Here is a 55,737-nt window from a genome sequence, read left to right on the forward strand (position 1 = left end):
ATCGTTTGTTCCCATGTCGACAAGGCATACGGCGCCACCACCGTCATCCGCGATCTCAATCTGTCGATCGAGGAGCATGAGTTCGTCGTCTTCCTCGGGCCTTCCGGCTGCGGCAAGTCGACCTTGTTGAGGATGCTGGCCGGGCTGGAGGATATCAGCGGCGGCGAGGTGTCGATCGGCGGCAAGGTCGTCAACGATCTCGAACCCGGCGATCGCGGCATCGCCATGGTGTTCCAGAACTATGCGCTCTACCCACACATGACGATCTTCGACAACATCGCCTTCGGCCTCAAGCGGCAGAAGGTGCCCGCGGCCGAGATCCAGAAGCGGGTCGAGGCGGTGGCCAAGACACTGGGCCTCGAACCTTACCTCGCCCGCAAGCCGACGGAGCTTTCCGGCGGTCAGCAGCAGCGCGTGGCGATTGCGCGCGCCATGATCAAGACGCCGAAGGTGTTCCTGTTCGACGAGCCGCTGTCCAACCTCGACGCCAAGCTGCGCAACCATATGCGGGTCGAGATCGCCCGGCTGCATCAGTCACTGAAGACCACCACCGTCTACGTCACCCACGACCAGCTCGAAGCGATGACGCTGGCGGACCGCATCGTTTTGCTCAAGGACGGCGTCATCGAGCAGATCGGCTCGCCGGCCGAGATTTACAGGCAGCCGGGCAATCTGTTCGTCGCCGGCTTCATCGGCACGCCGAACATGAATTTCATCGACGTGACGGTCGGTCGGAAGGACGACCGCTGGGCGCTGACGGGTGCCGGCACGACCTTTTCCATCGAAGGCTTCGGTTTCGACCTGCGAGGCGTCCATCGCGCGGTGCTTGGGGTTCGGCCTCCGGACCTGAAGACCGCCGACGCCGGGGACAGCACCAACCTCCTGCAAGGCACTGCCGATCTCATCGAGTTCCATGGCAATGACGCGCTGGTGACGTTCGCCTGCGACGGCAAGGAGGTCAGCGCGCTGGTGCCGGCCCGCGAATGCCCGGCGTTGCGCGCGCCGGTGCGTTATACATTCGAGGAGGAGAGCGTCCACCTGTTCGACGCGACGTCAGGTGTATCCTTGCGCACAGCGCAGAAGCCTAGCTGATGGCGTCGAGCGCCTGCCGCTGACGGTGCATTTCGAGAAAGATCTTGTAGTCGCGGTCGAAGCGGCCTGAAGCGGCCGGGTTCGAGGCGCGCGTTCTGCCGCCTTGCTGCATGGCGACGCAGGCGGCGTTCAGGTCGGGAAACAGGCCAGCGGCGGTGGCGGCGACCATGCCGGTGCCGAGCAGCACCGCTTCATCGGCCAGCGGCTCGATAACAGCGCAGCCGGTGGCGTCAGCATAAAGCTCCATCAAAAGCGGGTTCTTGGTGTGGCCGCCGGTGACATGCAGCGTGTCGATCAAGTAGCCATTCTCGTTCAGCGCCTCCAGCACGTGGCGCACGCCGAGCGCGATGCCGACGGCGGTGCGCCAATAGAGCTTGCACAGGCTGTCGAAGGAGGAATCCAGCGTCAGCCCGCTGACGACGCCGACGGCATGCGGATCGGCAAGCGGCGAGCGGTTGCCATGGAAATCCGGCAGCACATGCAGCCTGGCGGCGAGCTTGTCGCCCTCTGTCGCGCGGAGTTCGGCGACGCGCCTGGCGATCTTGGCATGCATGGCGGCGTCCGGCTCGCCACCGGCGCCATGCCAGCGGATGATGTGGTCGAGCAGCGCGCCGGTGGCCGACTGGCCGCCTTCCGATAGCCAGAGTTTTGGAAGTGCGGCGCCATAGTACGGGCCCCAGACGCCGGCAAAGGGTTGCGGGTCGGGCGACATCGCCATGACGCAGCTCGACGTGCCGGCGATCAGCGCCAGATGGCGACCGATATTCTGTTGATCGCCGGCAAAGCCGCCGAGCACGCCGAGCGCGCCGGCATAGGCGTCGATAACACCGGCGCCGACCCGGCAGTTCTCGGTCAGGCCAAGCTCGGCCGCCGCATCGGCCGAGAGCATGCCGATATCGGCGCCAACCGCGCTTGCCTTCTCCGGCAGGTTGCCGTGCTCGAACAGATCGCTTAGCCCGACCGTCTCGAAGAAGTCGCGACGCCAGCCGGTTTCTTCGTGCGCCAGATAGGTCCATTTGGCGGTCAGCGTGCATTGCGAACGCGCCAGCGAACCGGTCGCCTTCCAGGTCAGGAAATCGGTAAGATCAAATAGATAGCCGGCTTCATGCCATGTGCCGGGCAGATTGCGCTTCAGCCACATCAGCTTCGGCGTCGCCATTTCCGGCGACATGACGCCGCCGATATAGTCGAGCACGGCGTGGCCGCTTGCCGTGCATTCGTCGGCTTCGGCTATGGCGCGATGGTCGAGCCAGACGATGGTGTCCCAGCGCCGCTCGCCCGTCACCGACACGCTGAGCTGGCCGCCATCCCTGTTCAGCACCACCAGCGAGCAGGTGGCGTCGAACGACATGCCGACAATGTCTTCAGCTGACACACCGGCCTTTTCGCGCGCCGCGCGCACCGCGATGCACACTGCCGACCAGATATCCTGCGAATTGTGCTCGGCGTGATCGGCCTTCGGCTGGTTCATGACGATCGGATGCTCGGCGCGGCCGAGCAAGGTGCCTGACGTGTCGAGAATGCCCGCGCGGGCGCTCCCGGTGCCGACATCGACCGCGCAAACGAAGCTTTTCGTCAAGATGCTTTTACTCTCGCTCCCAGGCCTGCAATCAGATCGGGCAATTGCAGCATGTCAGCGAATATAAAGTCCGGTTCACTCGACGCAAGCCGCGCTTTCAAGGCCGGGTTGCCGGCGTGCGAACCGCCGGTGAAGGCAAAGACGCGCATGCCGGCGGCCCGGGCCGCGGCGATGCCGGCCGGGCTGTCCTCGACGACAAGGCAGCTGCTCGGATGGGCCCGCATCGAGGCGGCGGCGTGGAGAAAAAGATCCGGCGCCGGCTTGCCGCGCGCGACCATGGCGGCGCTGAACAGATGCGGCTCGAGCAGGCCGAGCAGGCCGGTGACGTCGAGCGCATAGCGGATGCGGTCGAGCGTGCCCGACGAGGCGACGCAGCAGGGTGCGCCCAGTTTCGGCAGGACCTCCCTGATGCCGGGTATCGGTTTCAGCTCTTCGCGGAATTTGCGCATCAGTTCGACGCGCATGTCGGTCAGCTGACCGTCGGTGATGTCGATCGCGAAATCGCGGCCGAGAATTTCGCGCACGCTTTTCATGCTCTTGCCGAGGAAGTGCTCGTAGGCAGTGTCCTCGCTGACCGAACCGCCGGCAGCCGTGATCATACCAAGCAGGGCCGAGACCGACAGCGCCTCGCTGTCGACCAGCACGCCGTCACAGTCGAAGATGACCAGTTCGGGCGTCATTGCGGCTCGCGTCAGAGCTTGCCGGCGATGTAGCGCGTCAGCGTCGCGCGCGCACCATTCGCCCACAGAACCTTGAGCGCATGGGCAAAGGCCTCGGCGAACGGCGCCGAGCGGCCGACATCGCCATAGATGTCCTCCATGGCAAGCCAGGCGCCGGGCTTGTCCTTCGCCGCCTTGGCGGTGGCCTGCAGCCGGTCCCAGCTCGGATCGTTGGCCTCGATGACGGCGCCGCTGTCGGTGGTGCCGAAGCAGTAGCGGCACCACAGCGCCGATTCCAGCGCGAGACCCGCAACGCTTTTGCCGGCTTTCAGCCGGTCGGCGATGGTCGGGATGATGAATTTCGGCTGCCGGTTGGAACCGTCGAGGCAAAGCCTTCGGATGGTGTCACCGATCTTCGGGTTGGAGAAGCGGTGCTCGATGAGCTGATAATAGTCCTCCAGCACGGTGTTGGGCACTGGCGGCACGGTCGGAATGATCTCGTCATGTTCGAGCTTGGCGAGGAAGCCGCGCACCAGCGGCTCCTGCATCGCCTCATGGACGAAATGGATGTCCATCAGTCCTGCTGGATAGGCGATGGTAGCATGGCCGCCATTGAGGATGCGGATCTTCATCAGCTCGTAAGGCGCGACGTCCTTGACGAATTGGACGCCGACTTGCTCCAACGGCGGACGGCCGTCAGTGAAATGATCCTCCAGCACCCATTGCTTGAACGGCTCGCAGAACACCGGCCAATTGTCCTCGAGGCCGAACTCCGTGGACAGGATGCCGCGCTCGCGATCGGAGGTGGCCGGCGTGATGCGATCGACCATGCCATTCGGGAAGGCGACGTTGTCGCTGACCCAGTTGGCCAGATCTTCGTCGATCAGGCGGGCAAGGCCGATGACGCCGTCCGACGTGACATGGCCGTTGTGGGGGATGTTGTCGCAGGACATGACTGTGAACGGCACGATGCCGTCGGCGCGGCGGCGCATCAGCCCGGCCAGGATGAGGCCGAACACCGTCTTCGGCGTGGTGCCGGCCTGCGCGTCGGCGACGATGTCGGGATGGGTCGGGTTGAACTTGCCGGAGGCCGGATCGATGAAATAGCCGCCTTCGGTGATGGTCAACGAGACGATCTTGATGGCGGGATCGGCAAGCTGGTCGATGATGGCATCCGCATCGCCTGGCGTCAGGAAGTCGATCATGACGCCAGTGACGCGGGCGCTCATATGGTCGGAATCCTGCTCGACCACGGTGGTCAGCCAGTCCTGCTCCTGCAGCTTGGAACGGCCGACCTTCTCGCCCTCGAAGACGCCGGCGCCGATCAACGCCCAATCATGGCCAATGCCCGCATTGAAGAGGTCGTCGAGATAGACGGCCTGGTGCGAGCGATGGAAATTGCCGACGCCGAAATGGACGATGCCGGCTTTGAGCGCAGTGCGATCGTATTTCGGGCCGGCGACCTCTGGGGGAAGCTTGGCGAGGACGGAAGACGAGAGTTTCATGGTCATCTGCTTTTACCCTTTGGCCGGGCTGCGGCCTGCGTAATCCCGGCCTCTTCTCCCCGTGGAGGGATGGGGAGAAGAGTGCCTTCGCCCCTCAACTCATCCACTGGCCACCATCGACATTGTAGGTCTGGGCGACGATGTATTCGGCGTCATCGCTGGCCAGGAACACGGCCATGCCGGTCAGGTCCTCCGGCTTGCCCATGCGGCCGTAAGGCACGCCCTCGCCGACCAGCCGCTTCTTCTCGCCCTTCGGCCGGTTCTCATATTTGGCGAACAGCGCGTCGACCTCATCCCACATATCGCTGCCAACGACGCCCGGCGCGATGCCATTGACGTTGATGCGGTGCTTGATCAGATCGAGCCCTGCCGACTGGGTGAGCGAAATGACCGCAGCCTTGGTGGCGCAGTAGACGGCGACCAGCGGCTCGCCGCGCCGTCCGGCCTGACTCGCGATGTTGATGATCTTGCCGCCCTTGCCGCGTGCGATCATTGAGCGGGCCGCGGCCTGCAGCATGAACAGCGTACCGGCGACGTTGACCGAAAACAATTTGTCGTAGCTCGCCTTGGTGATCTCGATGATCGGCGCCAGGTCGAACAAAGCGGCGTTGTTGATCAGTATGTCGAGGCCGCCGGTTTTTGTCTCGACCACCTTGACCGCCGCCTCGATCGAAGCGAGGTCGGAGACGTCGAGCCTGACCGCATAGGCCTTGGCGCCAATCTCGGAGGCTGTCTTTTCGGCAGCCGCCAGATTGATATCGGCAATGGCGACGGTCGCGCCCTCGCGCACATAGGCTTCGGCGAAGGCTCTGCCTATGCCCCGCGCGGATCCGGTGATCAGCGCCGATTTGCCTTTCAACCTCACTGCGTCAGCGCCTTTCCGTCGGGGCCGAAGCGATGCATCCGAACCTTGTCGGGCGTGAGGTAGATGGTGTCGCCGTGACGGACAGGCATTTCGCCGTCGGCGCGCACGGTCAGCGTGCCGACGCCATCGGCCTGGACGTGCAGGAAGGTGTCGGATCCCAAATGTTCGGCAACGCCAACAGTGGCTTTCCAGTCGCCCGCCGTGGTCGAGATGTTCATGTGCTCGGGACGGACGCCGATGGTCTTGGCGTTGTATTTGGCGGCCGGCGCGCCTTCGATCAGGTTCATCTTCGGCGAACCGATGAAGCCGGCCACGAACAGGTTCTTCGGCGACTTGTAGAGCTCCATCGGCGAGCCGACCTGTTCGATGTTGCCGGCGTTGAGCACGACGATCTTGTCGGCCATGGTCATGGCTTCGATCTGGTCGTGGGTGACGTAGATCATCGTCGTCTTGAGCTGATGGTGCAGCTCGCTGATCTCGAGACGCATGGTGCCGCGAAGTGCTGCGTCAAGGTTGGACAGCGGCTCGTCGAACAGGAATGCCGAAGGTTGGCGCACGATGGCGCGGCCGATGGCGACGCGCTGGCGCTGGCCGCCGGAGAGCTGGCCGGGCCGGCGTTCGAGATAGTTGGTGAGGTTCAGCACCCGGGCCGCATCCTTCACCTTCTTGTCGATCGTCGCCACATCCTCGCCCGCCATCTTCAGCGGGAAGCCGATGTTCTTGGCCACCGTCATATGCGGGTAGAGCGCATAGGACTGGAACACCATGGCCAGCTTGCGCTTGGCCGGCGCCTCGCCGGTGACGTCGCGGCCATCGATGTTGATGGTGCCGCCGCTGGTGTCCTCGAGGCCGGCGATGAGGCGCAGCAGCGTGGACTTGCCGCAACCCGACGGGCCGACGAAGACGACGAACTCGCCATTCTCGATGACCAGGTCGAGGCCTGGAATGATGACCGTCGATCCGAAGTGCTTGGAGACGTTCTTGAGCGTGATGTTTCCCATGGTTTCCTCCCCGAGGGGTAACTATTTGGTTTACGCAATTCCGGACGGAAAACCGCTACACACTTTTCCTGGAATAGCTTTAGCCGGTTGCTTCAGGCAGTTTCGGTTTACTTCACGGCTCCGAATGTCAGGCCGCGCACCAGCTGCTTCTGGCTGAACCAGCCCATGATCAGGATCGGGGCGATCGCCAGCGTCGAGGCCGCCGAAAGCTTGGCCCAGAACAGGCCTTGCGGGCTTGAGAACGAACTGATGAAAGCCGTCAGCGGCGCGGCCTCTGTGGTGGTCAGACGGATGGTCCAGAACGCTTCGTTCCATGCCAGGATGATGTTGAGGAGCATGGTCGACGCTATGCCTGGTACCGCCATCGGGGTCAGCACATAGGCGATCTCGCCCCACAGGGTAGCGCCGTCCATGCGCGCGGCTTCCAGGATTTCGCCAGGGATTTCGCGGAAGTAGGTGTAGAGCATCCAGATCACGATCGGCAGGTTGATCAGCATCAGCATGACCATCAAGCCGATGCGGCTGTCGAGCAGGCCGGTGTCGCGGAAGATCAGGTAGATCGGGAACAGCACCGCGACCGCCGGCATCATCTTGGTCGAGAGCATCCACATCAGGATGTCCTTGGTCCGTTTGCCCGGCGAGAAGGCCATCGACCAGGCGGCCGGAACCGCGACGATCAGGGCCAGGATGGTCGAGCCGACCGAGAGCAGCACCGAGTTGAAGAAGAACTTGAAATAGCCGCTCTGCGCCTGGACCTCGGTATAGCTCTCGAACGTCCCCGACGGGATCAGGGCGAAGCCCTGGATGGCCTCCTGCTCCGACTTGAACGAGGTGATGATCGTATAGAGGATCGGGAAGAAGATCAGCAGCGCGACGATCCAGGCGGCGCCGGTCGCAATGACCTTGTGTTGGGTGGTGACTGCACGTGCCATCGTATCCTCCCTTACTTGTCCAGGTTCTTGCCGACCGCGCGCATGGCGAAGAAGGCGACGATGTTGGCGAGAATGACGGCGATGACACCGCCGGCGGATGCCTGGCCGATTTTGAACTCCAGCAATGCCTTCTGGTAGACGAGGAAGGGCAGGTTGGTGGAGGCGTAGCCGGGGCCGCCATTGGTGGTGACCAGGATCTCGGCATAGACCGACAGCAGGAAGATGGTCTGAATCAGGATGACGACGGTGATGGCGCGCGACATGTGCGGCAGCGTCAGATAGATGAAGCGGCTGACGAAGCCGGCGCCGTCCATCTCGGCGGCTTCCTTCTGCTCGCCGTCAAGTGACTGCAGGGCAGTCAAAAGGATCAGCGTCGCGAAAGGCAACCATTGCCAGGCGACGATGATGATGATCGCCATCATCGGATGCTGCCCGAACCAGTCGATCGGTTGAGCCCCGAAGAAGCGCGCAATGTCGGCGAAGACGCCGTATTGCGGATGCATGATCATGTTCTTCCAGACCAGCGCCGCCACCGGCGGCATGACGAAGAACGGTGAGATGACGAGGATGCGCACGATCCCCTGTCCCCACATCGGCTGATCGATCAAAAGCGCCAGCAGGATGCCGCCGATGACGGTGATCAGCAGCACGCTGCCCACCAGAACAAGCGTGTTGAGGATCGACTGCAGGAAGGCCGGGTTGGAATAGAACAGCGCGTAGTTGGAGAAGCCGACGAACCCGTCGCGGATAGGATTGAGCGGATTGTACTGCTGGAAGGAGAACCACAGGGTGATGACCAGCGGCACGATCATCCAGACGAACAGCAGCACCACGGATGGCGCCATCATGAAACGGGCAAGCGAACGGGTCTGCTGAGTAGCCATGACGGTCACCCTTCAAGGTCAGCCAATTTTCAAGTGTGTGAAAGAGGCCGCCCGAACTGGGATTCGGGCGGCCGTTGCCGGCCAGGAAGGCGGCCGGCAGTCGGCACCGGGAGGAGCCTTACTGGATATAACCGCCTTCGGTCATCGTTGCCGTGGCGGCGTCCTGGGCCTGCTTGAGCGCATCGTCGACGCTCGACTGGCCGGCAAGCGCCGCGGAGAACAGCTGGCCGACGGTGGTGCCGAGACCCTGGAACTCGGGGATGGCGACGAACTGCACGCCGACATAGGGCACCGGCTTGACGGTCGGATGCGTCGGATCGGCGGCGTTGATGGAGTCCAGCGTCATCTTGGCGAAAGGCGCTGCCTTCTGGTACTCCGCATTGGCGTAGAGCGAGGTGCGCGTTCCCGGAGGAGCGCTGGCCCAGCCTAGCTTGGAAGCGACGAGCTCGGAGTAGTGCTTGCTGGTTGCCCAGGAGACGAACTTCTGCGCCGCGTCCCCCTTCTGCGTACCGGCGGGAACGGCCAGCGACCATGCCCACAGCCAGTTGCCGCGCTTGCCGAGACCGGTGTCAGGCGCGAGCGCATAGGCAACTTTGTCGGCGACCTTCGAGCTCTTGGGGTCAGAGACCATGGATGCGGCGACCGTGGCATCGATCCACATGCCGCACTTGCCCTGCTGGAACAGCGCCAGGTTTTCGTTGAAGCCGTTGGACGAGGCGCCCTCGGGGCCGTCGGCCTTCATCAGATCGACATAGAACTGCAGCGTGTTCTTCCATTCGGGCTGGTCGAATTGCGGCTTCCAGTTCTCGTCGAACCAGCGCGCGCCGAAGGAGTTCGACATGGCGGTCAGGAAGGCCATGTTCTCGCCCCAGCCGGCCTTGCCGCGCAGGCACACGCCGTTCACGCCATTGGCGCGGTCGGTCATCTTGTCGGCGGCCTGCTTGATGAAGTCCCAGGTCGGCGCGTCGGGCATGGTCAGCCCGGCCTTGTCCATCAGGTCCTTGCGGTACATGACGAAGGAGCTTTCGCCGTAGAAGGGCGCGGCGTAGAGCTTGCCGTCGACCGAAAGGCCGCCGGCGATGGCCGGCAGGATGTCCTTGGCGTCATAGTCGTCGCCGAGCTTGTCGAGCGGCAGCAGCCAGCTCTGCTTGGCCCAGATCGGAACCTCGTAGGTGCCGATGGTCATGACGTCGTACTGGCCGCCCTTGGTGGCGATGTCGGTGGTGACGCGCTCGCGCAGCACATTCTCTTCGAGCGTGACCCAGTTGAGCGTGATGTCGGGGTTCGCCTTGGCGAAGTCGTCCGTCAGCGTCTGCATGCGGATCATGTCGGCGTTGTTGACGGTGGCGATGGTGATGGATTCGGCATGCGCGGCGAAAGCGAAAGCGCTGGCCGACAACAGGCCCAGAGTGAGCGTGCGAAGTTTCATCAAATTCCTCCCATGAACCAAGATGAGCATTTGCCTTGGTACTGAGCAATTACTCACTCGATGTTAATTATGTCAAGCCGGATTCGATGCTGCAGCGCAGCACGCGAGGGCGCGCGCGGCGTCGTGCGGAGAGGGAATATTCGATGGATTCGGGGGTAGCCTGTCGGGGCGCGAACATCAGGGCGGCTTGCCATCGCAACCCCATCAATGATGGAGCTGGGAGCCAGCCCTCAGCCGTGGGCCGGGTAGCTTCCGATGGAATATTCGAAAACCCGGCCGTCGCGAGTTTGCTCGGCTCTGGTCAGCGTTTCCGTCACCCTGATCCAGTTTGATTCGTCCTTGCTCAGCCCTGACTTCGCGGCCGATTGCCTTTATGGCAGCTTGAAATGGCGTGAATGCTTCGATCGCGTGCGTCACACGCCTGCCGCGCGTTTCAGTCCACGAAAGCGAGAATTGTCGTGGATCTTTGGCCCAACCTTGAAGACTCGGCAGAAACCATCCCCCGACTCAGTCTGCACCTTAAGCGCAGGCGATCTCGGCCAGGATCCAGTCGCGGAAGGCCTTTATCTTCGGCACGTTGCGGCGCGCCGTTGGATAGACCAGCCAATAGGCATGGCCGTCGTCGCCAACCAGCTCGAAGGGCTGGATCAGGCGGCCGGCGGCGAGCTCGGTCTTGAACAGCGCCGTGGTCAGGATCGCCACGCCATGGCCGGCGATCGCCGCATTCGCCTCATAGGCCTGCGCACCCATGCTGGTGCCGGTGCGATTGGCAAGTTCGTCCGCCGGCACGCCAGCAAGGGCGAACCATTCCCGCCACCATATGTCGCCGGGATCGAGAATGGGCAGTTTGAACAGGTCGGCCGGTTCGTGGACGCCACCAATGCTGGCGGCGAGCGCCGGGCTGAGCACCGGGGTGAAATCGGCCTTGAACAGAAGGTGCGTTTCCACCCCCGGCCATTTGCCGCTGCCGGAGCGGATGGCGATGTCCATGTCCTCGCGGGTGAAATCGATGACCCTGTTCGAGGTATCGACGCGCACCGCCAGCGACGGGTGCGACAGTTGAAAGGAGCCGAGATGCTGCGCCAGCCAGTTCGAGGCGAAGGTCAGTAGCGTCGACACGCAAAGCACGCCATCGGCGCCGCCGCGTGCGGCCGAATAGGCGCTGCTGATCAGACTGAACGCCTCGCTGACGGCGGGCGCCAGGCGCTGGCCGGGTTCGGTCAGCACGATCTGGCGCGGCTGGCGCAGGAACAGCGGCGAACCGATGCGCTCTTCCAGCAGCTTGATCTGATAGCTGGCGGCGGCCTGGGTCATGCCCAGTTCCTCCGCGGCCTTGGTGAAGGAGAGATGCCGCGCGACGGCTTCGAACACCCTGATGGCCTGCAGCGGCGGCAGTTGGGCAAGCTGTGGTGCCTTGAGTTCGGGCATAAGCCCTCCTTATGAGTCATGATCGACGTTTGATTGGAAGCCGGAGCCGATCAGACCGATATCTGGTGTCGACGATCAATCCAGTTCAAGCATAGCGGAGGCTGAAGATCATGACCACGGTACAGCAAAAGCTCCATTCAACCCCGGCGCAGAGCTGGTTTTCTGTGCTGGCGCACGAATTTTCGCTGCTGGTGGGCCGCAAGCGCGGCTATGTCGACGTCCGGGAATTGTCGCCGCATTTGCAGCGCGACATGGGTTTCCTCGATGGAAACGACGTTTGCGGCCGGCACAAATAGCCGCGCCGATTTTTATCGCCAGCTCAGGCGCCGTCGAGCAGAGCCGTGGCGGTCCGCTCGTCGGTGATGAGGCCATTGACCAGCCGCCGGTTCACCGCGGCCAGAATGCCCGGCAATTTGCGCTCGCCCATGGCCAGCGCAATGACGAGCGATTTTTCGCGTGACGGCAAAGCGGCCGACGATACCCGGTCGTTGGTGATGCCCTCGATCATGCGGCCTTCCCGGTCGAACACCCAGCCGACGATCTCTGCAACGCCGCCGGCCTTTTGCAGCGCCTTCAATTCACTTTCCGAGATGAAGCCGTCCTCATAGAGCGGCGCCTTCGGGCCGAGATCGCCGATGCCGACAAAGGTGACGTCGGCTTCCGCTGCGAGCGCCAGCGTCGGCTGGATCATCGGCTGGGCGAGTAGCATCTCGCGCTCTTCCGGCGACGAGGCGATGACCGGCAGCGGCATCGGGAACGAGCGCGCTTTGACCCTGTCGGCCATGGTGAAGATGACGTTGTAGAAGGCGGCAGAACCGTCGGGCGAGATGTTGCCGGTCAACGACACCACCTTGTGCTGCGAGCATTCCATCGGCGGCAACTGCTCGATCGCCGCCTTCAGCGTACGGCCGGTGCCGATGGCCATGACGATCGGCGTCGGCGACCTGAGCCGCCGCTCGATCTCGGCGGCGGCCGCGTCGGCAATGCCGATCGTGGTCGAGGACGAGGTCGGATCGCTCGGCACCACTTCGACCAGGTCAAGCGCGAAGCGCGACCTCAACCGCGCCGCAAGGTCGAGGCAGTTGGCGATCGGGTGGTCGACGCGCACCTTGATCAGCCCTTCCGACACCGCCAGCGACACCAGCCGCTGCGCTGTCTGCCGGGAAATGCCGAGCGTGGTGGCGATCTGGTCCTGCGTGTTGCCGGCAACATAATATAGCCAGCCGGCGCGCGCCGCCTCATCCAGCCTGTTGCTGCCGCCGTCCTGCCGCGAATTCAAAATCGGCCTCCAGCCCTGCCCTTTTGGCCCGCCCCTTGGGCGAAGCGCTATAGTCTTGCAGGGAATGCGTCGGCGCGCAATTGTCTATCGAGAGGGCAATTGCTTGCCGCGTTGACCCCATTGCGACGAGGCAATCGCCACGGCCAAAATCGCCTGCACATGACTTCGGCGGTTTATCTCCCGGTACAAACGCTTTAAGGGGATCGGCAAAAGGAGCCTCGCGCATGACGCCGAAAGCGGTTTTCTGGGATATGGACGGCACGCTGGTCGACAGCGAGCCGCTGCATGAGGCCGCCCTGGTGGCGGCGCTGCGCAGCGTCGGCATCGCGCCGCCGGTCGACCTGCATGAGCGGGTGCTGGGCATCGCCGCCGGACCGGTCTACGAGATGCTGCGCAGCGAGTTCGGCCTCGACCTGCCCTTCGACGACTGGATCGTACGCAAATATGACCACTATCTGCCGATGGCCGAGACGCTGAAGCCGCGCCCCGGTGCGATCGAAGTGTTCAACACATTGCGCGCGCTCGGCGTGCAGCAGGCGGTGGTGTCCAATTCCGACCGGGTGATCGTCGACGCCAATCTGAGCGCGGTCGGCCTGATCTATCCCGGCATGCGCACGATCAGCCGCAACGACGTGCGCGAAGGCAAGCCGCATCCCGAACCCTTCCTGCGCGCCGCCTGGCTGGCCGGCGTCGACCCTGCGGATGCGGTGGCGGTCGACGACAGCGTGACCGGCGCCACATCCGGCCTGGCGGCGGGGATGCGCACGATCTTCTGGCCGGAAGCGCCAATGGAAGGACCGCCCGGGGCTGTGGTGATCAACAGCGCGGAAGAGTTGCGGGCTCAGTTGGGGCTCTAAGCGTCAGCATTGGGGGAAGGGCGGCGAGCCTGAAACCAGCCCCCTTCTCCCCGTCACTGTACGGGGAGAAGGTGCCGGCAGGCGGATGAGGGGCAGCGCTGACTTGGCAAAGCGTCGGCGTCAGATGCTGATTTCTGAAACCTTGGCGCTGCCCCTCATTGTCCTGCCGGACATTTCTCCCCGTATAGTGACGGGGAGAAAGTGGCTGTGTTGATGGTTTCGCCAATTGCCGACGGCGATCACTCCGCAACTGAGGCGCTCAGCTCCGGTAAACCGGCTCCTCCTCGTCGAGGATCGCCTTGAGCTCGGCAAGATGACGCTCGGCCTGGCCTGGATAGTCGTCCATTTCGCTGGCGGCCTTTTCGGCAATCGCGTCGGAGAGCGTGCGCAGCGGACGGCCGGTCCACAGCGCCTTGATGTAGGTTTCGGCGGCGCGCTCGAAATAGAACATGCGGTTGAAGGCATCGGCGACGGTATCGCCGATGACCATGACGCCATGATTGCCCATCACCATCACCTTGACCTTGGGATCGGTGAGCAGCTGCGAGCAGCGCTCGCCCTCTTCCTCGAAGGCCAACCCGCCATAATGGGCGTCGACGACATGGCGGTTGAAGAACATTGCTGAGTTCTGGTCGATCGGCGGCAGGGTCGAATCGGCCAGCGATGCCAGCACGGTGGCGTGGATCGAATGCACATGCATGACGCAGCGCGCATGCGGGACGTTGCGGTGGATGGCGCCGTGCAGGCCCCAGGCGGTCGGGTCCGGCGCATTCGGGCCAGACAACGTCCCGGGATCGTTGGCGTCGATCAGCAGAAGGTCGCTCGCCTTGATGCGTGAGAAATGCACCTGGTTGGGATTCATCAGGAATTTGGTGCCGTCCTCATTGACCGACAGCGAGAAATGATTGGCCACCGCCTCATGCATGTTGAGCCGCGCCGTCCAGCGGAAGGCAGCGGCGAGATCGACGCGCTCTTCGTAGTAGGGCAGGTTGGTCAGCGTTTCCTTCTGCAGGCGGGCGATGCTCATCTGAAAACCTCCGTTTTCGAGAGAATGCCGCGCCCGACCGTGGCCAGCAACGGCAAACTGCTGGGTCAGGCTGTCATGCGTCAGGCCGCCGTGCGAGCCGACTGCAGCCCGCCATGCTCGACGATGAAGTCGATGACCTCCTGCAGGCCCTTGCCGCGCGACAGGTCGGTGAAGCCGAACGGGCGCTTGCCGCGCATGCGGGCGGCGTCGCTCTCCATGACATCGAGGTTGACGTTCACGTAGGGCGCGAGATCGCTCTTGTTGATGATGAGGAAATCGGAGCGGGTGATCGCCGGCCCGCCCTTGCGCGGGATTTCCTCGCCCTGGCAGACCGAGATGACATAGAGGGTCAAGTCGGCAAGGTCGGGCGAGAAGGTGGCGGCAAGATTGTCGCCACCGGATTCGATGAAGACGATGTCGAGGTCCGGAAATCTTTTGTTCAGCCCGGCGATCGCCTGCAAATTGATCGAGGCGTCCTCGCGGATGGCGGTGTGCGGGCAGCCGCCGGTCTCGACGCCGACGATGCGGTCTTCCGGCAGCGCCTGCAGGCGGGCCAGCATCATGGCGTCTTCCTTGGTGTAGATGTCGTTGGTGACCACGGCGATGGAAAAGTCGTCGCGCAGCGCCTTGCAGAGCTTTTCCGTCAGCGTCGTCTTGCCGGAGCCGACAGGGCCGCCGATGCCGATGCGAAGGGGACCGTTGGCCTGGGTCATGCCGAAAACTCCGTTATGGCGAGAATTGCGAAGCTGAGCCCGATCAACAGGCACAGCGGCGAATAGAGACTGGTATCGAGCCGCGCAAAAGGTTGCTCCGGCGCCAGCCGGCGCCACCAAGGGGTGAAGCCGGCAATGCCACGACCGAGGAAAACCAGCCCGATGAGCAGCGCTGTGGCGGCGAGGCCTTCCCTTGGAAAGGGCGAAGCAAAGACGTCTTCAAGCGCCAGCGGCCACAGCGTTGCCAGACACAGGCACGCGGCAACAGCAAAACAGGCAAAGGGCGTCGGCATTTCGTCGACGCCGCGAAAGCCGACGACGGCGTGGGCGCAGGAGGCGCCGTCCCTGCCTGGCCAGATGCCGCCAAGGCCCCAATAGACATGCAGCGCGGTGATCAACAGCAGGATGGCCGAAAGAGCGAAGGCGAGCGTGGTCATGAGCGGAACAGCCTGGAGTATTGCGTCTCGTGCTTCATCGCCATCACGTCGGAGATGAAGGCGCAGCCGCCGAGATCGTCCAATGTCGAGCCAGCCGCTCGTGCGGCGGTCGCCAGCGCCAGCGGCTCGAAGCCGGCGAGCAGCACCGTCGCTCCACTCTGACCAACGACGCCGAGCCGGATCGCCGCCTGGACGAGGTTGGAGAAGAACGCCTGCAGGAAGGCTGACATCGCGTCCTGAAGCGCGATGCCGTTGCCGCCGGCAACGGCGCCGACAGCGACACAGTAGGCGCATTCGGCCGGCAAACGCTCCAGCACCGGATTGGGCCATGCCGAGGCCGCTTTCAGGAAGGCGGCGCCTTGCAGCATGGTTTCGGTGTGGCGCTCGTGCGAGCCGGCCAGCGCTTCGGCGAGGTCGGCAATTTCATGGAGGTCGCCACCCCCGTCGCGGGCGCGGCGCCAGGCCTCTGTGAACAGCACGGCGTCGTTCCAGCCTGAGCCCATCTCGACCAGCGTTTCGAGCCAGGCGGCGAGACTTCCGCTGTCGGCCACCAATCCGTCATGCGCGGCGCGCTCGAGACCATGGCTGTAGGAGAAGCCGCCAACCGGAAAGGCCGGCGACAGCCACGCCATCAGCCGCAGCAGAGCGATGCCGGAAGGCTGGTCAATCATGATCGTGATGATGCCCGTCATGGGAATGGCCGTGGGAATGGGAATGCGACTCGCTGTGTGAGTGAGAATGCGTCTCGGCGTGGCTGTGTGCATGCGCTTCGGCGTGCGCGTGACCATGATCATGCCCACTGGAGTAAGCGCCGCGCACCGGCTTGAACGGCTCGGAGACCTCGCGCACCGTGGCGCCGAGCCCCTCCAGCATCGCCTTGATGACATGGTCACGCAGGATCAGGATGCGGCCTGGCTCGATCGCCGCCGCAAGATGCCGGTTGCCGATATGCCAGGCAAGTTCGGTCAGGTGCACGCCATCGCGAGCGCGGATGTCGTAGACCTCTTCCGGCGCTGCGATAATCTCGATCTGGCCGCCGTCTTCCAGCACCAGCCGATCGCCATCGTTCAGGTTGACAGGCTCGGGCAGGTCGACCAGCACCTTGCTGCCGTCCGCAAGCTCGATGGCGCGGCGGCGCAGATGGCGCTCGTCATGGGGCAGAACGGCACGGCCAGATGGTGCGGCGGTTCCGGCCTTGCCGGCAGGCAGCACCGATACGGCACGCGGGAATTTGGTGAAGTCGGTGTTGAGGTTGAGTTTCATCGTATAGCTCCACCATTAGCCTGCGCCCGCGCCCGGGCCGGCCGCGACAGCAGGCGGTCGAAATAGGCGTTGACGCGCTCGGACTCGATCGGGAATTTTCCGGCACGGGCCCAGTTGCCCATGTCGCCCAGCAACACATCGATGGCCGAAAACCGGTCGCCGAGCGCAAATGGCTTGTCGCCCAGCCGGCGGTCCAGCGCCTTGGTCTCCGAGGCGAAATCGTAGGCGGCGGCTGGGCCGACATCGACCCGCACCTCTTTCGGCAGCAGGAAGCGGTGGCGCAGCTTGTTCCAAAGCGGCGCCTCGAACTCGCTTTGGGCGAAATGCATCCAGGAATCCATCTCGGCGCGACCGGCAACACCGGGATTGGCGCCCATGCCCTTGTCGGCATGTTTGTCGGCGAGATAGACACAGATCGCCGCCGAATCCGTCACCGTCAGTTCGCCATCGATGAGGATCGGCACCTTGCCCGACGGATTGAGCGCATAGGCTTCCGGCGAGCGCAACTTGACCTCGACGAATTCATAGGACTGCCCGAGTTCCTCGAGCATCCAGAGAACGCGGCTGACCCGGGATCCACGCGATCCGATGGCCTTGTACATGGTTGAACCTCTTTCTCCTGGACCGTAGACCATCGCGCTCGCTCAGACGATGGTGTCGAAGAGCCGCAGAATGAACGAGACCTGGTAGATCAGCGTGCCGACGACGAAGGCGATGTGGAAACGGCGGTCGCGCACCAGGATGGCGGCGATGCACAGCAGGACGAAAACCGGCGTTCGGAACAGATATTCATTGCCGTAGCGGGCGAAATGCTCGGGTCCTTTCAGCAGCGTGTCAACGACATCGAGCAGATAGGTCGTCGCCAGCAGGCCGAAAAACCAGCCGCGGCGTGAATAGAAGAAATCTTCGTAGCTGGTGTAGTCGAGCATCGAATCCGGAAACAGCAGCGCGCACAGCAGGAACAGCGTGATGGCGTAGAAGATCAGGAACAGGTACTTGCCGAAGGTCCAGACCTCTATGGTGTAAAGGCCGAACTCCCACCACCAGAAATGCACCAGCAGCAACAGCATGGAGGCGACCCAGGCGAGGTGCACGGGATAGAGCCTGTATTGGCCGGGATGCTGGACAATGCGCGCGAGCCCAGACAGCAGGCGCGTGACGCCGAGGCCTATCACCATGCCCATGACGATGCGGATATGCGGGAAGATGTCGTGGGCAGAGACGATTTCGGTGGCCATTCGTCCGTTCTAGCGGCTGCTTCGACAATTGCAGCTAATCATACCAGAGCCACAGCTTTCGGTAACCGGCCGGAACGTCAACCTGCTCAGCGGGCAGATGATCTACATCTCCCTCCCAGGTTTCGTCCGGCTCAAAGCCTGACGGCAGCCAGCCAATGACGTGTTCTTCGCTGGCGCGCGTTGTTATGACGACCTTGTCCGAGAACGGCCATTCTCCATCGTCACATTGCACGATTGCTATTCGAACGTCGTGAACGTCAGGCCTTTTTCGTATCGACTGAAATGCCGCCAGAACCGTATCATTGTCTGGCTCTTCCGGGCTGTTGCACAGCAATCCGGCTTCGCCCTCAGCTCCATCGAAATATTCTTCCAAAGTGACAAGTGGCATGGCAAGCGGAGCGACGCCGCCATTGTATTTTTGCAGCGCGCCCATCCTGGAAATCAGGGCTAGTTTCTTTTGCTCGTCCATGATGGGTCCGATGCTTCGCGGGCGCACCGACCCTAAAACAGAAAATACCGCTGCGCCATCGGCAGCACGGTTGCCGGCTCGCAGGTGAGCAACTCCCCGTCGGCGCGCACTTCGTATGTCTCCGGGTCGACCTCGACATGCGGCGTAGCGTCGTTGAGCACCATCGAGTGCTTGCCTATACCGCCGCGGGTGTTTTCCACCGCAACGAACTGCTTGTCGACGCCGAGGCGGCCATGCAGGCCCGACTCCAGTGCTGCCTTGGAGACGAAAGTCACCGACGAATTGGTCCTGGCCTTTCCATAGGCGCCGAACATTGGGCGATAGTGCATGGGCTGCGGCGTCGGGATCGAGGCGTTGGGATCGCCCATCGGGGCCGCGGCGATCACGCCGCCGATCAACACCATATCCGGCTTGACACCGAAGAAGGCCGGGTTCCACAGCACCAGGTCGGCGCGTTTACCGACCGCGATCGAGCCGATGTCCTTGGACAGGCCATGCGCGATGGCCGGGTTGATGGTGTATTTGGCGATGTAGCGGCGAACGCGGAAATTGTCGTTGTTGCCGGTCTCCTGCGGCAGCGAGCCGCGCTGGCGCTTCATCTTGTCGGCGGTCTGCCAGGTGCGGATCGCCACTTCGCCGACGCGGCCCATTGCCTGGCTGTCGGACGAGATGATCGAGAAAGCGCCGATGTCGTGCAGGATGTCTTCGGCGGCGATGGTTTCCTTGCGGATGCGGCTTTCGGCGAAGGCGATGTCCTCGGGGATCGATGGCGACAGATGGTGGCAGACCATCAGCATGTCGAGATGCTCGGCCAGCGTGTTCACGGTGTAGGGCCGGGTCGGGTTGGTCGAGGACGGGATGACGTTGGGCAGGCCGCAGACCTTGATGATATCAGGCGCATGGCCGCCGCCGGCGCCTTCGGTGTGGAAGGCGTGGATGGTGCGGCCCTTGATCGCCGCGACGGTGTTTTCGACAAAGCCGGATTCGTTCAGCGTGTCGGTGTGGATCATCACCTGCACGTCGTAGTCGTCGGCGACCGACAGGCAGCAGTCGATGGCCGCAGGCGTCGTGCCCCAGTCCTCATGCAGCTTCAGCGAACAGGCGCCGCCCAGCACCATTTCCTCAAGCGCCGCCGGCAACGAGGCATTGCCCTTGCCCGACAGGCCGATGTTCATCGGAAAAGCATCGAAGGACTGGATCATACGCGCCATGTGCCACGGCCCGGGCGTGCAGGTCGTGGCCAGCGTGCCATGCGCCGGGCCGGTGCCGCCGCCAAGCATGGTGGTGATGCCCGACATCAGCGCCTCGTCGATCTGCTGCGGGCAGATGAAGTGGATATGCGCGTCGAAGCCGCCGGCGGTGAGGATCTTGCCCTCGCCGGCGATGATCTCGGTGCCGGGGCCGATGATGATGGTGACGCCGTCCTGCGTATCGGGATTGCCGGCCTTGCCGATGGCCGCGATGCGCCCGTCGCGAAGGCCTATGTCGGCCTTGAAGATGCCGGCTGTGGCATCGATAACCAGCGCGTTGGTGATGACGGTGTCGACCGCGCCGCCGGCGCGCGACACCTGGCTCTGGCCCATGCCGTCGCGGATGACCTTGCCGCCGCCGAATTTCACCTCTTCGCCATGGATGGTGAGGTCCTTTTCGACCTCGATGAACAATTCGGTGTCGGCAAGCCGCACCTTGTCGCCGACGGTGGGACCGTACATCTGCGCATAGGCGGCGCGGGTGATTCTAGCCATCAGTCAATGCTCCTCAAAACGGTCTGGCTTCAGCCGAATTCCACATGGTCGCCATCCAATGGTCATGCAATGACCCGCTCGGCGACACCTTCTGATCCCATTTGGCCGTTGAGGTGGGCGTGTCACCCCGAACCAACCGTTTGCCAGATCCCTGGCCCATTCGATGGAAGGAAAATCCATGCGCAAAGTCATCGTTCTTGCAGCCGCCGCCATACTGGCCTCCGCGACCGTAGCCGGCGCCCAGCAGCAGCCGGCGCCGCAACCGAAACCAACCGCACCCAGCGCTCAGCCGGCGGCGCCGGCGATCCAGAGCGTCAACATCGTCGATATCACCGAGCTGCCTGAGGCCACCCAGACGCAGGTCAACCAGGTGATCGCCAAGCGCGGCGATGCCGGGCTGCAAAAACTGCGCAGCTCGATCGATGCGACACCGCAGCTCAAGTCGGCGCTCGAAGCCAAGGGGCTCACCTCGGCACAAGTGGTCGCCGCCAGCATGACCACCAATGGCGCGCTGACCCTGGTCACCAAGAAGGCGAGCTGACGACAGCGCCTGGCGGGCCGATACCCGGCCCGCCGGCCCTATCGCGGAGGGAACCTTCGCCGGACGGGAGTCGTTTGGCTTCTTTGGCGCCGAACGGCGTTGCGCAGAAAAGTTCGCCAGGAGCGATCTATGCCGACCATTCCCTTTGCCGACGTCAGATGGCTCCAGACCATAGCGACTTGCGTGTTCCTCGCGGCCTATGGACCGCCCGCCGCGCAGGCCGTTGAAAGCGCGGACACCGTCAACCGGATCGTCGGGTCCGATGTCCGCCAGGAAGAGGCGCGGACGACGACGGAGACCGGAAAGCTCATCGCCGCGATCGAGCGGACGCGTGAAAACATCGGCACGGTACGCAAGACATCCAAGCTCGACACGGTCGATATCGTCTTCCTCACCGACGCGGCGCGCACCGAAGGCGGCCCGCCGCCGGCCGTCGAGAGCAAGGTCAGGCAGCACCAGGACGATATTGCGGAATTGCGCAAGGAGATCGACGCCAACGCGCTGCTGTTCAATGCTATCGATTCCAGGCGCGTGCTTGCCGAGGACGTTCTCGCCGTCGAATTCGACGGCCCCACAGGAATCGTCATCTATGCAGCGGCCAGGCCCTCGAACTGATCTCAGGGCGTTCGACCCTGTCGATCTCACAGCTTGCCCATGATTTTCTGCTGGAAACCGTAGACCTCGCGTTTTCCGCCGAGCGGCACCAGCGTGACGTCGCGCTGCTGGCCCGGCTCGAAGCGCATCGCCGTGCCGGCGGCGATGTCGAGACGCATGCCGCGGGCTTTGTCGCGATCGAATTTCAGCCCTTCGTTGGTTTCGAAGAAATGGTAGTGGCTGCCGACCTGGATCGGCCGGTCGCCGCTGTTGGCGACTTTGAGCGTCACCGTCGGCAGGCCCTTGTTGAGCTCGATGTCGCCGCTTGCGGTGATGATTTCGCCGGGGATCATCTCAGGCCTCACAGAACGCCGAAGACCAGGCCAACGCCGACCGCAGCACACGCCGCGCCGGCGGCACGGGCAAGGCTGCGAAAGCGCATGCCGAGACCGAGGCCGGCGGCGATGCCTATGGCATGGAGAAGCACGGTGGCAGCGGCAAAGCCTGCCATATAGTCAAGCCCGCCGGCATTTTCCGGCACTTCCGTGCCATGGGCATGGCCATGGAACAGCGCGAACAGGCCGATGATGGCGACGCCGGCCGAGACCGGCAGGTCGACCGCCAGCGCAACCAGCAGGCCAAGCGCGACGACGGAGGCCAAAGTGCCCGGTTCGACGAAAGGCAACGGCATGTGCAGCATGCCGAGCGCGCCGCCGACCAGCATGACGCCGACAAAGACCAGCGGCCAGGTCCAGATCGCCTTGCCACCCTTGAGCGCGGCCCACAGGCCGACGGCGATCATCACCGTCACGTGGTCGAGCCCGGACAGCGGGTGTGCGAAGCCCGCCGTGAAGGACGAGGTGGCGCCGATGCCGACATGGGCATAGGCGGGCATGGCCGCCGCCAGCAGCAGGATTGCGGCGAGCGTGGTGCGTTTGGTTGAGCCAGAGATCATCGGTCTTCCCTTCCAAGTCACGGTAACAATCACGCGGCCTTGCAGCCCTCGGCCTTGAGCACACGTTTGGTCGAGGCCGGATATTTCTTCAGCTTCTCTGCCGGCCGGATTGGGCGGGCGGAAAAATTGCCGCCGCAATTCGGACAGACGCCGCCCAGCACATTTTCAGCGCAGTCGGCGCAAAAAGTGCATTCGAAGGTGCAGATCAGCGCATCCGTCGCTTCCGGGGGCAGGTCCTTGTCGCAGCATTCGCAGTTGGGCCTGAGTTCGAGCATCGTTTCCTCCTCACCTGATCGGTTCGTGCACGGTGACCAGCTTGGTGCCGTCGGGAAAGGTCGCCTCGACCTGGACGTCGTGGATCATCTCGGCGATGCCTTCCATCACCTGCGCGCGAGTGACGACATGGGCGCCGGCCTCCATCAGTTCGGCGACCGGGCGGCCGTCGCGGGCGCCCTCGACGACGAAATCGGTGATCAGCGCGATCGCTTCGGGGTGATTGAGCTTGACGCCGCGCTCCAGCCGCTTGCGCGCCACGATCGCCGCCATGGCGATGAGCAGCTTGTCTTTTTCACGCGGCGTAAGGTTCATGCGCTTTCCTGGATTTGGCCTGGATTTGGTTCAGAGTGACCATAATTTGGGCAGACCGGCCTGCCCGTTGAGCAGTTCGACAAGCGGAACCAGCCGCTTGCGCAGCTGGTAACCGTCCTCGGCAAACAGCCTCGCAAGAAGCTTGCCAGATTGTTTCACGCTCCAGGCGCTGGCGTCGCCGTCGGCGCCGATGATGTCGCGGGCCGGCTCGAGCAAGGCTTCGGCTTGCGGCGAAACCATCAGCAGCGTCGCCACCGCAATGGCGCTGCCGGCGACCGCAGGGCGACCAAGGGCTGCCGCTATGGCCGGCCCGATGCGGAAATCCTCGGCATGAATGAGCGCGCCGTCCCGGCGGACCCGCCAGCGGTCGTGGAAATGGCCGTGCGCGGCCTGTTCGCCCATGGCCAGGCGGCCAAAGACGGTGGCCTCGAGCAGCAATGCCTCGGCGCCTGCGGCAAGATCGACGTCCAGCGTGCGGGCAAAGGCCGAGCGGTCGAAGACGATGGTTTCCTGCGGCAGCCAGGCAATACGGCCACCCGCGCCGACTTCAAGTTTTACCCGCACTTCAGCACGGTCGCTTTCGGCGCGATAGATCTTTTCGCAGGCCTGGGTGGTGATCGAAGTGGAGGCACCTGGCCCGACATCGATCTCCCAGCCGAGCCGATCACCGCCAGTCAGCCCGCCCGCGGTGTTGATGAGCACGGCTTCGAGCGGATCGGCCGCGACGGCCGGCATGCGGATCTTGGCCGATCCGTCCTGATAGAGGCGCGAAAGCCTGGTGCGGCCGGCACTGACGCCGCATGCAAGCCGGGCCGCACCAGCGACGCGCTGGGCCGGCAGCACCGCGGTCAAGCCATGTTGCAACGTATCCATCGCTCCAACGTTAAGCACTCCGGCTGCTTTGTCGATATGTAGCTTGTCGATATAGCTTGTTGCTTGACAGCGTTTCCGTTTCTATAGAGGGAGCCTCTTTGGAACGGTCATGCCGGGCCTGGCGGGGTTTTGAAGGCGACGGCGATTTTCAGTCCAGGCAACAGGGGCGCCAACCAATCGGCACCCGAAATGATAAAATTGGGGAAGGAAACGAATGGCTGACGAGCTGGCAACGGAAATCATCGCCAAGATCAGGGCACATGCGGAGCCCGGCGGCGAAGAGATCACCACCAATACGGAATTGACCGCGCTTGGCATTCATTCCCTGGAACTGACCGAGATCATCTTCGATCTTGAGGAGCAGTACGGCATCGAGATCGAGATGAACACGGTCGATGCCTGGAGCAATCTGAAGAATGTCGGCGACATGGTCGAGGCTGTTCGCGCGCTGATCGCGAAGAAAGCCTGAATGCACAAGCGAGTCGTCATTACCGGCATAGGCGGCATATGCGGGCTTGGCACCAATGCGCCTGCGATCTGGAACGAAATGCGCGCCGGACGTTCGGCGATCGGCCAGATCGACAACCCGCTGCTGCATGATTTGAAGGTCAAGGTCGGCTGCGAGATCAAGGCGATGCCGGACCATGGCATCGGCCACAAGCAGACCGTGTCGATGGACCGCTTCAGCCTGCTGGCGGCGATTGCCGCGCGCGAAGCCATGCAGCAAGCCGGACTGACGTCGGATGAAGCCACCACGTATCGCATGGGCACCGTCGTCGGCGTCGGCGTTTGCGGATGGGAAGCGATCGAGGAGAACTATCGCGCCATCCTGATCGACGGCAAGAACCGTGCCGGCATCTTCACCGTACCGAAAGTGATGCCAAGCGCTGCGGCCGGCCAGGTCAGCATGGTGCTTGGCCTGCGCGGGCCGGTGTTCGGCGTCACCTCGGCCTGTTCGTCGTCGAATCACGCCTTCGCCTCGGCGGTCGACCAGATCCGGCTCGGCCGTGCCGACGTCATGGTCGCCGGCGGCACCGATGCGCCGCTGGTCTGGGGCATTCTAAAGGGTTGGGAAGCGCTGCGGGTGCTGGCGCCCGACACCTGCCGGCCATTCTCGGCCGACCGCCAGGGCCTGTCGCTGGGCGAAGGCGCCGGCATGGCGGTACTGGAAACCTACGAACACGCCATGGCGCGCGGTGCCGACATTCTGGCCGAAATTGCCGGCGCCGGGCTTTCCGCCGACGCATCCGACATCGTCGCGCCGACTGTCGAAGGGCCTACGGCGGCGATGCGTGCCTGCCTGGCCGACGCCGGGCTCAACCCCGAGGACGTCGACTATCTCAACGCCCACGGCACCGGCACCAAGGCCAACGACCAGATCGAGACGGCAGCGATCAAGCGCGTCTTTGGCGACCATGCCTACAAGCTCTCGGTGTCGTCGACCAAGTCGATGCATGCCCATTGCCTCGGCGCCTCGGGCGGCCTGGAGATGATCGCCTGCGTGATGGCGATCCGCGAAGGCATCGTGCCGCCGACGGCCAATTTCCGGCAGGCCGACCCCGATTGCGATCTCGACGTCACGCCCAATGTGGCGCGCGAGCGCAAGGTGCGGGCGGCAATCAGCAACGGTTTTGCCTTTGGCGGCACCAATGCCGTGATTGCGTTCAAGTCGGTCTGACGGCGGGCGGCTGGCCGTGAATCGCTGGTAACACGGTGTGTGCACCGCCGGCCGGTTAATCGGCAAACAGGTGGCGGATAATCCTTCGCAACCCGCCAAACGGCGCGACGCGCCAAATTCCCGACCGGAGCTTTCGATGACCGACCTGTCCGCTTTTCCGATCACCAAGCGTTGGCCGGCCAGCCATCCCGATCGCCTGCAACTCTATTCGGCGACGACGCCGAACGGGGTGAAAGTGTCGATCGCGCTGGAAGAACTCGGCCTGCCCTACGAGGCGCATCTGGTGGACATCGGCAAGGACCAGAGCTGGACGCCGGAATTCCTGTCGCTGAACCCGAACGGCAAGATTCCGGCCATCATCGATCCCAATGGCCCGGGCGGCAAGCCGTTTGGCCTGTTCGAATCCGGTGCCATCCTGCTCTACCTCACCGACAAGACCGGCAAGCTGATCGCGGCCGATCCGGTGCGGCGCTACGAAACCATCCAGTGGGTGTTCTTCCAGATGGCGGCGATCGGGCCGATCTTCGGACAGGTCGGGTTTTTCAACAAATTCGCCGGACGCGAGATCGCCGACAAGCGGCCGCTGGATCGCTACCGCAACGAATCGCGGCGGCTGATCGGCGTGCTCGAAACGAGGCTGAAAGGCCGCAGCTGGATCATGGACAACGATTTTACCATCGCCGACATTTCGATGCTGGGCTGGGTGCGCAATCTGATCGGCTTCTACGAGGCGCGCGAACTCGTCGGTTTCGACGATTTCCCCACCGTTGCGGCATGGCTGGAGCGCGGCCTGGCGCGGCCCGCGGTGCAACGCGGCCTGACCATTCCAGCCAGAGGCTGACGAGCCGAGCTACTTTGCCTTGGCTTTGGCCTTGGAGCCGCCTCTGCCCATGACAGACGAGGCGAGCGATGCAGCGCCTCTGGCCGTGGCGACAACCGCGCCGGCGGCAACGTTGGCTACATTGCGCATGGTGCCCACCGGGCTGCCGCTGCCTGCCGGCTTCTTGGCCTTGGCAGGCTTTGCCGCCACCTTGGCCGCTACGCCGGGCACCACCTTCTTCGGTGCCGCCTTGCCGAAAGCCGGCTTTGTATCCTTGGAGCGCGCCGCAATTGCCGGGCCGGCGCCTGCTTTTGCCTGGGTGGCCTTGGCTGGCGTTGCCCTGGATTTGGCGGCTGCGGGTTTTCTTGCTTTGGTTGCCATCGGACGAAATCCCTCTGTGGCTAAGTTGCCTCGTCAGCGATAACGACCTGAAAGTCTTAAGGTTCCCGTTCGGAAATCCTGAGAATTAAGCGGGATCGCCCACAACAAGGTCGGCGGACCTTCGCCGGCCAAGCACGCGGTCGATGTTGGGCATGTCGTTGGAGGCGATCCAGGCGCGTGCGTCTTCGTCCGAACGGCCGTGTTCGTGCCAGCGCACCAGCAGGCGACGCTCGAGTTCGGCGCGCGGCACATCGACAAAGATGGTGAAGTCGAACAAAGGCGCCAGCCGCGACCACGGCTCCTCGTCGAGCAGCAGGTAATTGCCCTCGACCAGGATGAACTTGGCCTCGGCGGCAATGATGGACGCCGCGGCGCGCGACAATTCCATGCTGCGGTCGAACACCGGAATGGCGATGTCGGGCTCGCCCGAACGGATGCGCTTCAACAGCGCCTCAAAGCCGGCGAAATCGAAGGTTTCGGGAGCGCCTTTTCTTGGCCGCAGGCCGCGCTGGTTGAGCACGATGTCGTCATAATGAAACCCGTCCATCGGCACGACTTCCGAGGCGCCTTCCGGCAACAGATCATGCAGGCCGGCCGACAGCATCGACTTGCCGGCGCCGGGCGGGCCGGCAATGGCGACGATGAAGCGCTTCGCCTTGCCGGCGCGCTTGAAGATGGTGGCGGCGAGGTGGGCGATTTCGGACATGAGAGCCTCTTTTGCAGCCGGATGGTTTCAGCCGCATCTTGGCGGCTGTTGGTGGAAATTTCAAACCGGGATTTGGGTCGTCTGGCCAACAGCCACCGGTCCAGGTCAGCGCCGCCCCTCATCCCCCTGCCGGGGCCTTCTCCCCGTATAGTGACGGGGAGAAGGGGCTGGCCGCGACCTCGCGCATTTGTTGCAATGTCGAAGATAGCGAAACCGTCGGCGACATCACCCCTCTCCCCGTCACTATACGGGGAGAGGATGCCGGCAGGCAGGTGAGGGGCAGCGCTAGCGTTCGAAAATCAGCCGTGCTTGCCGATACGCAGGAACTCGCTGTCGAAGGCGACGTCGCGGGGCGAACCATCGGCTCCGGTGAGACGCATGTGACCTGATGTTGTCGCGATATCGCGCGGCGGCTCGCCATTAGCCTGCGGCAGCGCGCCGATGACATGGCGGAAGGAGACTTCGCCGCCGAGCGCAAAGGCGGTCGCCACGCCTTCGCGCTTCAGCCAGTTGTCGCCGACCGAGGCGGCATGGCCGACGGCGGCGCGGCCGTCCTCGATGCCGAGCACGCCGCGATGGCGGCCGCTCCACGGCGCGTAGTCGCGGCCGCCATTGCTGAACCACAGCATGGTGACCGGGAGTTCGGCCGGGTTCTTCAACACCAGCACCAGGTCCTGTTCGGCCCGGCGCGCCAGCGCCGTCCAGCCCGGACCGCCATGATCGGCCTCAACCATGGTGATGAAATCCTCGCGCTGATCCTCCATGCGGTAGTCGGTGAGATCGAGCGTGCCGCCGCCGGTGGCCGGAAAGCGCGTCAGATCGGTGGTGCGCGCGGGATAGGCAAGCTTGAAGCGGCCGCGGGCCGGATCGGGCTCTAACGGTGTGTCCAGCGTTGCGGCAAAGCGCTTGGGCGAAAAGGCCAGCCGGCCGCCGTCGCGCATCGCCGTCATCGGATGGTGGGCGGCGGACACCGCGCCCGACCCGCCGGAAAAGACATGCTCCTGGTAGAGGAAGGGATGGCCGTCCCGAAGCGTAAAGATCTTGTCGACCGAGGCGCCCATGACCTGGCGGCGCAGCCGGAAGATGGCCCGCCAGCCATCGGATGTCGCTTCGCTGGCAACGACATCCCAACCGCTGTTGGCCGGCCAGCCGTGCAAGGGTGCTGCCTCGATGTCGCTGGCCGAAAACGGCGCGCACAGGAAATCGCCGGAAAGCCGCACGGTACCCTCGGGCAGGTCCGGCGGCAGCGTCTCGCCGGCGTCGATCCAGGGCGCGCGGTGCAACGGTTTCGGCTGGCGGCCATCGCTGTCGACGGTCATGTCGGCGATATGGCCGACGGTGAGGTCGACCGTGACCGAGATGCCTTTTGCCTTGATCGTGACCGTATCCATCCATGCACCTGCTGATTCTGATGGCAGCGAACAAACCCGCTCTGCGCAGCTTGCGCAAGCGCAGCTTCCGGCATTTTGCATCAGACCAGTTCGCTGCCGTCCTGGAGGGCGCCAAGGTTGTCAAAGGTCGGCGCCGCCCCTCACCTGCCTGCCGGCATCCTCTCCCCGTATAGTGACGGGGAGAGGGACGCTTTCGTCGCCACTTTCGCCAATCACCAGCGCTGCAAGAAGGGCGCCGGCGTTGCGGCCAGCCCCTTTCTCCCCGTCACTATACGGGGAGTTGAGGAATGGTCCGCGAAGCGGACGAAAAGCCAACTGCTTGGCTTTTCGAATGACGAACGCCCGGCAGGGCAATGAGGGGCAGCGCAAACGGTCGGAACGGGAAGGCATATAGACCAAGACCGGCCCCGCCCCCTACTGCCGCTTGTATTCCCGCACCGGCGACTTGGTGCCGTCGGTGTAGGTGACCTGCACCGCCATCGAGGTCACGCTGTCGGCGACGTTGAAGTAGGGCTGGTAGTCATAGGGGATGGCGTAGGGATCCTTCTTGTCGCAAGGCGGCAGCTTGATCTCCTTGTCGAGCGCGGTGCCGTTCAGGCTGTAGCGCACCTCCTTGATGCCGCAACGGTATGACAGCATCTGCGAGAAATAGACCAGGCCGTGATTGCCGCTGGCGTCGAAGGCGATCCACGAGGTCCAGAACTGGTCGAGGATCTGCTTGTTGCCCTGCTGGAGTGCGGCTTCCGGATCGAAACTTATGTTGAACGGCCCGGTCTCGCGGCCCCTGAGATCGAGATATTTTACCCCGATGATGGTGGCTGCGGTGCTGTCGGGCAGTTCGAAGCTCGGATTGGGCATCGGCTTGCCGGTGCGCTGGTCGTTCATCGCCATCAGCCCGGTGTCGGTGAACGGACCGGACTCGCCCAAACGCCAGGAAATGCCGGTCGCCGCCTCGGGCAACGAGATGGAAATTGTCCAGCCGGCATTGGAGCGCATCGGCGTCAGCGACGGGGCAAAACGGGCGGGGTCGAGCACGTCGCCAAGGGCCGTTAGCCGGCTGCGGCTGTGGTCGAGCCAGTCGGCAAGCGCCCTCTGGTCGACGAAATATTTGAGCAGCCCACCATCCTTTTCGTAGGAGACGAATTTGGTCAGCGCCTCGGCCTCGCCGCGCTTGTCGGACAGCGACTGGGCGCCGAGGCGATCCTCGGAAAACTCCTGCGCCAAGAGGTAATAGGCCGGCGCGAAATCCGGATTGGCCGCGATGAAGGCGTTAAGCTTGTCGAGACGCTGGGTGTCGTCGAACTGCAGGATATGGACCAGCTTGATCGACAGCGCCTTGCCCTTGTCGGCCAACTGGCCGAACACTTCGCGCGCACCCGCCTTGCCGTCCTGCACGCGCAACAGCGTGGCAAAGCGGGTGTAGGGGTCGACGGCGTCGACGTCGAAGCCGGCAAAGGCGAGATAGGAGCGGCGCGCATTGAGCATGTCGCCGGACAGCTCGTAGACGCGGGCATTGTGGTAGAATTCATCCGGCCGCTTCGGCTCGGCGATCGCGCCGCCTTGCGCTGCCAGTGCGGCAAAGCCCTTGGCGATGGTGTCGATCGAGGCGGCGATCTGCTCGGTGGTCGCCTGCAGCTTGTCGGCCTGCTCGGCCTGTTTCTGCTGGCCGGCAGCGAGCGTTTCGGTGGTCTGCTTGACCTGATCGACTGCCTTTTGCGTCTGCGCGCCCTGTTCGGTCTGCTGCTGCTGGTTCGACGCAATCTCCTCGGTCTTTTTCGCTACCGCGTCGGTCGATTGCTTGACCTGGTCGACCGTCTGCTGGGTCTGCGTGACGGTCTGCTCGATTTTGGCCACCTTGGCCGAGACGATGCCCATCTGCTGCTGCAGTTGCGCGATGGCCGGCACCAGGCCGGCGATGATCCCATTCTGTGAATTGGTCTGCTGCTGCAGGCCGTAGACGCCGCCAGCAACGGCAGCCGCAGTCGTGGCAAAGATCAGCGCCGGCAGCGCCTTGGCGGCCAGCACCAGTCGCAGAACAATGGCAATGGCGATGATGGCGGCGGCAACCGAGGCGACCAGCGCGATATAGGCGGCGAACGGCGCCAGCGGATTGAGAATGTCGGAAGCAGCACCACCGATGAAGGCGACGCTGCCGGCCCATTTGCCGGTGCGGCTGAGCGAAGCCCTGATAAGAGATGGCGCAGCCGCGCCGATGTCACCGGTCGTCATGTCAAACCCCCCAAAGCAATTGCCGCGCGCAGTGTAGCAGCGCAACCCCGTCGGCAAAACAGGACAGGAAACGGGCGATTTCGGGGCGGGCAGACTCCTTGCGCACGGCACAAGGCCCCCTCATCCGACCGCTTCGCGGCCACCTTCTCCCCGAGGGGAGAAGAGACGAACACCATCGCCTGCCCCCTCCTCTCCCCTCGGGGAGAGGTCGGATTGCCCCGAATTGCCCTTCGCAATTCGGTTGGCAATCCGGGTGAGGGGGTTTCTTGTGAGCGAGTGATGCGCAGCGAATCCCCTGTAATCCCTTGCCGGCGCCGTTAACCAAATGGACGAAGGCAATGGGTTAGGCTAGGTTCCGGCCCTCTCAGCAACGCCGGACTTGCCTTGCCCGATTTCCATTTCCCCGCCCTCGCCCAGAGATTTGTCGCCGCCTTGGCGCTGCTCGTCTTCGTTGCCGGCTGCAGCACCACGGCGCCGCCCGACAGCGTGCTGGCGGTGCCGGCGCCGCAGGAGAAATATGCGGCCATCGTCATCGATGCCAGCAGCGGCAAGACCTTGTTCGAGGTCAGCTCGACGGCGCAGCGCTATCCGGCGTCGCTGACCAAGATGATGACGCTCTATCTGCTGTTCGAGGCGCTGGAGTCCGGCCGTGTCAGCAAGGAGACGCAAATTCCTGTCTCGGACCACGCCGCCCGGCAGCCGCCGACCAAACTGCGCTTCAGGCGCGGCGAGAGCATCGATGTCGATTCGGCGATCCGGGCGATGGTGGTGAAATCGGCCAACGACGTGGCGGTGGCGGTCGGGGAATATCTCGGCGGCTCGGAGGACCAGTTCGCCGCCATGATGACATCAAAGGCGCGCCAGCTCGGCATGACCAGCACCAATTTCCAAAACGCCTGCGGCCTGCCCGACGCCGGCCAATACACAACGGCGCGCGACATGGCGGTGCTGGGCTTGGCGCTGCGCGCCCGCTTCCCGCAGCAGTTCCACTATTTCTCCGAGAGCGATTTCATGTTCCGCGGACGGCTGGTACGGGGCCACAACGACATGCTGGGCCGGGTGCGCGGCGTCGACGGCATCAAGACCGGCTATATCAGGGCCTCCGGCTACAACATCGTCACCTCCTACAATGCCGACGGCCGACATCTGATCGTGGTGGTGATGGGCGCCGACAGCGCCCGCCAGCGCAACGACCATGTCGAAGCGCTGATCCAGCGCAGCCTGTCGCCAGCGATGGCCGATGCGAAGACGCGGCTGATGTTTGCGGGAGACCAGCCGGCCGCGTCGCCGCTCCCCGGCTCTATGCTCCCAGGCTTGCCGCAACCTGGTTTGCCGGCGACTGGGTCGCAGTTGCCTGGCTTGCCGCCGCAGTAGCGCGTCGCAAGGACTGCCCCTACCGCACCACCAGCACCGGGATCTCCGTCAGCGACACGACTTCCGCGGTCTGGCTGCCCAGCACCAGCCTGCCCAGTCCGCGGCGGCCATGCGAGGCCATGACGATGAGGTCGCAGGCCTCGGAGCGGGAGACGTCGAGGATGGCCTCCGCCGGCGTCCTGTTCTCGATGTACAAGGTCTTTGCACGCACGCCGAGCGCGTCGGCCCGGGCCTTGCACTTGTCCAGCACCTCACGGCCATATTTGCGGGCGTTTTCCTCGTAATTGACCAGCTCTTCGGCGGCGACATAGCCGGCCATTGCGCCGCCCCAGGCCAGTGCCGGAAACGGCTCGGAGACGTTGACGAAGGTGACAGCGGCAGCGAGGCCCTTGGCCAGTTCGAGGCCGTGGGCGACGCCCTTGGCGGCGAGTTCCGAACCGTCGGTGGCGATCAGGATATGTTTGTACATGGCGACAACCCCTGTTGTGGGGCGATCCAATGCCCCTGATGGCGGCAGCCCGACCCTGGCGCTCCATGCGACATTGTCAGGACTGATCTGGATATAAGCGCCCGGCCCGGCCCACCACAGGGCCATGATGGGGCCAGCCGCCAATGACCATGGCGCCAGCCGGCGCGCGCGCTGGCGACCCAGTCATCACAACCGCTTGCACAGGCCGCCAATCTTCACCGCAACAGTGGCTATGCCGCGCCCCCTTGGCGTAACGTGAGCACACCGCGACAGCAGGAGCCGGCATCATGAGCACCGTCCCAAAACCTTCCGAACAGGCCGCCAACGAAAACGACAGCGGCGGCGAGTATTTCGAGGCGCCCCACGAAGCCGAGCTGGTTGCCGACGAGGCGCTCGAAGCGCCCGAGGTGCCTGATACCGAACCCGCCGAACCTGGGCGCCTGAAGCCGAAGCGGAAACCGTCGGCGATATCAGGTAGAAAATTCCGCAAGCGCGACCTGGTGCGCATCGACGACCTCAGGCCGAGCCTTGCCGACCGCATCCGCTCCGACCATCCCGACCTGCCGCGCGGCGCCCGCATCAGCCGCGAGGAGCTCGGCCGCTACCGCATGCGCTACATGGAGGAACTGCTGCAGCAGGAGCATGGCGAATTCTCCGAGCTCGACCGCCAGGTGGTCGAATCGATCGCCAGGCAGGACACGATTTCGGAAAACTCGGAAGAGGAGTTCGAGGAGCACAGGTCGTTCGCCGACCGCGTCTCCGACAATATGGCGGCCTTCGGCGGCAGCTGGTGGTTCCTGATCTCGTTCGCCAGCGTGCTTGCCATCTGGATCGGCATCAACCTGGTCGCAGGCATGAGCAGCGCCTTCGACCCCTACCCCTTCATCCTGCTCAACCTGCTGCTCTCCTGCATCGCCGCCATCCAGGCGCCGATCATCATGATGAGCCAGAGACGGACGGAGGCCAAGGACCGCCTGCGCTCCTTCAACGACTACCGGGTGAACCTGAAAGCCGAGCTGGAAGTGCGCCATCTGCACGAAAAACTCGACTATTTGATCTCGCGCCAATGGACGCGGCTGGCCGAAATGCAGCAGATGCAGCTGGACGCGATGCACGAGCTGACGGGTGCGAAGAAGGCGAAGCGCACCACGCGCCGGGTGCGCAGGAGGGTGGCGAAGGTGGAGGGGTGAGATTCTTTGCAGCGCGCTCATGCGCACCGAGGCGCATGAGAATTTCGCCTGCTGAAGCACCATACGGCCCCGCCTGTTGCAGTGGCAGCTGAAAGTACAATCTAGGCATCTCGAAATCCCTCGATAGAACTAACAGAAAGTCTAACAATCTCCTCCTCTCGCTCTTCAATCTGCTTTAGGGCTACCGGGTTACGCCGAACATCTTGGTCTCTCTTTTTAAGCTGTAAGGCTTGCGCTTCAATTGCAAGGTCAAAGAAATCTTTCCTAGGTATCTTGTTTATGGTCTCGATTGCCAAATCCCAATTGCGTTCGACCAAGGCCATCCTAGCTTGTAATTGCCAAGCGTCCACTTCCCGACCTGCTGCTATAGCCATTTCTACCGCTTGGGGCAGCAGGGATGCATCCCCGTTTTCAATAGCAAGCGCGCAATCCAGTAACATCACACTTAGGCGATTAGCCTTCGGTGCACGCCGCGCATCTTCTACGTGCTCGCGGGCCGCTTTGAGATCTCCGTCGCGCATGGCGCGGCCCGCTTTGTAAAGTGAGACGTCGCCATACTCGTCTGTAATCGTCTGGAGTCGCTTCTCGAAATCGTCCGCATCCCGATTCTGGCGCATCCCGCGGAGCGCCCTGACCTTGAGTACAATCAGACTTGAATCCCTCATCAGCTGACGTTCTGAGAGGCCGTCCAGGACTTCGTTTGCTTGCCAAAATTTCTGCTCTCGAATCAAGCATTTTGCTAACAGCCGAGACGTTCGGATTCTAAAGTGCTTTAACGACAACGCGGTGCGCAGATTTTTTTCGGCGGCCTCATGGTCTTTCTTTACGTAGAAGCTATAGCTTCCGAGAAGATAGTAAACAGACGGCAGCGCTTTCTTCTGCATAAATTGAATGATATCCTCCGGATAAATTCCAATTCTGATAGCGCTATCCCCACCTGTGAACAATATCTGCTCGACTGCATCATCAGACGTATTCATAGAAAAAGCCAACTTCGATGCTCTGTATATGCGTTCATAATTATCCTTCGAATTTCCCTGTAACCCGCGCGCTACCGTATACTGCTCCGATACAAGAGATAACAACGAAGAGCTAGTGACAACTGCGTTTAGTTCTTCTGGTATCTTACCTTCGGTCTCAACAATCGATATCAGAAAGGCGTCTACCAGATCTGACCTCAGCCCAGCTACTTCGATGTGTTCTTTTATAATAACAGCGACCTTCTCAAACAACTTCCTGTCATCTTCTCCATATGATCTCTTGATCTTAGCAGAAACCACCTCCGGCACATGATACAACCCGGAGTCAGCTTGGTAGACAAGAGAATATTCCGAAAGATCCCAAAAATCCAAGACGAGATCCTTCTTTTTATACTGAACCATTACCTTATCTATCACATCAATTGACAACCTCGGAAACCACCCCAACAAGCGAAGTATGTCCATTTTTGGTTTTGATAGCGCACCACTACTGAATATTGCTTCAAGAGTCTTGTCTTGGAATGCAAATATAGGATCCGGATTTGATTGAAGACTCTCCATATTCATTCCACTATTTACAAGATAAGCCACGTGATTCGCCGTTGACGCATGACCAAACACCTTTCCGGCAATTCTTTCCGCAAAGTTCGGGTCAAAGTACCGACCGTCTACTTTTTTACTTAGAATATATACCGTATCTGACGAAGTTAATTGTGGAACGTCGTATTGTGCAACATTTGCCATCGCAGATAACTCTTCTGGGGGCAATTTGCGCTCCGAAACGTACAACACTCGCAAATTGCGTATCGCACGAGATCGCTCGAAAAGCTCAACAAGCCAAGGCTTCAGCTGACGTGTCCTGTCACGCATTCCCCATCTCGTCTTCAATATCACGGGCTGATTCGTTTCCGCCCAGTGAGATAGGGATTCCAGTATAAATGTAACTTGCTCTTTGGTAGAAATTTCTTTGAATATTTTGATCTGACGTGCTACTTCGTCTTGGGTCATTATGCCGTCTAGGTCTTCTTTGAGGCGAAGGAACACATCGACGGCTTCCGCCATATCGGGTAATTCAAATACAGGCCCAGCCGGACGCATCCCTTGAAATGCCGTATCCGACACCGCGCGGGCAATCGTTGAGCGCCCCATTCCGGGGAGCCCTGTCATTATTATGTGCTGAAGAGCGGTCCCATGCCGAGACGGCGCCGAGATTACGTCGAGCTCAATTGCGCGCAAGAGTGCTTCTCGCCCCACAAAGACCTGGCGCGACCCGGTCTGTTCCTCAATGGACTGGTTCTGAAGGTAGATGATCGCTCTGGTGATGTCGCTCGGCCGGAACGACTCCGTGGTAGTCATGAAGGCCTTCATCCAATCTGGCAGGGAATGAAAATTCGCGCCTCCGATCGGGCAAACCAACACCTTGAGGTTAGTTCGCCTGATCGCTTCAATTTCAGCGAGGTTTTGCTCAAGCTGCACCCATGGCTTGTTCGAATTTGGAGAGTGAAACAGAACAAATACGGAGGCCAAGGCGACGCCAGACTTCATTGCAGCCAGACTCTCTTGCCCTGGCATGATAGTTTTTACGTCATAAAACGTTGCGGATGCGTCTAGGCGCTTGTACACTTGCTCGACGGTCTTTTTGTCTTCGCTGGCATGCGATAGGAAGATGGTCCCGGCTATCTGTTTCATTTAGTCCCCCTCATATCGAATCGTACCTCAATCGCATATTTTTCTTTGACGCCCGTCAAGCTCTAGCATCGTATGGCTAAACAGGACCCCATTACATTTGGAAGCCGTGCCGATGTGCAATGGCTTATTTTTACCTCATCCCGAATCCGGCCGAGAGGCCGGACCTTGCTGTCCGCTTTAGCATGCGAGTCACAAGCCTTACGTTTCCAATCGAGCCATCATTTGCTCGTTGAAGCTCACTCGCACTTCAGCTATGAAGGTTTGGCTGATTGGCTCGGTCCGTGGTTTGGATCGCCGTTCTGACAAGCACCCGTAGCTCAGCTGGATAGAGCGCTGCCCTCCGAAGGCAGAGGTCACAAGTTCGAATCTTGTCGGGTGCGCCAATATTTTTCCAACCTTGTCATGGTCGTTATCTGGCTTAGCTCACAACAGCGCAATTTCGGCAGTCTATCCTCAGCGCTGCTGCAAGATCAGATTCCGGCAAAGGAAGCCGCGTCCAGTTCGCGAAAAGCACTTCTTGGAATGCGCACGACCATACTTCGACCCCCGCCCATACTGCGCCCTCCGCTTCTTGGCACCCACGATGCACGCTGAGCGAGTTGGTCGAAATCGGCGAAAAGCCATCGCCGAAAAGTTCTGTCTTTGTCCTCCTCGATCTCACGCACGATGAATAGGGAGTGTAAGTTTCCACGCCGGGCGGCGTAATGTGCCAGTTTCACAAATGGACCCGTATCGAGTCCAAACCAGTCCCCAATATCTCGGTCGTTCGCGGGGACCTTTTCCTTAATCTCTATCGGATAGGTATACCGCTCCCCCCATACAATTCCATCAATGTCTGAGGTCTCGGCCCTAAAGCGATCCTCTACGAAGATTCGGAGGTTCTCGTGCGAAAATTGGATAATTGCATCGTCATCGGTAAGAGACGAAACATCGGTGTTGTACCGAAGATAGTTGTATGCCCGCGTTCGCGGGGAGAATTTGGAAAAGACATTCTCGACGCTATCAAAGTCTGTACGCCACGGCACACCTAATTGAATAAACCTCCATTCGACGTTTTCGAGCTTCGTCTTTGGTCCGGCGTACGGATGAGCGTAATAGCTCTTGATCCCAATTTGATGCATAGTCGCACAGATCGTGTGGAGTGTGAGCGGTATATCGACCCGTGACGGAGCGGTAGAATAATTGCGAGCTAGTTGGACCTTGTGAGGGAAGACAGCCACGGTGTTGCTTCCGAAATCCGTTTCACCTTTCTGACGAAAAATCCATCCGCCGGGCGAAACCCTCTCCGATGCTCCAATCGAGCCGATATAGGTCCTGAATTCGGCCTCTGCTTTCATTCCATAAAGCTTGTTCGTATTCAGGCTCGATATGCATCTATTGAGATATTTTCTTATGTCCGAAATTGTCGCAAATGACATTCTACCCTCAAAGTTTTGCTGGCACCGCGCGAGTTCGGCGAATTATTCCAGCGTCATAAGTCACGGCCGTCGGCTCGCGATAGACGTCGCCGCAAGGAAGGAAGAACTCTGCCAGATCCTAGCCGTAGCCTATTAATGCTGCCGATGGCCGACTAACTCGATAAATGCCGATAGGTCCATAAGCCATGTCTGCTGTGTCGGTCTGTAGGTTTGATGCAACTTCCTTGGTACAACAAGCTGCAGCAGCTTCGCACGCATCTCATCCGTCTGATTCTCGGAGACACTTGGCTCCAACGTGAGGAGGTGCTTTTGCTCAATCCGGGCGGCTTCCGAGAGGACCTGTCGCCAGCGGTCTTTCACCGTGGACTTGGAGCCAAGCATGGTCAGGCGTGTTACAGGGAAGGCAGAATCCCGATATTCAGCGTGCCCAGGAAACAGGAAGTCTGGCTTGTTTCTGTTCTCCGTTTCGACTCCGTGCGCGAATCTAATCCTGTTCGCCTCAAGCACCGCGGCGATGTGATTTTCCAGCGCAGCTCCGGCACGAGCTTTCCTGCGATTCTGAACGCTGAGGGAAAACGCGATGAAACCATCAACGTCGGCACCGTCATCCAGCATGAAACCCTGCCCGATGCGCTCGGCAACAACTCGCCGCTCAAGTCGCCGGAAAAGCTGTTCCTCGCGTTCCATCCACAAGAGCAGCGCGTCGTCCGGGTCGTCCGCTGCGTTGACCCCTGTGAGTGACGAACGTGCCAAGCCTGAGAGAACGCTGGTGGTCGGAAACTTCAATCCGAATTTTTCTATGAGGCCGTCCAGCTTGTCGGCCTCCTTTTCTTCCAGTTCAATGCCAAGCTCATCTAGGATGTACCTAGCGGCAAAATCCAGTTCCGAATCGTTGCCTTCGCCAATACCCTGCGATTCGAACTTCGTGCCTATCTGTTCGTCCAGACCGAAGAGCCAAAGCAGCTGGTTTCTGATAGTGCTACCGTCAGGCGTTACGATGAACAGAATATGGCTATCATGTCTCCGAGCCAGAAACAGGACATCACCAGACTTCATCAGTTCGGTGACGGCATTGCTCTGATAGTAAAGCCGCCATTCGGCACTTCGCTTTGGTTGATTCCTGCGAGAATCGTACCAAGACAGAAAGCCCACTTCGGACAACGCTTCCTGCTCTCCTCCAAGCCAGATGTAGGTAGCAGAAAAGCGATTGTCGGCTCCACCATTGGGGAATTTGCGGTCTTCGCCACCGAGAATTCTCAGAAGCGGCTCCGACCCTGTGACTTCATGTTGATTGGAAGACTCCGGGTTGGCATCAACAGCTGCCAGCCGCTTGACGGCCACACCTTGGAAGTACTCGGAGAGCAGTCCCCGCCGTATAGCCATTCAGACGCCTCGTATTTCAAGCCGCTGGTCGCTGCTGCGCAGCCAGTCGACACACAGGCCTGTTACCTCAGCGATGTCTCGACGCGTGCGGCCCTTCATGCTGCATTCCCAAACAATACCAATCCGCCAGCCCGCGCGGCTCAATTCGTCATCCGCCCTTTTGTCTACCTCACGATTCCGCGCGATTTTCTCTGACCAAAACTCAGGGCGAGTAGATGGCATGCGAAACAGGTGGCAGTCATGCCCATGCCAGAAGCAGCCATGAGCAAACAGTACCGCCTGATACCGAGGAAAAACAATGTCAGGCTTTCCGGGGAGGGAGCGATCATGCAACCGATACCGGAACCCAGCAGCATGTAATGCTCGGCGCAAGGTCAGCTCAGGCTTGGTATTTGTGCCGCGGATACCTGCCATCATCCGACTGCGGACATCCGGGGAAACTATGTCCGGCATTAGGCTGCAGCACTACGATCCGGGCGCGTGACAGTTGGCACAATATATAGCTCGCGGTCAGCCTGGCCAAGCTTCCCGATTGCCTCGCGAATATGAGGTTCAATTGCCTTTGCTATGAACTCCACGACGGGAACCACAACTGCGTTTCCAAACTGGCGATATGCCTGGGTATCGGAAACCTCTATCCGCCAACGCCGATCGCCCCTGTCAAAGCCCATGAGCCGGGCGCACTCCAGCGGGGTAAGGCGACGCGGCCTGTCTCCCGGCTGTTGAATCAGCACTTCGGATCCATCCTTATAATACCTAGCCGACAGGGTGCGAGCAACGTCCTCCGGTCCAAACAGGCTGTAGCCGAACCCATTGCCTTTAGCCTGATGTTTTGCCTTGTAGTCCTGGAGGTACTGCCAGAGACGAGGTGTCAGCGTATACTTTGAGTTCACCTCATCATGGGGTTGGAGGATATCCTTAAGCTTCGGCCCGGTCTTGGCCTCCGGTACTTTGAGACTATCGAAGTCAAACTCGGAGGGTTCCCGGAAGCCCACGATGAAAATTCGCTCACGCTTTTGTGGAACCCAAGGGTCGGAGCTGATCACACGATGCTGAACGTGATAACCGAGCTCATTTTCAAGCACATTGATGATAGTTCGGAACGTTGTCCCCCCATCATGGCTTTCAAGGTTTTTAACATTCTCAAGAACAAATGCTGCCGGTCGATGGCTGGCTATAATTTGTGCAGCATCGAAAAACAATGTTCCTTGAGTGTCGCATAAAAACCCATGAGGCCGATTCAACGAATTTTTCTTTGAAACGCCAGCAATGCTAAAAGGCTGACACGGGAAGCCTGCAAGGAGCACGTCATGTTCCGGGATTTTACTGGGGTCTTTGGAGTACTCCCGAATATCCCCGCCAAGTTCGTGATTGTCTCGGAAATTCAGGGAATAGGTCGCGCGCGCGTTTTGGTCCCACTCTGACGTGAAGACGCATCTGCCGCCTATGCTTTCGAAGCCGAGGCGCAATCCGCCAATGCCTGCAAACAGATCGATGAACCGGAAGGGGGCAGCTATCGGCTTGGCGAACGGTCTCGCGCCCACTGCGACAAGGGTTTTTAATACCCGCAGATCCCGAGGCCTTGCCTGCGTCTCACCCGCCTCATACCGTCTGACCGTACGCGCCGAAACGCCCAATTCTTCAGCGGCCTCCTCTCTTGTCAGTCCACTTTGGCGGAGCAGGTCATTAAACTCGGACATCAGAACCTCGAATCAGCTGCTGGGAGAGATTGGGACATAATGTCATGATCCTTCCCAGATGCAATCCTATGTTCTCTGTATGTTCTATTGGCTAGCGGGATAGAGCGCTGCCCTCCGAAGGCAGAGGTCACAGGTTCGAATCCTGTCGGGTGCGCCAGGCCGTCACCTCGGAGGCGGCGCGCTTCGTGTGCGCCTACCGAAGCCAGCCTGCGGCTTCGAACAACCCGGGCACGTCATCCAGCCCGTGCGCGATCGCGTCCGGCTGGTAGTCGGGCGGCGGGCACCGGCCGGTGCCGCGGTCGACCCACACGGCGCGGAAGTTGAGATCGCGTGCGGCGGTCAGATCCAGATGCGGGCTGGCGCAGATGTGCACCAGCGCGTCCCTGGTCACACCGAGGGTTCGCCAGGCATGCTCAAAAATCTGTCGCGACGGCTTGTAGACCTGCGCCTGCTCGGCGGTGATGACCCGGTCGATCGATCCGCCGAGCTGCGCGACGTTGCCGGCGATGATGGCGTCATCGGTGTTGGAGATGATCGCCAGCTTGAAGCCGGCATCCTTTAGCCGGCGCAGCGTCGCGACGACTTCGGGAAAAGGCGGCATCTTGCCGATCGACGCGGTCAGCAGTTCCGCGTCATCGGCCGCCGCCTCCAGCGAGAAATCCCGCAGCGCCAGCTGCAAGGCCCTGGCCGTGACGTCGGCGAAGGACAAATGCGGCCTGGAATGCTCAAGCTTATGCTCGTGCCGGTCATAGACGGGGATGAAGTCTTCCGCTTCGATCTTGCGGCCCTTGCGCGCAAGGATCGTTTCCATCGCCGCCATCAGGCCTTCGTCCCACTGGATCAGCGTTCCGTAGCAATCGAATGTCAGCCAGGTCGGGCGCGGCCCGTTCAATGCCATTTGGAGAAACCTCAGGGAAAGTTGGCTGGACACTGGCAGCGATTTCAGTCATTTGAAAATTAAATGTTGCGATAGGATCAAGTGGAAATTCGAATGGATCTGGATCTCGATCTGTTGCGCAGCTTCGTCGCGGTGGTCGAAACCGGCGGTTTTACGCGCGCGGCGGAGCGCGTTCACCTGACGCAGTCGACCATCAGCCAGCAGATCAAGCGGCTGGAAGACAGCGTCGGCCACAGCCTGCTGGTGCGCGAGCGCGCGCCGGGTGGCGTGCAGGTCACCGAAGAGGGCGAAGTGCTGCTCGGCTATGCGCGCCGGCTGCTGTCGATCTCGGCCGAGGCGGAAGCGGCCCTGCGGCAGCCCGCGGCGCCGAAGACGGTGCGGCTCGGCGTGCCGGAAGATTTTGCCGGCCGGCGGCTGATCGACCTGTTGTCTGGATTTTCCCGGGCGTCGCCGCATCTGCGGCTCGACACCGTCAGCGGCTGGAGTTTCGAGCTGCGGCGCCTGCTGGACAATGGCGAGATCGATCTGGCGCTGATCAAACGCGAGCCTGGCGACGCGCCCTGCCTGGGGCGCTGGGAGGAGACGCTTGCCTGGGTAGCCGGCCCGTCCGGTGCGCTCGACGCCGACCCCGTGCCGCTCGCGATGTTTCCGCAAGGCTGCATTTACCGGCAAAGGGCGACGCGCGCGATCGAGGCGACGGGGCGGATGTGGCGCATCGCCTATACAAGCCAGGGGCTGATCGGCGTGCAGGCGGCGGTGGCGTCGGGGCTGGGCATCAGCCTGCTGCCGGTGGATGCGGTGCTTCCAGAGCACCGCCTGCTGCGCGCTGCCGACGGTTTTGCCGAACAGCCGCCGTCGGAGCTGGCCTTGATCGCGCCCTCGCAAAGGCTGGATGCGCCGGCGCGCGACCTGGCCGCGTTTCTGGCCGCAAACATCGGCAGCATTCTGCATGGCTCTGTCGCCCGGCCGAAGGAAGCGCGGCACCCGGTTGCAGCCTTGCGCTAACTGGTTTCGGCGCTAAAACGGGAAAGGGTCTCGGTATATGGAGCTTGCGAGGCCAAGAGTGCCTGGAACAGAATAGAGCCTGCCCGGACCAAACCTTGGTTTGGTCGAACGCAAGCCCGGAGCGAACATGCGGACAAGGGAGCGCTGCTCATCCTGTATCAGGATGACGGCGAACACCTCCAGGTTTCGTTCGTGGCAGAGTTTGACGCATGAGGCGTAGTCGAGTGTCGCTTCATCCGCGCAGGCAGGGCCGCCACCCTGCAAATATGGATACAGCCCAAGATCCGTCTCTCGATGCCAGCGATAAAGTTGCCGCGCCCCCGAAGTAAAGCGGGTCGTTCCCTGTTGCTGCGCCTGCTGGGAGAGCAGAGCAAGGTTCGCTTCGCATTGAGCAAGCTCGCCAACCGCCCTTGTGGCAGCCGCTGACCACGATGCGCCTGCCGCAAACCCCATTGCCGGACACCGGCCGGACCTGTCGCTGGAGATTGCCGCAACTATCGGCACCGCCAAATCCAGCGTAAGCCGCAGAAGCCGCAATTCGCGCCCTTGGCGCCGAAGCCAGTCCTCGTAAGAAGATACCGTGTCGCTTGCCGTCGACTTCGGATCGATTCGAGGCAAAACAAGTCGGTTGTACCACCAGATAGAGGTCGCATCTCGCTCGATCAGCTCAAGAAGTGCGCTCATCGCAGCGTCCTCAGGGTTGATGCCCAGCGCAAGTCCGTTCGAGTCGGCAGCCGGCAAAGATGATTGCTTGCCACCGGGATCATATCCGAGGAAACACAGCCCCGCGGGCACCCAGGCTTGCGCCGTACCGAGCTTGTCGTCACTCAGGATCCAGTCTTCAGGCGCGGATCTATCCCAGCGGGCCGGAACCATGTTGCGGGGCTGTCGGTTCCCGGCTTCTCGCCGGTCATATTGCTCTTCGCTGAAAAGAAGGATGCCGGGCGGCTCGACGACCCGCCCATGAATCGCATCGGCACACGACCGGAGAATTCGCCCCTCGGGAACGATCTGGGCGAAGTGGGTCTCGTCCGCCTCATAGAGGCAGCCTTGCAGCGCCTGCTCGACTGTCGTGCCCCAACCAGACACGAAGTAAGTGCTCTCTTCGCCATCCCTGGCGGCGCGAACGCGGCCGGCCGCCACCGTGAGAGGACAGCCGAGCAATGGGTCCGAGATCACCACCGGGCCATAGAGAAGACTAGACCCCACGCAGACCTCGAATGTGCGTATCTTTCGCGTTGCGAGCGCTTCTGAACGGATTTCGCTCTGTCGCACGCCCGAAGCTCTTGGTGCAGCAGTTTACACGCTGCCATGCGCGATAGCATCATGCAAATGTGCTAAAGTACGTTCGGACGTCCGACCCGAGGTATGGATTGACCCCAAAGCCTGGATTGACCGCAAACAATACCCTGAAGCGACGCCTGACTGCGATCGTGGTCGCAGACGTGGTCGGCTATTCGCAACAAATGGCGGTAGACGAGGAAGGCACGTTTACCCGCGTCCGGGCGCTGATGCACGACGAGATCCCAGGCTACGTTCATCGGCATGACGGCCGCGTTGTGAAGAACACCGGCGACGGTATCGTCGCGGAGTTCTTCAGTGCGGTCGAAGCGGTCCGATGCGGGGTGGCTATCCAGGCCTATCTCGCAAGCCCCGAACGGCAGTCGCCCGGTCTGTCGCTTCGGATGGGCATAAATTTCGGCGACATTATCGTCGACGGCGACGGAGACGTGTTCGGCGACGGTGTCAACGTGGCTGCACGCCTTGAACAGATCGCGGCCCCCGGAGGCATTTGCCTTTCGGCAAAAGTGCATGAGGAGGTCCGCGCAGGACTGCAATTGCCCTTCGAATATTGCGGTGACTTCCTGCTCAAGAACATTCCCCGACCCGTGGCGGTCTACTCGCTTATTCACAGACCCGAGAGCCTCTCGCCGAGCATCGGCGCCGAGATTTCGGGCTCGAACACGCCATCGATTCTGGTCCGCCCATTTGTCAGCACCGGCGGGGTGGAACCCTATTTCAGCGAAGGGTTCACGGAAGACGTCATCACCGAGCTGACGCGGTTCACGCAGCTCTCCGTCGCGTCATATCATACCTCGATGCGGCTCAAGGATGTGGAGCTGCCAAAGCTGGTCTCGGATATCGGGCTCGATTTCGAGCTTGCGGGGCGAATCCGCAGGATGGGGAAGCGCATCCGCCTGTCGTGCGAACTGGTTGACGCAACGTCCGGCGGCGACGTTTGGGCCGAGCATTATGACAGCGACGATCAGGACATATTCGATGTGCAGGACGAACTGGTCCGCAAGATCGTGGGCACAGTCATCGGGCGCCTCAAGGCAGCGGGTGCGGAGAAGGCGCGGCGCAAGCCGCCGGCCAACCTGGCGGCCTATGAGTGCGTGCTGCGCGGCAATGCCCTGCCGCTAGGCGACCTCGCCTGCGAAGCGGAAGCCAGGCAATGGTATCAGCGCGCCATCGACCTTGATCCGACCTATGGGCGCGCCTACGCCAAGCTGGCTCACTACAAGCAGCTGGAATGGTTTCGCGACATGGGATCTTCCGATGCCTTGCTCGACGAGGCGCATGCAATTGCCAAGAAGGCGGTGGCGCTGTCTCCCAACGATCCGGTTTGCCTCAACATTCTCGGCTGGGTGCTGCTGCACCGGCGAGACTTCGACGTCGCCGCGCAACTCTACGCCCGGGCCCTCTACCTCAATCCGAACGATCCCGAGCAGGTTTCCTATCTCGGCACCCTCTACACATTTTGCGGCGAACCGGATCGCGCCATGCAATGGTTCGAGCGGGCGCAGGTGCTCGATCCCCTCTATGAACCATCCTGGTATTGGCCGTTTCGCGGCATCGCCCACTTCATTGCGGGCCGGCCCGAACCGGCATTGGTCGCTTTGAGCCGTTCATCGACAATGCCGACATGGGTTACGGCCTACATGGCCGCATCAAGCTCGGCGCTTGGCCGGGACAGCGATGCAAAGTTGTATGCGGCTCGCGTGTTGGCGGGTACGCCCAGCTTTTCCTGCAGTCGATTCGTGGCCAAGGAGCCCTATCGCCTGGAGGAGGATCGGGCCACGCTGCTCAAGGGGCTGCTCGCAGCCGGGCTGCCGAACTGAAATGGAAGTTTGCTATCGGCAGCCGAAGAGGACCGCGGACGCAAGCTCGTCATGATAGTGCCGACCCTGTGCGTTGTTGTGGTACGTCCCGAGGTAATCTATCAGATCCTCTCGCGTGACAACGCCTTCCGGCAGGGCCGGCAGGACTACAGTCAGCTCCGTTGGGGCATCGCACACCAGTTTCACTTTCGCGTCGACGATCTGCTCCAGCACAATCTTAAGTTCGCTTAGAAGAGTAACGTCATTCAGGTCTTTTACTTTCGACACTACGCCGCCCAGCAAACTTTTGCCTTTGTAATCGATATCGAGACCGCCAAGATCAACAACACGTAAGGTTTTTCCCGTAGTGCCTGTGATCTGCCCCACCCTCACACTTCGAAGGCCGCCATTTTTATCTCCAGTGCGCAGAGCTATGACGTCATTGACCGTGAAGGCGTTCGGTATGTCGATGGTTATACGCAAAGGATTTGTCGAATCTACCACTGATACAGTCGCCGTGAACGCGGGCGGCAAAGCCTTCAGCCACGCCCCCACGAGCGAGGCGCCAATCTCCTGAGCCTGTCGGCCCTGCTTGAGTTTCACCTTAGGCACAAGCGTTGCTCCCCGCGCTTTGAGGCGTGCGACAACAACCTAGGCTGCTTTTTCTTTGGCTGCAAGAAGAGCCCTCGAGCGGTTCGCCTCCAAAGCTTTGCCGTGGACAGAAAGAGCTATTGGGAGCATGCTGCCAGTCAGTCGACCAGCAGATGGTGGGGATCCATGAGGTTTGCTTGGCTTGTGACTTTTCTCGCCGCCACATTTTCCGCGGCCACGGTCGTGCACGCGGACGAAGACCCGGACGGGCCGCAAGTAACGCAACACACATTCATCGCGCCACTTGCGGACAAGGACAGATTTGGATCGGTTATCGCCAGCCTGAACAAGATCAATCTGTCGGGGGAAGTTCTGCAGGCTGTCGACATGCCGGACCAGGGATTTAGCCTGGTCACTGGAAGCTTTACCGACGAGGAAGCGGATAAGCTTCTGTCGGAAGGGTATCAGGAACCGGATTCCCTGGAAGTAAGCCTGTTCGCGGATGGCGGTTGCGAAGCACGCAGGCCGCTAGCCCCTGTGACGGGTGACAAGCTCGTGCCGCCGAGCGTTTGCAGTGTAGTCGGGTCGCCCAGTCCTGTGACCAACGGGTCCGCAGTCTGGATCATCGATAGCGGCGTCGACGAAGACATCGTCACAAAAGGGCTTCTTAATATTTCGGAACGGATCAACTGCACGGTCACTCCATGCAGCACGACCATGGGCGTGGCAGACAGTCAAGGTCACGGCACGATGGTCGCAGGTATCGTTGGCGGAATGCGCGTGCCAGGTGCAACAAGCGGTCAATTCCTTGGCATCGTTGGGGTCAGCCCTGGCGTGCCACTCAAGATTGTCAAGGCATTTGAAGGCGAGAAGTCGAAGATCGTCGGACCGCCGCTTGTCGCCCTGAAATACGTTCTTGACAATGCGTCCCCCGGCCAAATCCTGAACATCAGCTGGGGCTCGCAGTTCATGGAGACCGCGAGGAATGGTGGCCAATTAGGCCAGCTTGGTCTGATGGACAAGCTGCTGTTTGAGATCGCAAACAAACAGGTCCGTATTGTAATTGCGGCGGGCAATGCGCGGGAAGACGACGAGGCGTCGTGGGTACAGTCCTTTTTCCCGGCCAATGCGTCGGAATATCTTTCTCCAAACCCGACGCAAGGCTTCATCCAAAGTGTCTCGGCATCCGACAGCACTTATATCCCGACCGGCACCGGCACTGGCGTGTGCAGCACCGTTTCAAACGGGTGGTGTGATCTGCTTTGGGATGGCGGCGCTTTTGGCGCGGCCATGTCCGAGCCAGGCGTTGGCGTCCAGGTGCTTTGGCGGAGCAAAAATCACGAGCTAAGACAGAATATCTGTTCGGGAACGTCCCTTGCCGCTCCAGTTCTTGCAGGACTGCTGGCTCGGCCCACTGCGAATTTGCAGAAGGTGCCGATCAAAAAGAGCGTGATCGCAAATGCCGATCCGCTTGGATATTCGACACGCGGAACGCCGGACGTCACTATTCCGGATTATCCGAAATGCAATTGACGCGCCGCACGGCCCTCCAGGGTTTGGGTCTTACCTCGCTGTTTGCGACCAGCGCAGGGTTTGCTTCGGCGGTTTTTGCCGGCGACAGCCAGCCGCGGCTGCTTGTCGTTCATCTTAGGGGTGGGCTTGATGCGCTGGCCGCGCTGCCGCCGCATGGTGATCCGGATTTCCGGCGGGTGCAAGGCAGGGTGAGAGAACTTGGCGACTCCGACGACGCGTTCGGCGTGAAGCTTGATCCGCTGTTTGCGCTTCATCCGGCGCTGGAACCGCTTGCTCGGTTCTATTCAGCCGGTGAATTGCTGATCCTGCCCGCGACGGGCATCCCGGGTATCGGGAAATCGCATGACGCCGCGCAGAGGGTCCTGTTCGACGGCGATGTCGACGGCGGCGATTTTGGCTGGCCAGGAAGAGCCGCTTCGGTGCTGTCGCAGGGAAGGCAAACCATCTGGCGTGCAGCGCCGGCCGACGTGCCAAATGACGTGCTTTTCGATCTTGTGTTGGCCAATCCGGGACTTGAAATCGCCGGCCTTTGCCTCGGTGAGGCGTGCGGTTCAGCCGGAGACGCGGTGCAGACGTTGCTTGCGCGGCGACAGGCGCTGAGTGCCGCCAGCTTTGCCGCAGCGGCGACCTCCGCGGGGCAGGCGCTGTCCAGGCCGGACGGTCCGCGCGTGGCCCTGCTGCAGTTGGACGGCATCGATACCCACGTTGCTCAGGGAGAGCGTCTTTCGGCGACCCTTGGGACATTGGCGCGCGGTGTCGTCGCGTTCTCGGAAGCGGCAGCCGCAATCTGGCGTCAAACCGTTGTGCTCGGCATTACGGAGTTCGGGCGCTCCATCCACTTCAACGAACAAGGCGGCACCGACCATGGTGGTGCCAGCGCAGCGTTCTTGATGGGTGGCGCGATAGCCGGTGGGCGGATCGCGGGTCGCTGGCCCGGATTGGCGGCAGATCAGCTCCACGAGGGGACCGACTTGGCGGTCACCACCGATGCCCGCTCGATCGTCAATGCGGTGTTGAAAGATCATCTTGGACTCTCGAGCCAGGCAATGGCGATGGTCGCTCCAAGCGCATCGGGCCCTCAAGCAATCAAAGGCTTGTTTCAGACTTGATGCACCCTTGGCAGAACGCGTAGCGGCGCCGACATCAGCTTGTGGGGGACCACACGCCGGGATCGACGCAATCGCGGTGCGGCTAAAACCCGAATAATTCCTTGCGCAGGGCGTCTTCGTATTTTGCCTTCAGGTCGAGGACCTTGCCGCGTATCTCGTCTTCCTTGAAATGCGCCGCTTCCCATGTGTCGACCTCTGCGACCGAATGATTGACGGAGGCCAGTTCCTCTTCCTGCTTGATCGCCACTATCCACTCTTCCACCGCAGCCTTGTAGGCGCTCTGGAGCTTGTCGAGATTGTCGGCTGGCATGGCACACTCCCTGTTCAGGCCTCCATTTCTAGGTCAGCCGGATGAACAGACTAAGACAGAAGGCAGACCACGGGCCGTCGCGTTAACCACCCTTTGTGTCCGCCAAATGCCCCATCTGGCCTTTTATGCCAGCCGCTCTATTTGGCTAATGTTAGCCTTATCCTCTGATGGAGGTTTTGATGGATCGGCGATCATTCTTGACAGCATTGTTCGGCGTTGCGGGGGCCGCGGCGCTTGCTACGACGGTTCGGCCTCTCGAGGCCGTGGCCGGGGTTCCCAATGTCGGCAACGGCATTCTCGATGAGCTCGACAAGCAGGATGCCAGCTCTTTCGATGACGAAGGCCCGGGCGATGTCGAGCAGATCTACCATCGGCGATGGCACCGCCGCCACCACAGGCGGCGGGTGTGGAGACGGCACTGCCGCAGGTTCTGGCGGTATGGTCGGTGGCACAGGCGCTGCTATCGCAGGCGCTCCTATGTCATATTGCGATTCTAGCCGCAGGCTGATCCCAGGGTTTGGATAAATCCTGCCCAGCGGCGCAAATATTGAAACAGACCCATCCCGATTTGCTTCGGGATGGGCAGATCAGGCTTGCCCCGCCACCGCCGCCACGGAGTCGCGCTCGACCAACGGGCATTCCAGCTTGGTGATGGGATAGCGGCCGCGGCCGGGCGGCGGCGGCACTTCCAACTGCTCGATCGCCCATTGGCCCATGGCCATGTGCGGAAGGATCGACGTCGTCAGCGGCGGGAACAGATGCCGGGCGATCTCCTCATCGTCATAGCCGACGACGGAGATGTCCTGTGGTATGTGCAGGCCGGCCTCCTTCAGCGCTTCGTAGCAGCCGATGGCCGTGCGGTCGTTCTGGCAGAAGATGGCGGTCGGGCGGTCTTTGAGCGCCAGAAGCTTGACGGTCGCGGCATAGCCGGCGCTGGCCGACCAGTCGCCTTCGACCACCAGTTCCGGATCGAACGGGATGTCGGCGGTGGCGAGCGCCCTGCGGTAGCCTTTCAGGCGGTCTTGGGCTGCCTGCATCCACGGCTCACCGGTGATGGTGGCGATGCGGCGGTGGCCGTGGCCGATCAGATGCCGGGTCGAGCTCTGGCCGCCAGCGATCTCGGAAGGAACCACGGCGGGGAAGGCATAGTCGGATGTGTAGCAGTTGAGCAGGATGACCGGGATGTCGAGGCCGTAGAGGAAGTCGGGCGCTGAGATCTCGCGGGTGAAGATGGTCATGTAGATCAGCGCCGAGATGCCGCGCTTGGTGAGGGCCGCAATGGCGCGCGGCTCCATGACGGCGTCGCCCATGGTCTGCGCCACCAGCAAGACATTGCCGGCGTTCCACGACGCCTGGCGCGCGCCCTCGATGGCGACGACGGCTTCCGGACTGGTCGCCAGCTGGTCGACGGCGAAGCCGATGACGCCATCAAGCCCTTCGAAAGCGGGAACCGGTTTGCGCAGCGCCGAGAAGGCGGGCGCGGAATAGCCGAGCGCACGCGCGGCGTCGATCACCCGCTCGCGCGTCTGCTGCGACAGCCTGATGCCGGGCGAATTGTTGAGCACGAAAGAGACGGTCGCCTGCGAGCAGCCGGCAGCCCTGGCAATATCCGTCATGGTGACGCGGCCGCCTTTGGCGGTTCTCGCCGGCGCCTTGCGCCGCCGCGCCGCGTCGCTGGCCGGGCCGTCCGGGTCAATCGTATCGCTCATGGCATTCGTGTCCCCAATCCACGGCCTGTCTAGCGGCAGCCAGTCAGGCCGACAAGATGGTTCGGCGCCATCCACTAATAGAAGTCGCCGGATATGATTATGTTTATTAGCAGCTTCAGCTTGCTGCCGCTACGCCTCTCCGTTCGGTTGTAACTCAACAACTGCAAGGCATCCACTTGGACGCCGCCGAAGCGGCGCACCTTGGGAGAACGAGCCCCGCCGCCTTGCCAGCGCCCTCGCATGAGGCCTTTTACTAATACTGTTTACTAATACAAAAATGCACTGTAACGTCAATCTGCCGCGTCCGGTCCGGCTGGGACCCGCGCGGCGAGAAGTGCGCGTGAATGGCCTGATGGCGAGCGGGGATTGCCTCCGCAAGCTCTGTCTCGGACATGTGATATGTCAGACAAATCAGACTATTTACGAGCATGGGATGAGTCTCTAAAGTCCGTAATCGCGACTGGAACGACGCCATTCTTTCAGTGCCGGGAACCCTGAGGAGGAGGGCGTCCAAATCGCAAGCGGCAATTCAGTGAATGCAAGATCGGTTCAGTCCGACGACTGAGCCAAAACGGGAGGTTGAACATGAAATCCTTGATACGACATGCATCCGTAGCCACGGCAGCCCTGCTGCTTGGCCTGACGGCGACAGCCATTGCGCGCGCCGACGACAAGCCGACGCTGGCCTTCGTCGTCAACGGTGCCTCCGACTTCTGGAAGGCGGCGGAAGCCGGCGTCAAGAAGGCGCAGGGCGAGCTGCCCGACTACAATCTCGAACTCAAATATCCCGAGCAGTCCTCGGTCGCCATCCAGCAGCGGCTGATGGACGATCTGGTGACTGCCGGCGTCAAGGGGATCATGGTCTCGGCCGTCGACCCCAAGACCTCGACCGACGGTCTGAACAAGATCGCCTCTGAGACGGCGCTGTTCACCACCGACTCCGATGCCCCGCAGACCAAGCGCGTCGCCTATATCGGCTCGTCCAATGTCGACGCCGGCAAGCAGGCGGCAGAGATCGCCAAGAAGGCGATGCCCGACGGCGGCAAATGCCTCGGCTTCGTCGGCCTGCTCGGCGCCGACAATGCCAAGGAACGCATCCAGGGCATGAAGGACGGTCTCGCCGGCAGCAAGATCGAACTGGTCGACGTGCGCGGCGACGACATCGACCAGGCGCGCGCCAAGAAGAATGTCGAGGACGCGCTGGTCGCCAGCCCCGACATCACCTGCATGGTCGGTTTCTACTCCTACAACACGCCGCGCATCTATGAAGCGCTGCGCGACGCCGGCAAGCTCGGCTCGATCACCGTCGTCGGTTTCGATGACGATCCGATCACGCTGGGCGGCGTCAAGGAAGGCACGGTGGCGGCGACCGTCGTGCAGCAGCCCTTCGAATGGGCCTACCAGGGCATGAAGCTGATGGCCGCCTATCTCAAGGGCGACAAATCCGGCATTCCGGAAGGCGGCTTGATCATCGTCCCGACCAAGATCATCGGCAAGGACGATGTCGACGCCTATGCGGCCAATCTGAAGGCGATGTCCGGAAACTGAGGCCACGAGCGGTTACGCCGGCTCAAGGTTCGCCTTGGGCCGGCGATCGTGTTGACGGGCGGGCGAAGGCCCGTCAGTCTGCTGAAGGGGCCATTTTGGCCCAGCGGCTGCTGGCAAGCGCGATCAATTGTGGCTTGATGAACTATTCCGACACATCCATTGCAGCGACTACCCCGTTCCTCGGCCTCGAGAACGTGCGCAAGACCTATCCAGGCGTTGTCGCGCTGGACGGCTTTTCCATGGAGGTCAGGCCGGGTGAGGTCATCGGCCTGGTCGGCGAAAACGGCGCCGGCAAATCGACCTTGATGAAGATCCTCGGCGGCGTCACCCGGCCGGACAGCGGCACCATTACCGTCGACGGCGTCGCGCATGACGGGCTTAGCGTCGAAGGCAGCCTGGGGTCGGGCATCGCCTTCGTTCACCAGGAACTCAACCTGTTCGAAAACCTCGACGTCGCCGCCAACATCTTTTTCGGCCGCGAGCCATTGCGTGGCGGGCCGCTGCGGCTCGTCGACCGCGCCAGGCTGCGCGAGATGGTGGCGCCATTGTTGAAGCGCGTCGGCGCCAATTTCTCCGCCGATACGCCGGTCGCCGACCTGTCGCTGGCGCAGCAGCAGATGGTCGAGATTGCCAAGGCGCTGTCGATCAAGGCGCGGCTGGTCATCCTCGACGAGCCGACCTCAAGCCTGCCGATCGCCGAAACCGACAAGCTGCTCGACGTCATCAAGGCGCTGAAGGCCGACGGTATCAGCGTCATCTTCATCTCGCATCGGCTACACGAGGTCGAACGCGTCGCCGACCGCGTGGTGGTGTTGCGCGACGGCATGCTGGCCGGCACTTTGCCGAAGAGCGCCATCAACCACGACCAGATGGTCAAGCTGATGATCGGCCGCATGCTGAAGGAGCGCGAGAAAGCGTCCGAAGCGGCGCGGGCACCGGGCGCAACGACGCTATCGGCCAAAGCTGTACGCACCCCCGCCTACCCCGCCCGGCCGGTCGATCTCGATGTCAGGCGTGGCGAAATCCTCGGCCTTGCCGGCCTTGTCGGCTCCGGCCGGACCGAACTGGCGCGGGTGTTCTTCGGCATCGACAGCACGCTTGGCGGCGCGCTCGAACTCGATAGCAAGCCGCTTGTCCTGGGCTCGGCGGCCGATGCCGTCGCGCACGGCATTTTTCTCGTCCCGGAAGACCGCAAGCTGACCGGGATACTGCTCGATTTGTCGATCGCGCAAAACATTTCGCTGCCCAATCTGCCGGCCCATGCGAAGCGCCAGCTGGTGTCGGCAAAAGCGGAGACCGTCACAGCCGAGAAGCAGAAGAAGGATCTCGGCATCAAGGCGCCATCGGTGCAGACGCGCACCGGCACGCTGTCGGGCGGCAACCAGCAGAAGGTGGTGCTGGGCAAGTGGCTGGCGATGAACCCCAAGGTGATGATCCTCGACGAGCCGACGCGCGGCATCGACATCGGCGCCAAGGCCGAGATTTACGGGCTGATGCGCGCGCTGGCCGATGCCGGCGTCGCCGTGCTGATGATCTCCAGCGACATGGAAGAGGTGATCGGCGTGTCTGACCGCATCGCCGTCATGCATGAGGGCCAGATTTCCGGCATTCTCGACAAGGAACACTTCAGCCAGGAGAACGTGCTTCTGCTGGCTGTCGGCAAGAAGCCGAATTAGGCTTTGTTTTGCCGCGGGTCGCGCGGAACATTTTTGCAGAACCTGCTGAAGCGGGCATTGGGGAGAAGACGATGAGCAAGAAAGATCTCGGCCTGCTGATCCTGATCCTGGTGGTCGGGGCCGTGGTGGCGATCATCAATCCGCGCTTCCTGCTGCCGATCAATCTTGCCAATACGTCGAACCTGATCGGGCTGTTCGGCATCCTGTCGATCGGCCAGGCCTTCGTCATCATCACCGGCGGCATCGAATTGTCGGTCGGCTCGGTGGTTGCGCTGCTCGGTACGCTGTTCATCGACTTCATCGCCGTGCGCGGCCTGGGATGGCCGATCGCGCTGCCGCTGATCCTGGTGCTCGGCGGCATCATCGGGCTGGTGCATGGCTGGCTGATCACCCGGCTCAAATTGCAGCCCTTCGTGGTGACGCTCTGCGGCCTGCTGATCTATCGCGGCGTGGCGCGCTTCTACACCGCCGACGGCACGGCGGGCTTCGGCTTCGGGCAAAATTTCCCGGAGCTCGAATTCCTCACCGCCGGCCGGTCGTGGGGCGTGCCGAACAGCTTCATCGCGCTGATCGTCATCGCCATCGTCATGTGGGTAGTGCTGCACCGCTCGGTGTTCGGCCGCTATCTCTATGCCATCGGCAAGAACGAGGAAGCCGCGAAATATTCCGGGATCCGCACCGGCCGCGTCGTCATGGCCGCCTATGTCATCTGCGGCGTGCTGACGGCGCTGTCGGCGATCTATTTCGCCATGTACACGCGCTCGATCTCGCCGGCCAGCCACGGCCAGTTCTATGAACTCTACGCCATCGCGGCGGCGGTGCTCGGCGGCTTCTCGCTGCGCGGCGGCGAAGGCTCGCTGGTCGGCGTCATCCTCGGCACCGTGCTGCTGCAGGAG

Annotated in this window: 57 protein-coding genes and 1 tRNA gene (2 of these 58 only partly in view); 18 read left to right on the plus strand and 40 right to left on the minus strand. The window is 61.9% G+C overall.

The features are described 5' to 3' along the window. On the plus strand, window positions 1-1,092 hold the 3' portion of the coding sequence (locus AC04SG_RS17690; protein WP_488552083.1) for an ABC transporter ATP-binding protein. The gene continues 9 nt to the left of window position 1, outside the view; the window shows 1,092 of its 1,101 coding nt (coding positions 10-1,101); its start codon lies off the left edge, out of view; the stop codon is at window positions 1,090-1,092. Here the strand turns inward: AC04SG_RS17690 and AC04SG_RS17695 are convergent. From AC04SG_RS17695 to AC04SG_RS17735, 9 genes are all read right to left on the minus strand, one after another. Further along, window positions 1,085-2,671 (minus strand): FGGY-family carbohydrate kinase, encoded by a 1,587-nt coding sequence (locus tag AC04SG_RS17695; RefSeq protein ID WP_352561985.1) that lies wholly within the window; start codon window positions 2,669-2,671, stop codon window positions 1,085-1,087. The genes AC04SG_RS17690 and AC04SG_RS17695 overlap by 8 nt on opposite strands. After that, window positions 2,668-3,351, minus strand: a complete 684-nt coding sequence (locus AC04SG_RS17700; RefSeq protein WP_488552084.1) for an HAD family hydrolase — start codon at window positions 3,349-3,351, stop codon at window positions 2,668-2,670. Before AC04SG_RS17700 ends, AC04SG_RS17695 begins: the two co-directional genes overlap by 4 nt. An 11-nt stretch (window positions 3,352-3,362) precedes the next feature. After that, complete coding sequence (locus tag AC04SG_RS17705; RefSeq protein WP_488552085.1) at window positions 3,363-4,841, minus strand: mannitol dehydrogenase family protein; 1,479 nt, start codon at window positions 4,839-4,841, stop codon at window positions 3,363-3,365. 88 nt (window positions 4,842-4,929) lie between these two features. Continuing rightward, window positions 4,930-5,700: an L-iditol 2-dehydrogenase gene (locus AC04SG_RS17710; RefSeq protein ID WP_488552086.1), complete on the minus strand. Its 771-nt coding sequence runs from the start codon at window positions 5,698-5,700 to the stop codon at window positions 4,930-4,932. Next, window positions 5,697-6,701, minus strand: a complete 1,005-nt coding sequence (locus AC04SG_RS17715; protein WP_477282944.1) for an ABC transporter ATP-binding protein — start codon at window positions 6,699-6,701, stop codon at window positions 5,697-5,699. The genes AC04SG_RS17710 and AC04SG_RS17715 overlap by 4 nt, the downstream gene beginning before the upstream one ends. A gap of 107 nt (window positions 6,702-6,808) precedes the next feature. After that, entirely contained in the window at window positions 6,809-7,633 is an 825-nt protein-coding gene (locus tag AC04SG_RS17720) for a carbohydrate ABC transporter permease (RefSeq protein ID WP_112560002.1), read from the minus strand. Between the two features lie 11 nt (window positions 7,634-7,644). After that, complete coding sequence (locus AC04SG_RS17725) at window positions 7,645-8,517, minus strand: carbohydrate ABC transporter permease (RefSeq protein ID WP_112560001.1); 873 nt, start codon at window positions 8,515-8,517, stop codon at window positions 7,645-7,647. Window positions 8,518-8,635: 118 nt separating this feature from the next. Further along, entirely contained in the window at window positions 8,636-9,946 is a 1,311-nt protein-coding gene (locus tag AC04SG_RS17730; protein WP_488552087.1) for an ABC transporter substrate-binding protein, read from the minus strand. Window positions 9,947-10,465: 519 nt separating this feature from the next. Then, on the minus strand, window positions 10,466-11,374 hold the full coding sequence (locus AC04SG_RS17735; protein ID WP_488552088.1) for a LysR substrate-binding domain-containing protein: 909 nt from the start codon (window positions 11,372-11,374) through the stop codon (window positions 10,466-10,468). 110 nt (window positions 11,375-11,484) lie between these two features. Between AC04SG_RS17735 and AC04SG_RS17740 the strand changes: the two genes are divergently transcribed. Then, entirely contained in the window at window positions 11,485-11,670 is a 186-nt protein-coding gene (locus AC04SG_RS17740) for a hypothetical protein (protein ID WP_488552089.1), read from the plus strand. A 23-nt stretch (window positions 11,671-11,693) separates the two neighbouring features. Here AC04SG_RS17740 and AC04SG_RS17745 read toward each other — a convergent pair whose 3' ends face one another. Then, window positions 11,694-12,653 (minus strand): sugar-binding transcriptional regulator, encoded by a 960-nt coding sequence (locus tag AC04SG_RS17745; RefSeq protein ID WP_488552090.1) that lies wholly within the window; start codon window positions 12,651-12,653, stop codon window positions 11,694-11,696. A 224-nt stretch (window positions 12,654-12,877) separates the two neighbouring features. Between AC04SG_RS17745 and AC04SG_RS17750 the strand changes: the two genes are divergently transcribed. Continuing rightward, window positions 12,878-13,510: an HAD family hydrolase gene (locus tag AC04SG_RS17750; RefSeq protein ID WP_488552091.1), complete on the plus strand. Its 633-nt coding sequence runs from the start codon at window positions 12,878-12,880 to the stop codon at window positions 13,508-13,510. 259 nt (window positions 13,511-13,769) lie between these two features. On the opposite strand, the gene AC04SG_RS17755 is transcribed toward AC04SG_RS17750, so the two are convergent. The 9 genes from AC04SG_RS17755 to ureC form a co-directional block, all read right to left on the minus strand. After that, on the minus strand, window positions 13,770-14,537 hold the full coding sequence (locus AC04SG_RS17755) for a class II aldolase and adducin N-terminal domain-containing protein (protein ID WP_488552092.1): 768 nt from the start codon (window positions 14,535-14,537) through the stop codon (window positions 13,770-13,772). 80 nt (window positions 14,538-14,617) lie between these two features. Continuing rightward, window positions 14,618-15,250, minus strand: coding sequence for an urease accessory protein UreG (ureG, locus tag AC04SG_RS17760; protein ID WP_192255260.1), 633 nt, complete (start codon window positions 15,248-15,250; stop codon window positions 14,618-14,620). Next, window positions 15,247-15,687 (minus strand): DUF3995 domain-containing protein, encoded by a 441-nt coding sequence (locus tag AC04SG_RS17765; RefSeq protein ID WP_112559991.1) that lies wholly within the window; start codon window positions 15,685-15,687, stop codon window positions 15,247-15,249. Before AC04SG_RS17765 ends, ureG begins: the two co-directional genes overlap by 4 nt. Further along, the gene (locus AC04SG_RS17770) at window positions 15,684-16,358 is read right to left on the minus strand and encodes an urease accessory protein UreF (RefSeq protein WP_488552139.1); all 675 of its coding nucleotides are present in this window, start codon (window positions 16,356-16,358) and stop codon (window positions 15,684-15,686) included. The genes AC04SG_RS17765 and AC04SG_RS17770 overlap by 4 nt, the downstream gene beginning before the upstream one ends. Continuing rightward, window positions 16,351-16,950 carry an urease accessory protein UreE gene (locus AC04SG_RS17775; RefSeq protein ID WP_488552093.1) on the minus strand — a complete coding sequence of 200 codons (600 nt, stop codon included), beginning with the start codon at window positions 16,948-16,950 and terminating at the stop codon, window positions 16,351-16,353. Before AC04SG_RS17775 ends, AC04SG_RS17770 begins: the two co-directional genes overlap by 8 nt. Continuing rightward, a complete protein-coding gene (locus AC04SG_RS17780) occupies window positions 16,947-17,552 on the minus strand; it encodes a glutathione S-transferase family protein (protein WP_488552094.1) in 606 nt (201 codons plus the stop codon). Before AC04SG_RS17780 ends, AC04SG_RS17775 begins: the two co-directional genes overlap by 4 nt. A 42-nt stretch (window positions 17,553-17,594) precedes the next feature. Next, window positions 17,595-18,188 carry a hypothetical protein gene (locus AC04SG_RS17785; RefSeq protein ID WP_192255267.1) on the minus strand — a complete coding sequence of 198 codons (594 nt, stop codon included), beginning with the start codon at window positions 18,186-18,188 and terminating at the stop codon, window positions 17,595-17,597. Between the two features lie 34 nt (window positions 18,189-18,222). Next, window positions 18,223-18,657: a hypothetical protein gene (locus AC04SG_RS17790; protein WP_112559987.1), complete on the minus strand. Its 435-nt coding sequence runs from the start codon at window positions 18,655-18,657 to the stop codon at window positions 18,223-18,225. 32 nt (window positions 18,658-18,689) lie between these two features. Continuing rightward, complete coding sequence (gene ureC, locus AC04SG_RS17795) at window positions 18,690-20,402, minus strand: urease subunit alpha (protein ID WP_488552095.1); 1,713 nt, start codon at window positions 20,400-20,402, stop codon at window positions 18,690-18,692. 178 nt (window positions 20,403-20,580) lie between these two features. Here ureC and AC04SG_RS17800 point away from each other — a divergent pair, with 178 nt between their 5' ends. Further along, the gene (locus AC04SG_RS17800) at window positions 20,581-20,943 is read left to right on the plus strand and encodes a hypothetical protein (RefSeq protein WP_352561969.1); all 363 of its coding nucleotides are present in this window, start codon (window positions 20,581-20,583) and stop codon (window positions 20,941-20,943) included. Between the two features lie 129 nt (window positions 20,944-21,072). After that, entirely contained in the window at window positions 21,073-21,558 is a 486-nt protein-coding gene (locus AC04SG_RS17805; RefSeq protein ID WP_488552096.1) for a hypothetical protein, read from the plus strand. A 26-nt stretch (window positions 21,559-21,584) separates the two neighbouring features. Here the strand turns inward: AC04SG_RS17805 and AC04SG_RS17810 are convergent, their stop codons facing one another. From AC04SG_RS17810 to AC04SG_RS17830, 5 genes are read right to left on the minus strand one after another with little or no spacing between them, the layout of a single operon-like run. Beyond that, window positions 21,585-21,890 (minus strand): urease subunit beta, encoded by a 306-nt coding sequence (locus tag AC04SG_RS17810; protein ID WP_352582676.1) that lies wholly within the window; start codon window positions 21,888-21,890, stop codon window positions 21,585-21,587. Between the two features lie 8 nt (window positions 21,891-21,898). Next, window positions 21,899-22,492, minus strand: a complete 594-nt coding sequence (locus AC04SG_RS17815) for a HupE/UreJ family protein (RefSeq protein ID WP_488552097.1) — start codon at window positions 22,490-22,492, stop codon at window positions 21,899-21,901. Window positions 22,493-22,521: 29 nt separating this feature from the next. Beyond that, complete coding sequence (locus AC04SG_RS17820) at window positions 22,522-22,767, minus strand: DUF1272 domain-containing protein (protein WP_112559981.1); 246 nt, start codon at window positions 22,765-22,767, stop codon at window positions 22,522-22,524. Window positions 22,768-22,777: 10 nt separating this feature from the next. Further along, entirely contained in the window at window positions 22,778-23,080 is a 303-nt protein-coding gene (locus tag AC04SG_RS17825; protein ID WP_023693076.1) for an urease subunit gamma, read from the minus strand. 30 nt (window positions 23,081-23,110) lie between these two features. Next, on the minus strand, window positions 23,111-23,953 hold the full coding sequence (locus AC04SG_RS17830) for an urease accessory protein UreD (protein WP_488552098.1): 843 nt from the start codon (window positions 23,951-23,953) through the stop codon (window positions 23,111-23,113). 214 nt (window positions 23,954-24,167) lie between these two features. Here AC04SG_RS17830 and AC04SG_RS17835 point away from each other — a divergent pair, with 214 nt between their 5' ends. The 3 genes from AC04SG_RS17835 (at window position 24,168) to AC04SG_RS17845 (ending at window position 26,472) form a co-directional block, all read left to right on the plus strand. Next, a complete protein-coding gene (locus tag AC04SG_RS17835) occupies window positions 24,168-24,422 on the plus strand; it encodes an acyl carrier protein (RefSeq protein ID WP_023671226.1) in 255 nt (84 codons plus the stop codon). Further along, window positions 24,423-25,631, plus strand: a complete 1,209-nt coding sequence (locus tag AC04SG_RS17840) for a beta-ketoacyl-[acyl-carrier-protein] synthase family protein (protein WP_352582682.1) — start codon at window positions 24,423-24,425, stop codon at window positions 25,629-25,631. 136 nt (window positions 25,632-25,767) lie between these two features. After that, window positions 25,768-26,472, plus strand: a complete 705-nt coding sequence (locus AC04SG_RS17845) for a glutathione S-transferase family protein (protein ID WP_488552099.1) — start codon at window positions 25,768-25,770, stop codon at window positions 26,470-26,472. 9 nt (window positions 26,473-26,481) lie between these two features. Here AC04SG_RS17845 and AC04SG_RS17850 read toward each other — a convergent pair whose 3' ends face one another. The 4 genes from AC04SG_RS17850 to AC04SG_RS17865 form a co-directional block, all read right to left on the minus strand. Continuing rightward, entirely contained in the window at window positions 26,482-26,832 is a 351-nt protein-coding gene (locus AC04SG_RS17850; RefSeq protein WP_488552100.1) for a hypothetical protein, read from the minus strand. Window positions 26,833-26,917: 85 nt separating this feature from the next. Further along, window positions 26,918-27,538, minus strand: coding sequence for a nucleoside triphosphate hydrolase (locus tag AC04SG_RS17855; protein WP_488552101.1), 621 nt, complete (start codon window positions 27,536-27,538; stop codon window positions 26,918-26,920). Window positions 27,539-27,837: 299 nt separating this feature from the next. Then, the gene (locus AC04SG_RS17860) at window positions 27,838-28,929 is read right to left on the minus strand and encodes a hypothetical protein (RefSeq protein WP_488552102.1); all 1,092 of its coding nucleotides are present in this window, start codon (window positions 28,927-28,929) and stop codon (window positions 27,838-27,840) included. 414 nt (window positions 28,930-29,343) lie between these two features. Continuing rightward, the gene (locus AC04SG_RS17865; protein WP_488552103.1) at window positions 29,344-31,158 is read right to left on the minus strand and encodes a methyl-accepting chemotaxis protein; all 1,815 of its coding nucleotides are present in this window, start codon (window positions 31,156-31,158) and stop codon (window positions 29,344-29,346) included. Between the two features lie 384 nt (window positions 31,159-31,542). On the opposite strand from AC04SG_RS17865, the gene AC04SG_RS17870 reads away from it, so the two are divergent. Continuing rightward, the gene (locus tag AC04SG_RS17870; protein ID WP_488552104.1) at window positions 31,543-32,532 is read left to right on the plus strand and encodes a D-alanyl-D-alanine carboxypeptidase family protein; all 990 of its coding nucleotides are present in this window, start codon (window positions 31,543-31,545) and stop codon (window positions 32,530-32,532) included. Between the two features lie 19 nt (window positions 32,533-32,551). Here AC04SG_RS17870 and AC04SG_RS17875 read toward each other — a convergent pair whose 3' ends face one another. Next, a complete protein-coding gene (locus AC04SG_RS17875; RefSeq protein WP_488552105.1) occupies window positions 32,552-33,001 on the minus strand; it encodes a universal stress protein in 450 nt (149 codons plus the stop codon). A gap of 287 nt (window positions 33,002-33,288) precedes the next feature. Between AC04SG_RS17875 and AC04SG_RS17880 the strand changes: the two genes are divergently transcribed. Then, window positions 33,289-34,191, plus strand: a complete 903-nt coding sequence (locus tag AC04SG_RS17880; RefSeq protein ID WP_488552106.1) for a DUF1003 domain-containing protein — start codon at window positions 33,289-33,291, stop codon at window positions 34,189-34,191. Window positions 34,192-34,292: 101 nt separating this feature from the next. On the opposite strand, the gene AC04SG_RS17885 is transcribed toward AC04SG_RS17880, so the two are convergent. Further along, window positions 34,293-36,860: a TIR domain-containing protein gene (locus tag AC04SG_RS17885; protein ID WP_488552107.1), complete on the minus strand. Its 2,568-nt coding sequence runs from the start codon at window positions 36,858-36,860 to the stop codon at window positions 34,293-34,295. A 306-nt stretch (window positions 36,861-37,166) separates the two neighbouring features. Between AC04SG_RS17885 and AC04SG_RS17890 the strand changes: the two genes are divergently transcribed. Continuing rightward, a tRNA-Arg gene (locus AC04SG_RS17890) sits at window positions 37,167-37,243 on the plus strand. 87 nt (window positions 37,244-37,330) lie between these two features. Here the strand turns inward: AC04SG_RS17890 and AC04SG_RS17895 are convergent. The 5 genes from AC04SG_RS17895 to AC04SG_RS17915 all read right to left on the minus strand — a co-directional run bounded on the left by AC04SG_RS17895 (window position 37,331) and on the right by AC04SG_RS17915 (window position 42,259). Next, entirely contained in the window at window positions 37,331-38,278 is a 948-nt protein-coding gene (locus tag AC04SG_RS17895) for a hypothetical protein (protein ID WP_488552108.1), read from the minus strand. Window positions 38,279-38,410: 132 nt separating this feature from the next. After that, window positions 38,411-39,661 (minus strand): type II restriction endonuclease, encoded by a 1,251-nt coding sequence (locus AC04SG_RS17900; protein WP_488552109.1) that lies wholly within the window; start codon window positions 39,659-39,661, stop codon window positions 38,411-38,413. After that, window positions 39,662-40,114: a very short patch repair endonuclease gene (locus AC04SG_RS17905; protein WP_488552110.1), complete on the minus strand. Its 453-nt coding sequence runs from the start codon at window positions 40,112-40,114 to the stop codon at window positions 39,662-39,664. After that, on the minus strand, window positions 40,114-41,361 hold the full coding sequence (dcm, locus tag AC04SG_RS17910) for a DNA (cytosine-5-)-methyltransferase (protein WP_488552111.1): 1,248 nt from the start codon (window positions 41,359-41,361) through the stop codon (window positions 40,114-40,116). Before dcm ends, AC04SG_RS17905 begins: the two co-directional genes overlap by 1 nt. Window positions 41,362-41,554: 193 nt before the next feature. Continuing rightward, complete coding sequence (locus AC04SG_RS17915) at window positions 41,555-42,259, minus strand: haloacid dehalogenase type II (protein WP_488552112.1); 705 nt, start codon at window positions 42,257-42,259, stop codon at window positions 41,555-41,557. 87 nt (window positions 42,260-42,346) lie between these two features. On the opposite strand from AC04SG_RS17915, the gene AC04SG_RS17920 reads away from it, so the two are divergent. Then, window positions 42,347-43,264 (plus strand): LysR substrate-binding domain-containing protein, encoded by a 918-nt coding sequence (locus AC04SG_RS17920; RefSeq protein ID WP_488552140.1) that lies wholly within the window; start codon window positions 42,347-42,349, stop codon window positions 43,262-43,264. Window positions 43,265-43,276: 12 nt separating this feature from the next. Here the strand turns inward: AC04SG_RS17920 and AC04SG_RS17925 are convergent, their stop codons facing one another. Continuing rightward, window positions 43,277-44,539 carry a YcaO-like family protein gene (locus tag AC04SG_RS17925; protein ID WP_488552113.1) on the minus strand — a complete coding sequence of 421 codons (1,263 nt, stop codon included), beginning with the start codon at window positions 44,537-44,539 and terminating at the stop codon, window positions 43,277-43,279. 116 nt (window positions 44,540-44,655) lie between these two features. Between AC04SG_RS17925 and AC04SG_RS17930 the strand changes: the two genes are divergently transcribed. Continuing rightward, a complete protein-coding gene (locus AC04SG_RS17930; protein ID WP_488552114.1) occupies window positions 44,656-46,386 on the plus strand; it encodes an adenylate/guanylate cyclase domain-containing protein in 1,731 nt (576 codons plus the stop codon). A 12-nt stretch (window positions 46,387-46,398) separates the two neighbouring features. Here AC04SG_RS17930 and AC04SG_RS17935 read toward each other — a convergent pair whose 3' ends face one another. Next, window positions 46,399-46,977: a hypothetical protein gene (locus AC04SG_RS17935; RefSeq protein WP_488552115.1), complete on the minus strand. Its 579-nt coding sequence runs from the start codon at window positions 46,975-46,977 to the stop codon at window positions 46,399-46,401. A gap of 165 nt (window positions 46,978-47,142) precedes the next feature. Here AC04SG_RS17935 and AC04SG_RS17940 point away from each other — a divergent pair, with 165 nt between their 5' ends. Beyond that, window positions 47,143-48,489 carry a S8 family serine peptidase gene (locus AC04SG_RS17940; protein ID WP_488552116.1) on the plus strand — a complete coding sequence of 449 codons (1,347 nt, stop codon included), beginning with the start codon at window positions 47,143-47,145 and terminating at the stop codon, window positions 48,487-48,489. After that, entirely contained in the window at window positions 48,480-49,598 is a 1,119-nt protein-coding gene (locus AC04SG_RS17945) for a DUF1501 domain-containing protein (protein WP_488552117.1), read from the plus strand. Before AC04SG_RS17940 ends, AC04SG_RS17945 begins: the two co-directional genes overlap by 10 nt. Window positions 49,599-49,680: 82 nt before the next feature. Here AC04SG_RS17945 and AC04SG_RS17950 read toward each other — a convergent pair whose 3' ends face one another. The 3 genes from AC04SG_RS17950 to AC04SG_RS17960 all read right to left on the minus strand — a co-directional run bounded on the left by AC04SG_RS17950 (window position 49,681) and on the right by AC04SG_RS17960 (window position 51,617). Further along, complete coding sequence (locus tag AC04SG_RS17950; RefSeq protein WP_488552118.1) at window positions 49,681-49,908, minus strand: hypothetical protein; 228 nt, start codon at window positions 49,906-49,908, stop codon at window positions 49,681-49,683. Between the two features lie 191 nt (window positions 49,909-50,099). Continuing rightward, entirely contained in the window at window positions 50,100-50,279 is a 180-nt protein-coding gene (locus tag AC04SG_RS17955) for a hypothetical protein (RefSeq protein WP_488552119.1), read from the minus strand. Between the two features lie 216 nt (window positions 50,280-50,495). After that, the gene (locus tag AC04SG_RS17960) at window positions 50,496-51,617 is read right to left on the minus strand and encodes a LacI family DNA-binding transcriptional regulator (protein WP_488552120.1); all 1,122 of its coding nucleotides are present in this window, start codon (window positions 51,615-51,617) and stop codon (window positions 50,496-50,498) included. A gap of 585 nt (window positions 51,618-52,202) precedes the next feature. Here AC04SG_RS17960 and AC04SG_RS17965 point away from each other — a divergent pair. From AC04SG_RS17965 to AC04SG_RS17975, 3 genes are all read left to right on the plus strand, one after another. Further along, window positions 52,203-53,165, plus strand: coding sequence for a sugar-binding protein (locus AC04SG_RS17965; protein WP_488552121.1), 963 nt, complete (start codon window positions 52,203-52,205; stop codon window positions 53,163-53,165). A gap of 137 nt (window positions 53,166-53,302) precedes the next feature. Next, the gene (locus AC04SG_RS17970) at window positions 53,303-54,841 is read left to right on the plus strand and encodes a sugar ABC transporter ATP-binding protein (RefSeq protein ID WP_488552122.1); all 1,539 of its coding nucleotides are present in this window, start codon (window positions 53,303-53,305) and stop codon (window positions 54,839-54,841) included. Between the two features lie 71 nt (window positions 54,842-54,912). Beyond that, on the plus strand, window positions 54,913-55,737 hold the 5' portion of the coding sequence (locus AC04SG_RS17975) for an ABC transporter permease (protein WP_192255331.1). It continues 165 nt past the right edge of the window; the window shows 825 of its 990 coding nt (coding positions 1-825); it begins with the start codon at window positions 54,913-54,915; the stop codon falls past the right edge of the window.

This window comes from Mesorhizobium sp. CNPSo 4684 (assembly GCF_057784315.1).

Coding starts and splice junctions, on each gene's coding strand:
- AC04SG_RS17800 (WP_352561969.1), top strand. CDS start 20,581: ATGCGCAAAGTCATCGTTCTTGCAGCCGCCGCCATACTGGCCTCCGCG.
- AC04SG_RS17815 (WP_488552097.1), bottom strand. CDS start 22,492: ATGATCTCTGGCTCAACCAAACGCACCACGCTCGCCGCAATCCTGCTG.
- AC04SG_RS17840 (WP_352582682.1), top strand. CDS start 24,423: ATGCACAAGCGAGTCGTCATTACCGGCATAGGCGGCATATGCGGGCTT.
- AC04SG_RS17700 (WP_488552084.1), bottom strand. CDS start 3,351: ATGACGCCCGAACTGGTCATCTTCGACTGTGACGGCGTGCTGGTCGAC.
- AC04SG_RS17785 (WP_192255267.1), bottom strand. CDS start 18,188: ATGGCCACCGAAATCGTCTCTGCCCACGACATCTTCCCGCATATCCGC.
- AC04SG_RS17950 (WP_488552118.1), bottom strand. CDS start 49,908: ATGCCAGCCGACAATCTCGACAAGCTCCAGAGCGCCTACAAGGCTGCG.
- ureG (WP_192255260.1), bottom strand. CDS start 15,250: ATGACCCAGGCCAACGGTCCCCTTCGCATCGGCATCGGCGGCCCTGTC.
- AC04SG_RS17880 (WP_488552106.1), top strand. CDS start 33,289: ATGAGCACCGTCCCAAAACCTTCCGAACAGGCCGCCAACGAAAACGAC.
- AC04SG_RS17865 (WP_488552103.1), bottom strand. CDS start 31,158: ATGACGACCGGTGACATCGGCGCGGCTGCGCCATCTCTTATCAGGGCT.
- AC04SG_RS17750 (WP_488552091.1), top strand. CDS start 12,878: ATGACGCCGAAAGCGGTTTTCTGGGATATGGACGGCACGCTGGTCGAC.
- AC04SG_RS17845 (WP_488552099.1), top strand. CDS start 25,768: ATGACCGACCTGTCCGCTTTTCCGATCACCAAGCGTTGGCCGGCCAGC.
- AC04SG_RS17875 (WP_488552105.1), bottom strand. CDS start 33,001: ATGTACAAACATATCCTGATCGCCACCGACGGTTCGGAACTCGCCGCC.
- AC04SG_RS17965 (WP_488552121.1), top strand. CDS start 52,203: ATGAAATCCTTGATACGACATGCATCCGTAGCCACGGCAGCCCTGCTG.
- AC04SG_RS17860 (WP_488552102.1), bottom strand. CDS start 28,929: ATGGATACGGTCACGATCAAGGCAAAAGGCATCTCGGTCACGGTCGAC.
- AC04SG_RS17810 (WP_352582676.1), bottom strand. CDS start 21,890: ATGATCCCCGGCGAAATCATCACCGCAAGCGGCGACATCGAGCTCAAC.
- AC04SG_RS17945 (WP_488552117.1), top strand. CDS start 48,480: ATGCAATTGACGCGCCGCACGGCCCTCCAGGGTTTGGGTCTTACCTCG.
- AC04SG_RS17775 (WP_488552093.1), bottom strand. CDS start 16,950: ATGAAACTCAACCTCAACACCGACTTCACCAAATTCCCGCGTGCCGTA.
- AC04SG_RS17970 (WP_488552122.1), top strand. CDS start 53,303: ATGAACTATTCCGACACATCCATTGCAGCGACTACCCCGTTCCTCGGC.
- AC04SG_RS17960 (WP_488552120.1), bottom strand. CDS start 51,617: ATGAGCGATACGATTGACCCGGACGGCCCGGCCAGCGACGCGGCGCGG.
- AC04SG_RS17735 (WP_488552088.1), bottom strand. CDS start 11,374: ATGCCCGAACTCAAGGCACCACAGCTTGCCCAACTGCCGCCGCTGCAG.
- AC04SG_RS17730 (WP_488552087.1), bottom strand. CDS start 9,946: ATGAAACTTCGCACGCTCACTCTGGGCCTGTTGTCGGCCAGCGCTTTC.
- AC04SG_RS17835 (WP_023671226.1), top strand. CDS start 24,168: ATGGCTGACGAGCTGGCAACGGAAATCATCGCCAAGATCAGGGCACAT.
- AC04SG_RS17765 (WP_112559991.1), bottom strand. CDS start 15,687: ATGACCACGCTCGCCTTCGCTCTTTCGGCCATCCTGCTGTTGATCACC.
- AC04SG_RS17825 (WP_023693076.1), bottom strand. CDS start 23,080: ATGAACCTTACGCCGCGTGAAAAAGACAAGCTGCTCATCGCCATGGCG.
- AC04SG_RS17720 (WP_112560002.1), bottom strand. CDS start 7,633: ATGGCACGTGCAGTCACCACCCAACACAAGGTCATTGCGACCGGCGCC.
- AC04SG_RS17805 (WP_488552096.1), top strand. CDS start 21,073: ATGCCGACCATTCCCTTTGCCGACGTCAGATGGCTCCAGACCATAGCG.
- AC04SG_RS17915 (WP_488552112.1), bottom strand. CDS start 42,259: ATGGCATTGAACGGGCCGCGCCCGACCTGGCTGACATTCGATTGCTAC.
- AC04SG_RS17780 (WP_488552094.1), bottom strand. CDS start 17,552: ATGTACAAGGCCATCGGATCGCGTGGATCCCGGGTCAGCCGCGTTCTC.
- AC04SG_RS17755 (WP_488552092.1), bottom strand. CDS start 14,537: ATGAGCATCGCCCGCCTGCAGAAGGAAACGCTGACCAACCTGCCCTAC.
- AC04SG_RS17900 (WP_488552109.1), bottom strand. CDS start 39,661: ATGGCTATACGGCGGGGACTGCTCTCCGAGTACTTCCAAGGTGTGGCC.
- AC04SG_RS17790 (WP_112559987.1), bottom strand. CDS start 18,657: ATGGACGAGCAAAAGAAACTAGCCCTGATTTCCAGGATGGGCGCGCTG.
- AC04SG_RS17740 (WP_488552089.1), top strand. CDS start 11,485: ATGACCACGGTACAGCAAAAGCTCCATTCAACCCCGGCGCAGAGCTGG.
- ureC (WP_488552095.1), bottom strand. CDS start 20,402: ATGGCTAGAATCACCCGCGCCGCCTATGCGCAGATGTACGGTCCCACC.
- AC04SG_RS17955 (WP_488552119.1), bottom strand. CDS start 50,279: ATGGTAGATCTGCTCGACATCGCCCGGGCCTTCGTCATCGAAAGAGCT.
- AC04SG_RS17850 (WP_488552100.1), bottom strand. CDS start 26,832: ATGGCAACCAAAGCAAGAAAACCCGCAGCCGCCAAATCCAGGGCAACG.
- AC04SG_RS17905 (WP_488552110.1), bottom strand. CDS start 40,114: ATGCCGGACATAGTTTCCCCGGATGTCCGCAGTCGGATGATGGCAGGT.
- AC04SG_RS17830 (WP_488552098.1), bottom strand. CDS start 23,953: ATGGATACGTTGCAACATGGCTTGACCGCGGTGCTGCCGGCCCAGCGC.
- AC04SG_RS17820 (WP_112559981.1), bottom strand. CDS start 22,767: ATGCTCGAACTCAGGCCCAACTGCGAATGCTGCGACAAGGACCTGCCC.
- AC04SG_RS17770 (WP_488552139.1), bottom strand. CDS start 16,358: ATGATTGACCAGCCTTCCGGCATCGCTCTGCTGCGGCTGATGGCGTGG.
- dcm (WP_488552111.1), bottom strand. CDS start 41,361: ATGTCCGAGTTTAATGACCTGCTCCGCCAAAGTGGACTGACAAGAGAG.
- AC04SG_RS17705 (WP_488552085.1), bottom strand. CDS start 4,841: ATGACCATGAAACTCTCGTCTTCCGTCCTCGCCAAGCTTCCCCCAGAG.
- AC04SG_RS17940 (WP_488552116.1), top strand. CDS start 47,143: ATGAGGTTTGCTTGGCTTGTGACTTTTCTCGCCGCCACATTTTCCGCG.
- AC04SG_RS17725 (WP_112560001.1), bottom strand. CDS start 8,517: ATGGCTACTCAGCAGACCCGTTCGCTTGCCCGTTTCATGATGGCGCCA.
- AC04SG_RS17715 (WP_477282944.1), bottom strand. CDS start 6,701: ATGGGAAACATCACGCTCAAGAACGTCTCCAAGCACTTCGGATCGACG.
- AC04SG_RS17895 (WP_488552108.1), bottom strand. CDS start 38,278: ATGTCATTTGCGACAATTTCGGACATAAGAAAATATCTCAATAGATGC.
- AC04SG_RS17855 (WP_488552101.1), bottom strand. CDS start 27,538: ATGTCCGAAATCGCCCACCTCGCCGCCACCATCTTCAAGCGCGCCGGC.
- AC04SG_RS17885 (WP_488552107.1), bottom strand. CDS start 36,860: ATGAAACAGATAGCCGGGACCATCTTCCTATCGCATGCCAGCGAAGAC.